Annotated in this window: 46 protein-coding genes and 1 pseudogene; 30 read left to right on the top strand and 17 right to left on the bottom strand. The window is 67.9% G+C overall.

From position 1 onward, the window contains the following. The 3 genes and pseudogenes from OO71_RS51100 to OO71_RS42125 form a co-directional block, all read right to left on the bottom strand. Positions 1 to 213 (bottom strand): annotated as a pseudogene (locus OO71_RS51100) (ferritin-like domain-containing protein); the annotation flags it as partial. An 804-nt stretch (positions 214 to 1,017) separates the two neighbouring features. After that, entirely contained in the window at positions 1,018 to 2,346 is a 1,329-nt protein-coding gene (gene ltrA / locus OO71_RS46820) for a group II intron reverse transcriptase/maturase (RefSeq protein WP_211260826.1), read from the bottom strand. Between the two features lie 1,372 nt (positions 2,347 to 3,718). Further along, positions 3,719 to 4,897, bottom strand: coding sequence for a CaiB/BaiF CoA transferase family protein (locus OO71_RS42125; protein WP_033295672.1), 1,179 nt, complete (start codon positions 4,895 to 4,897; stop codon positions 3,719 to 3,721). A gap of 399 nt (positions 4,898 to 5,296) precedes the next feature. Here OO71_RS42125 and OO71_RS42120 point away from each other — a divergent pair, with 399 nt between their 5' ends. From OO71_RS42120 to OO71_RS42095, 6 genes are all read left to right on the top strand, one after another. Continuing rightward, on the top strand, positions 5,297 to 6,100 hold the full coding sequence (locus tag OO71_RS42120) for an ABC transporter ATP-binding protein (RefSeq protein ID WP_033295691.1): 804 nt from the start codon (positions 5,297 to 5,299) through the stop codon (positions 6,098 to 6,100). A gap of 83 nt (positions 6,101 to 6,183) precedes the next feature. Further along, positions 6,184 to 6,942, top strand: coding sequence for an ABC transporter permease (locus OO71_RS42115; protein ID WP_051793042.1), 759 nt, complete (start codon positions 6,184 to 6,186; stop codon positions 6,940 to 6,942). 62 nt (positions 6,943 to 7,004) lie between these two features. Beyond that, complete coding sequence (locus tag OO71_RS42110) at positions 7,005 to 8,084, top strand: ABC transporter substrate-binding protein (RefSeq protein ID WP_033295671.1); 1,080 nt, start codon at positions 7,005 to 7,007, stop codon at positions 8,082 to 8,084. A 31-nt stretch (positions 8,085 to 8,115) separates the two neighbouring features. After that, the gene (locus OO71_RS42105) at positions 8,116 to 9,522 is read left to right on the top strand and encodes an MmgE/PrpD family protein (protein ID WP_033295670.1); all 1,407 of its coding nucleotides are present in this window, start codon (positions 8,116 to 8,118) and stop codon (positions 9,520 to 9,522) included. After that, positions 9,515 to 10,264, top strand: coding sequence for an SDR family NAD(P)-dependent oxidoreductase (locus OO71_RS42100; RefSeq protein WP_033295669.1), 750 nt, complete (start codon positions 9,515 to 9,517; stop codon positions 10,262 to 10,264). Before OO71_RS42105 ends, OO71_RS42100 begins: the two co-directional genes overlap by 8 nt. After that, on the top strand, positions 10,261 to 11,085 hold the full coding sequence (locus OO71_RS42095) for an SDR family NAD(P)-dependent oxidoreductase (protein ID WP_051793040.1): 825 nt from the start codon (positions 10,261 to 10,263) through the stop codon (positions 11,083 to 11,085). The genes OO71_RS42100 and OO71_RS42095 overlap by 4 nt, the downstream gene beginning before the upstream one ends. Here OO71_RS42095 and OO71_RS42090 read toward each other — a convergent pair. Then, positions 11,078 to 11,713, bottom strand: a complete 636-nt coding sequence (locus OO71_RS42090) for a TetR/AcrR family transcriptional regulator (RefSeq protein WP_156096826.1) — start codon at positions 11,711 to 11,713, stop codon at positions 11,078 to 11,080. The genes OO71_RS42095 and OO71_RS42090 overlap by 8 nt on opposite strands. 336 nt (positions 11,714 to 12,049) lie before the next feature. Between OO71_RS42090 and OO71_RS42085 the strand changes: the two genes are divergently transcribed. Genes OO71_RS42085 through OO71_RS42070 form a run of 4 tightly spaced genes read left to right on the top strand, consistent with a single transcriptional unit; the run spans position 12,050 to position 17,991 of the window. Next, the gene (locus tag OO71_RS42085; RefSeq protein ID WP_033295668.1) at positions 12,050 to 13,561 is read left to right on the top strand and encodes an aldehyde dehydrogenase; all 1,512 of its coding nucleotides are present in this window, start codon (positions 12,050 to 12,052) and stop codon (positions 13,559 to 13,561) included. Positions 13,562 to 13,604: 43 nt separating this feature from the next. Continuing rightward, entirely contained in the window at positions 13,605 to 14,825 is a 1,221-nt protein-coding gene (locus OO71_RS42080) for a CaiB/BaiF CoA transferase family protein (RefSeq protein WP_033295667.1), read from the top strand. Between the two features lie 2 nt (positions 14,826 to 14,827). Further along, positions 14,828 to 16,480, top strand: coding sequence for a GMC family oxidoreductase (locus OO71_RS42075; RefSeq protein ID WP_033295666.1), 1,653 nt, complete (start codon positions 14,828 to 14,830; stop codon positions 16,478 to 16,480). Beyond that, entirely contained in the window at positions 16,477 to 17,991 is a 1,515-nt protein-coding gene (locus OO71_RS42070) for an aldehyde dehydrogenase (RefSeq protein ID WP_245633953.1), read from the top strand. Before OO71_RS42075 ends, OO71_RS42070 begins: the two co-directional genes overlap by 4 nt. 55 nt (positions 17,992 to 18,046) lie before the next feature. Here OO71_RS42070 and OO71_RS42065 read toward each other — a convergent pair whose 3' ends face one another. Genes OO71_RS42065 through OO71_RS42055 form a run of 3 tightly spaced genes read right to left on the bottom strand, consistent with a single transcriptional unit; the run spans position 18,047 to position 21,152 of the window. Beyond that, on the bottom strand, positions 18,047 to 19,153 hold the full coding sequence (locus OO71_RS42065) for an acyl-CoA dehydrogenase family protein (RefSeq protein WP_033295665.1): 1,107 nt from the start codon (positions 19,151 to 19,153) through the stop codon (positions 18,047 to 18,049). Between the two features lie 36 nt (positions 19,154 to 19,189). Continuing rightward, complete coding sequence (locus OO71_RS42060) at positions 19,190 to 20,359, bottom strand: acyl-CoA dehydrogenase family protein (RefSeq protein WP_033295664.1); 1,170 nt, start codon at positions 20,357 to 20,359, stop codon at positions 19,190 to 19,192. Positions 20,360 to 20,384: 25 nt separating this feature from the next. Then, positions 20,385 to 21,152 (bottom strand): SDR family NAD(P)-dependent oxidoreductase, encoded by a 768-nt coding sequence (locus OO71_RS42055; RefSeq protein WP_033295663.1) that lies wholly within the window; start codon positions 21,150 to 21,152, stop codon positions 20,385 to 20,387. Positions 21,153 to 21,286: 134 nt separating this feature from the next. Here OO71_RS42055 and OO71_RS42050 point away from each other — a divergent pair, with 134 nt between their 5' ends. From OO71_RS42050 to OO71_RS42030, 5 genes are read left to right on the top strand one after another with little or no spacing between them, the layout of a single operon-like run. Continuing rightward, on the top strand, positions 21,287 to 21,820 hold the full coding sequence (locus OO71_RS42050; protein WP_084145663.1) for a MaoC/PaaZ C-terminal domain-containing protein: 534 nt from the start codon (positions 21,287 to 21,289) through the stop codon (positions 21,818 to 21,820). Next, complete coding sequence (locus OO71_RS42045) at positions 21,817 to 22,260, top strand: MaoC/PaaZ C-terminal domain-containing protein (protein ID WP_033295661.1); 444 nt, start codon at positions 21,817 to 21,819, stop codon at positions 22,258 to 22,260. The genes OO71_RS42050 and OO71_RS42045 overlap by 4 nt, the downstream gene beginning before the upstream one ends. A gap of 26 nt (positions 22,261 to 22,286) precedes the next feature. Beyond that, complete coding sequence (locus OO71_RS42040) at positions 22,287 to 23,165, top strand: NAD(P)-dependent oxidoreductase (RefSeq protein WP_033295660.1); 879 nt, start codon at positions 22,287 to 22,289, stop codon at positions 23,163 to 23,165. Beyond that, a complete protein-coding gene (locus OO71_RS42035; RefSeq protein WP_051793036.1) occupies positions 23,165 to 23,536 on the top strand; it encodes a cupin domain-containing protein in 372 nt (123 codons plus the stop codon). The genes OO71_RS42040 and OO71_RS42035 overlap by 1 nt, the downstream gene beginning before the upstream one ends. A gap of 32 nt (positions 23,537 to 23,568) precedes the next feature. After that, on the top strand, positions 23,569 to 25,056 hold the full coding sequence (locus OO71_RS42030; RefSeq protein ID WP_084145661.1) for an aldehyde dehydrogenase family protein: 1,488 nt from the start codon (positions 23,569 to 23,571) through the stop codon (positions 25,054 to 25,056). A gap of 53 nt (positions 25,057 to 25,109) precedes the next feature. On the opposite strand, the gene OO71_RS42025 is transcribed toward OO71_RS42030, so the two are convergent. Continuing rightward, entirely contained in the window at positions 25,110 to 25,739 is a 630-nt protein-coding gene (locus OO71_RS42025; RefSeq protein ID WP_033295659.1) for a TetR/AcrR family transcriptional regulator, read from the bottom strand. A gap of 194 nt (positions 25,740 to 25,933) precedes the next feature. On the opposite strand from OO71_RS42025, the gene OO71_RS42020 reads away from it, so the two are divergent. The 12 genes from OO71_RS42020 to OO71_RS41965 all read left to right on the top strand — a co-directional run bounded on the left by OO71_RS42020 (position 25,934) and on the right by OO71_RS41965 (position 40,323). Further along, a complete protein-coding gene (locus tag OO71_RS42020; RefSeq protein ID WP_033295658.1) occupies positions 25,934 to 26,755 on the top strand; it encodes a citrate/2-methylcitrate synthase in 822 nt (273 codons plus the stop codon). Beyond that, complete coding sequence (locus OO71_RS42015) at positions 26,752 to 27,768, top strand: LLM class flavin-dependent oxidoreductase (protein WP_033295657.1); 1,017 nt, start codon at positions 26,752 to 26,754, stop codon at positions 27,766 to 27,768. Before OO71_RS42020 ends, OO71_RS42015 begins: the two co-directional genes overlap by 4 nt. Before the next feature lie 53 nt (positions 27,769 to 27,821). Continuing rightward, on the top strand, positions 27,822 to 29,162 hold the full coding sequence (locus OO71_RS42010) for an MmgE/PrpD family protein (protein WP_051793031.1): 1,341 nt from the start codon (positions 27,822 to 27,824) through the stop codon (positions 29,160 to 29,162). Positions 29,163 to 29,175: 13 nt separating this feature from the next. Further along, entirely contained in the window at positions 29,176 to 30,561 is a 1,386-nt protein-coding gene (locus OO71_RS48045) for an MmgE/PrpD family protein (RefSeq protein ID WP_051793030.1), read from the top strand. Positions 30,562 to 30,595: 34 nt separating this feature from the next. Next, positions 30,596 to 31,984, top strand: coding sequence for an MmgE/PrpD family protein (locus tag OO71_RS48040; protein ID WP_084145656.1), 1,389 nt, complete (start codon positions 30,596 to 30,598; stop codon positions 31,982 to 31,984). 43 nt (positions 31,985 to 32,027) lie between these two features. After that, the gene (locus OO71_RS41995) at positions 32,028 to 32,942 is read left to right on the top strand and encodes an SDR family NAD(P)-dependent oxidoreductase (RefSeq protein WP_051793026.1); all 915 of its coding nucleotides are present in this window, start codon (positions 32,028 to 32,030) and stop codon (positions 32,940 to 32,942) included. A 27-nt stretch (positions 32,943 to 32,969) separates the two neighbouring features. Further along, complete coding sequence (locus OO71_RS41990) at positions 32,970 to 34,388, top strand: aldehyde dehydrogenase family protein (RefSeq protein WP_033295656.1); 1,419 nt, start codon at positions 32,970 to 32,972, stop codon at positions 34,386 to 34,388. Between the two features lie 174 nt (positions 34,389 to 34,562). Then, on the top strand, positions 34,563 to 35,975 hold the full coding sequence (locus tag OO71_RS41985; RefSeq protein WP_033295680.1) for an MFS transporter: 1,413 nt from the start codon (positions 34,563 to 34,565) through the stop codon (positions 35,973 to 35,975). 39 nt (positions 35,976 to 36,014) lie between these two features. Next, positions 36,015 to 36,833 (top strand): enoyl-CoA hydratase/isomerase family protein, encoded by an 819-nt coding sequence (locus OO71_RS41980; protein ID WP_051793022.1) that lies wholly within the window; start codon positions 36,015 to 36,017, stop codon positions 36,831 to 36,833. A gap of 34 nt (positions 36,834 to 36,867) precedes the next feature. Further along, positions 36,868 to 37,848 (top strand): LLM class flavin-dependent oxidoreductase, encoded by a 981-nt coding sequence (locus OO71_RS41975; RefSeq protein ID WP_033295655.1) that lies wholly within the window; start codon positions 36,868 to 36,870, stop codon positions 37,846 to 37,848. Positions 37,849 to 37,876: 28 nt separating this feature from the next. Beyond that, positions 37,877 to 39,130 (top strand): acyl-CoA dehydrogenase family protein, encoded by a 1,254-nt coding sequence (locus tag OO71_RS41970; protein ID WP_051793020.1) that lies wholly within the window; start codon positions 37,877 to 37,879, stop codon positions 39,128 to 39,130. After that, a complete protein-coding gene (locus tag OO71_RS41965; RefSeq protein ID WP_033295677.1) occupies positions 39,127 to 40,323 on the top strand; it encodes a CaiB/BaiF CoA transferase family protein in 1,197 nt (398 codons plus the stop codon). The genes OO71_RS41970 and OO71_RS41965 overlap by 4 nt, the downstream gene beginning before the upstream one ends. 29 nt (positions 40,324 to 40,352) lie before the next feature. On the opposite strand, the gene OO71_RS41960 is transcribed toward OO71_RS41965, so the two are convergent. The 7 genes from OO71_RS41960 to OO71_RS41930 all read right to left on the bottom strand — a co-directional run bounded on the left by OO71_RS41960 (position 40,353) and on the right by OO71_RS41930 (position 48,093). Beyond that, positions 40,353 to 41,507 carry an acyl-CoA dehydrogenase family protein gene (locus OO71_RS41960; protein ID WP_051793016.1) on the bottom strand — a complete coding sequence of 385 codons (1,155 nt, stop codon included), beginning with the start codon at positions 41,505 to 41,507 and terminating at the stop codon, positions 40,353 to 40,355. After that, positions 41,504 to 42,946, bottom strand: coding sequence for an MmgE/PrpD family protein (locus OO71_RS41955; protein WP_033295654.1), 1,443 nt, complete (start codon positions 42,944 to 42,946; stop codon positions 41,504 to 41,506). The genes OO71_RS41960 and OO71_RS41955 overlap by 4 nt, the downstream gene beginning before the upstream one ends. Beyond that, positions 42,924 to 43,715, bottom strand: a complete 792-nt coding sequence (locus tag OO71_RS48035; RefSeq protein ID WP_051793014.1) for a hypothetical protein — start codon at positions 43,713 to 43,715, stop codon at positions 42,924 to 42,926. The genes OO71_RS41955 and OO71_RS48035 overlap by 23 nt, the downstream gene beginning before the upstream one ends. After that, entirely contained in the window at positions 43,715 to 44,506 is a 792-nt protein-coding gene (locus tag OO71_RS41945) for a CoA transferase subunit A (protein ID WP_051793012.1), read from the bottom strand. The genes OO71_RS48035 and OO71_RS41945 overlap by 1 nt, the downstream gene beginning before the upstream one ends. Positions 44,507 to 44,538: 32 nt before the next feature. Next, on the bottom strand, positions 44,539 to 45,672 hold the full coding sequence (locus OO71_RS41940) for a zinc-binding dehydrogenase (RefSeq protein ID WP_033295653.1): 1,134 nt from the start codon (positions 45,670 to 45,672) through the stop codon (positions 44,539 to 44,541). Positions 45,673 to 45,701: 29 nt separating this feature from the next. Then, entirely contained in the window at positions 45,702 to 47,036 is a 1,335-nt protein-coding gene (locus OO71_RS41935) for an MFS transporter (RefSeq protein ID WP_063740185.1), read from the bottom strand. 121 nt (positions 47,037 to 47,157) lie between these two features. After that, positions 47,158 to 48,093: an SDR family oxidoreductase gene (locus tag OO71_RS41930; protein WP_162186175.1), complete on the bottom strand. Its 936-nt coding sequence runs from the start codon at positions 48,091 to 48,093 to the stop codon at positions 47,158 to 47,160. A gap of 19 nt (positions 48,094 to 48,112) precedes the next feature. Between OO71_RS41930 and OO71_RS41925 the strand changes: the two genes are divergently transcribed. Then, positions 48,113 to 50,131 (top strand): NADPH-dependent 2,4-dienoyl-CoA reductase, encoded by a 2,019-nt coding sequence (locus OO71_RS41925; protein ID WP_033295651.1) that lies wholly within the window; start codon positions 48,113 to 48,115, stop codon positions 50,129 to 50,131. Between the two features lie 155 nt (positions 50,132 to 50,286). Here OO71_RS41925 and OO71_RS41920 read toward each other — a convergent pair whose 3' ends face one another. Further along, on the bottom strand, positions 50,287 to 50,532 hold the full coding sequence (locus OO71_RS41920; protein WP_156096825.1) for a hypothetical protein: 246 nt from the start codon (positions 50,530 to 50,532) through the stop codon (positions 50,287 to 50,289). 2,308 nt (positions 50,533 to 52,840) lie between these two features. On the opposite strand from OO71_RS41920, the gene OO71_RS41910 reads away from it, so the two are divergent. Together OO71_RS41910 and OO71_RS53040 are read left to right on the top strand one after the other, a co-directional pair. Further along, positions 52,841 to 53,275, top strand: coding sequence for a cupin domain-containing protein (locus OO71_RS41910; protein ID WP_033295648.1), 435 nt, complete (start codon positions 52,841 to 52,843; stop codon positions 53,273 to 53,275). Positions 53,276 to 53,769: 494 nt separating this feature from the next. Then, positions 53,770 to 53,901 carry a hypothetical protein gene (locus tag OO71_RS53040; RefSeq protein WP_281178533.1) on the top strand — a complete coding sequence of 44 codons (132 nt, stop codon included), beginning with the start codon at positions 53,770 to 53,772 and terminating at the stop codon, positions 53,899 to 53,901. Positions 53,902 to 54,000: 99 nt separating this feature from the next. On the opposite strand, the gene OO71_RS50695 is transcribed toward OO71_RS53040, so the two are convergent. After that, positions 54,001 to 54,354, bottom strand: a complete 354-nt coding sequence (locus tag OO71_RS50695) for a Rossmann-fold NAD(P)-binding domain-containing protein (protein WP_156096824.1) — start codon at positions 54,352 to 54,354, stop codon at positions 54,001 to 54,003. Positions 54,355 to 54,599 lie beyond the last annotated feature (245 nt).

Here is a 54,599-nt window from a genome sequence, read left to right as displayed (position 1 = left end):
GCCGTCGCTGACCTCACCGGAGTCCTGCGCGACCGGAGCGGCCTGGCGCACGGCGGCTGCGGCCGGGCCGGCGAACCCGCCGATCCCGGCCAGCGCGCCTGCGCCGACGACGCCGAGACCGGTCAAACCAGCGGCCTGCAGGAACTTGCGCCGGTCCTTGGGGTTTACCGCACTCCGGGCGATCATCGAAGCGGCATAGCGTTTGCCAAACACGTGCGATCTCCTTCCCGTCCGGCGACGCCGGACGTGCCCGCGCGAACAGCGCCCGCCCGGGAGTGACCTTCGTGGACTCCCCTGGTTCGGTGCCGACAGCCGAGCGGATGGGTCGATTCCCGATCGGGTGAGCAGTGGCCAAGCGCGGTTGCCTCACCCGCTGTTCCGGCGCGATGAGGCGTTCATGGCGGGCGTGCGGCGCGGTGAGACCGGGGGACCTGTTCGGCGAACGTCCGCTTCGGACAGACCTCACAGTCGCAGAAGAATCGCCGTACCTGCAGGGCAGATCACCGTCTCCTGACCCCCGATCGCCGGGTCGGACATGTCTCGGTCGTACTGGCTGTGCACCCGTCCAGACCTGACCACGCAACCGGGACGCGCAGCATCGGGTGCCAGAACGCTCTCCTGCGGCCGAAGAGCGGGCCCCCGGTCGGAGAATCCGCTCGATCCGCAGCGGCGGCGGGTGGGGAAGCAGGACCTTCGGACCAAGATCATCGCACCACGGACATGATCAACCACCGCGCGGAGTTCACTGCCGCCGGGCACTATCGCTGAGTAGGCCCGGGGCGCGGTGCCGGGATTGCTCCTGGCCCGTTTCCCCGGACCTCTCGCCGAACCCGCCGTGCGCCTCTCAACGCAACGGGCTCTCCACGGTTCCTGTCGTCAGGCGTGGTTGGTGTGGACGTAGGCGTTGGGGATGTTGCCTGCGCGGTAGCGATACCGGGTGACCGGGATCGCCGCTATCCGGCGCAGTTCGATCTCGCCCGCGTTGATCGCCCGCCAGTGCCCATTGGGCGCGACAAGTCAACGGCGGACGTCCTTCCACCTCCAGTGGTGCCGTTGCCTCATCATGCGGACGATCCGCCACCAGGCGAGACTGTCCAGCATGGCGAAGGTATTCTTGGCAACCGCGTGTCGGAAGTAGTTGGCCCATCCGTGCATGGCCAGGTTGAGTCTGGTTAGCACGTAGCCCAGGTCCTGCTGCGACGTCCTGCGTGTCAGGGCACGGATCTTGGCCTTCAACGACCGGATCGGCCGGTCGGCTATGAAGGTGTATACGTGCCATTTGTTCGTGCCTCTCTTGCGGCGCCACTGGATGCGGAACCCCAAGAAGTCGAACCCGTCAACCATGTGCACCACCTGGGTTTTCGCCTCGGACAGACGAAGCCCCATCGGCGCGAGCACCCCGGCGACGTCTTCGCGCATCGCCTGCGTGTCGTCCTGCGTTCCGTGAACCAAGACGACGAAGTCGTCGGCGTAGCGGACGAGCCGCCACGTCGGCAACCCCTTGCGACGGCGGTATTGACGCTTGCCCTCGGTCGCCATTGTCCCGCCGGGCTTCCACGGCCCATGTACGTGCTCATCGAGCACCGCCAGGGCGATGTTGGCCAGCAGCGGGGACAGGATGCCGCCTTGCGGCGTGCCGGTGAAGGTCTCCTTGCTGTCGCCGAGTTCGGTGAGGATCCCGGCCTTCAGGAAGGCTTTCACCAGTGTCAGGACGCGTTTGTCCCTCACCCGGAGTCGCACCCGGTCCATCAGGGCCGTGTGATCGATCCGGTCGAAACACGCTTCGATGTCCGCGTCCAGCACCCATCGGTAACCTCGGGTGCCGAAGTAGTGGATCTCAGCGATCGCGTCCTGTGCCCGCCGTTTGGGCCGAAACCCGTACGAGACCGGCTCAAAGTCGGCCTCGAAGATCGGTTCCAGCACCAGCTTGAGCGCCGCTTGAACGACCCGGTCCGCCACCGTCGGAATGCCGAGGCTGCGAACCTTTCCCGATCCGCCCGGTTTGGGGATCTTGCGCTCCCGCACCGGCAACGGCCGGAACGAACCCTGCTTGAGCCGGGTCCGCAGGTCGTCCAGGAATCCCGGCACGCCCACCTGCTGCTCCACGTCGGCGACCGTGAGGCCGTCGACGCCCGCAGTGCGCGCCCCGATGTTCCCCGCGACCCGGTCGAACGCCACGGTCAGCGTTGCCGGGTCATGCACGAAGTTGAACAGGTCGTCGAACCTGCGGCCGGCATCGGCCGCCGCCCAACGGTGAAGCTTGGCCTGCATCTCCGATACTCGCCGGTGCGGCCCAACGGGCGTTTCCGGAGTGGCGCCCCTGTTCAGGGGCGCATCTTTCGGCATTACAGCTCCTCGTCTCCTCGAAACCGCTGCCGCCCTTCGCCATGTGACCGGCTCTCCCGGCCTCGGACTACTACGGCGGCTCCGCCCCACCCGACCCGTTCGGCTGTCGATGCGCCTATCCCGCCCGCGGCGGGTTGGATGCCCGCGGGGCTGGAACCAGGCCAGGTGGTTCCCGTGTTCACTGTGATTCGCTCGGCGAAGGAGGAGCCCGGCTGTGTCCCGGCGGCCTCGCCACGAGTACGCCGCAGACCTTCCTCGTGGCCTTCCGGAGCAGCAATCATTCACCCTCCGGAAGTTCCCGCCGCTTCCATATACAGCGGGACGCACCGCGCCCGGCCCAGATCCGTCAGGTTCGAGCCGGTGGCCCAGACAAGGACGTAACAACGCCGGTTCCTCGCGTACTCCTCTCCGCCACGCTCGCCGGACCCGCACCATCTGACGGTTCTGACACGTCCCGGCTTTGTCAGGGCTGCTCCCACCCTCCCCGGCATCACCCGGATCAGGCTGCCCTCAGCTCCACCGACCTGCTGCGACAGGCCGGAGGCGAAGGTCTCCCACCTCCACTCGAACCAACAGCGCCTCACGGCGCAAACGGACTCTGTGCCAGAGCCAGGAAAAACTGACCATTGGCAGGTGGAATCATGGACTTCCGGACGTCACGCGAGGATGGGTTTGGGTCGACAGGTGCTCGACGCGCGGAACCGTGTGGCCCAGCAGAATGTCGTTCGGGCAACTGATGGTGATCAGGGCGGCGTCGCCTGCCCGGAGCCTGTATCGAGAACGCAGAGGGGCCGGAATCTTTATGGGGAGCGTGCAAGTCGGGTGTGGCAGCCCCATTCGGGCCCTCATGGGAGAAGGCCGGATGCTCGGGCGGCGATGACACTTGAGAGATCGATCCCGGGCTGCCGAAGCCCGCATCTCGGACACGCGTATTGTTGACCAGCGGAGAGGCCGTCAGATCGACGGTCTCTTTTCGTGGTCGAACCGCAGGTCAGGGGCCAAACACCAGGAGGGCTGGGCCGGCTTGCCCGACTCCGCGTCGTTCAGGCCGCGCCGGTGCCACCACGCGAATCGATCAGGGCGTAGATGTCGACCTCGCTGTCACTGGTCGTGCGTTACTTGGGCTGAGATAGGTTGTCGACCGATGATTCGCCCGGCTGGTGTCAGCGCGCGACAGCAGGCATGTTTGGCCTCTCGTGGCCAATCCGCATGACGTTCCCTGCCGCGACATCCTCCGGGACAAACAGCATCTTCTGCTGAGCTCAGCGGCCGAAGAACGCGCAGCCGGTGTCGTGCGGGCTATCCAAGGACGCCTGCGCCGGGCTGCCTTGCCACTGATCGGCGAGGCGCCGTAGATTCTTCTCCGCTGGCGTTAGGCGATGATACCGTTCGAGCGGAGCTCGCCGATCTCGTCCGGCCTCTTGCCGATCATTCGAAGTATTTCCTCGGTGTGTTCGCCGAGATGTGGCGCGCGTTGCGTGTCGAGTTCCGCGAGGCGGTCGTCGATGATCACTGGGGACGTGGCCAGCCGGGAGCCGTCGGCGGTTTTCTGGAGGTAGCCGGCTTCGATGGCCTGCTCGTCGTGGGCCAGGTCGCCGACCGTTCTGATCACGCTGGCCGGCACGCCGGCTGATTTGAGGTCCTTCACCACGCTTTCGGCGTCGCGGCCGGTGAGTGCGTCATTCAGGGCGGTGACCAGTTCGCCGCGGTTGGCGACGCGTGTTTCGTTGGTGGCGAACCGCGGGTCGTCGATCAGGTCGGTCCGTCCGAGAGCGCTGCACAGGCTCCGCCACAGCTCGACGCTCGTGACGCCGACCATGACTTGTCCGTCTGCCGCGGTGAGCGCTTCGTAGGGGGCCGAATTGTGTTGTGCGGTGCCGATCCTTGCCGGGTGGACGTCCGCCATGGTGACCGAAGCGATGTGGTGCATCAAGAAGCCGGAGGCGGTGCCCAGGAGGCTGGCCTGTACTGAAGCGCCGGTGCCGCTGTCGCTCCGCTGGAACAGCGCGGCGACGGCACCCATGGCCGCCCACATGCCGGTTCCGAAATCGAGCATCGCGGTGCCCACGCGGGCCGGTGGGCCGTCCGGATGGCCCGTTACATCCATGATGCCCGAGAAGGCCTGGAGGATCGCGTCGTAACCGGGTTCCCCGCCCAGCGGGCCGCGCGGGCCGTATCCGGAGATCTCGCTGACGACCAGCCGCGGATGGGTGGACCGCAAGGTCGTGGCGTCGACGCTGAGGTCGGCCGCCTTGCCCGGGCGCAGGCTGCTGATGAAGACGTCGGCGTCGGCGAGAAGGGTGTGCAGGAGCTCCCGCCCCTGTCCGGACTTGAGGTCGAGGACGATCGACTTCTTGCCACGGTTGATCGCGGTGAACGGCGCGGAAACCTGCGTGCGGGAAAAGGGCGGCCAGCCGCGGACGACGTCCCCGCTGCCGGGCCGCTCGACCTTGAGCACCTCGGCGCCGAGGTCCTGCAGCACCAGGCCGGCGTAAGGGCCCGCGACATTGCTGGCGAACTCGACAACACGTACTCCTGCCAGGGGCAGCACAAGGGCCTCCTTTGCCGGGCGGCGGCGCGCCGGGACCTGAAATACCAACGAAAGAGTAGAATATCTTCCCCGAGGTTGGCAAGGCCGCGATCCGCCCGGGTGATCGGCCCGACGGTGGCCGAACGCGCGGTCTTAAATCTACTCATCGATCGAAAATTGTCCGCATGGTTGACATAAGCGATGGCGGCTGCCAGCATCGTTCCGTCCCGCGGTGCGATGCGGGTCACATCGGATCACGAAGCGGTCGGAGCCGCCGCGGAGGCGCTCCCGTCTCCTGCGAACCTGCTCGATTTCATCCGGTCAGTGTCCGGGCAACCACCCTGGAGGTTCCGAGTGAGCCAGATTCCCTCTGCCGGCCATACAGCCGTGTCCGTCCCGGCCGCGGTTCGGGGTGATCCCGTGGCGGGCAACGGCGGTGCGCGAGTTCCCAAGCTTCAGGCCGCGGGCTTGGGTATGACGTTCCAGCGCCGCGCCGACACGGTCACCGTGCTCCGCGGCCTGGACTTCGAAGTCCACGAAGGTGAATTCGTTTCGATCGTCGGGCCGAGCGGCTGCGGGAAATCGACCATCCTGAACCTTGCCGCAGGGCTGCTGACGCCCAGCGCGGGTCGCCTTGCCTACGACGGTAAGGGGGTGCCGCAACCGAACACGAGGGTCGGCTACGTGACGCAGAAGGACAACCTGCTGCCGTGGCGCAGCGTGCGCAAGAACATCAGTGTGGCGCTGGAGATCCGTAAGCGGCCTCGGGACGAGATCAAGGAACGCACTGCCGAACTGGTGGACCTGGTCGGCTTGCAGGGGTTCGAGAACGCATACCCGGCACAGCTTTCCGGCGGAATGCGCAAGCGGGTGACGCTGGCACGTACGCTGGCTTACCGGCCGGACATGATCCTCGCCGACGAACCGTTCGGTGCCCTCGATGCGCAGCTGCGGCTGGTGCTGCAAGAGGAACTGCTGCGCATCTGGCAGCACGAGAAGAACACGATCGTGTTCATCACGCACGACATCACCGAAGCGATCGCGTTGTCGGACCGGGTCCTCGTGTTCTCGAAACGGCCGGCCCGCGTCAAGGTGGATTGCCCGATCGACCTGCCCCGGCCGCGTGACCTGGCTCGGGTGCGCACCGACCCGGCTTTCGATCGGCTGTACGACCGGCTCTGGACCGAGCTGGCCGAAGACATCGAGGCGGGAGACGCCCTGTGACTGAGCCGGCCGATACTTTGACTTTGCCTGCTGGGCAGGCGGAAGACGCGCCGGTTCCGGCCGTCCGGCGAAGCAGCTCCCGCATGCGGCGGACGCTGGTTCTCGGCGCGGTCCGCCTGGCGATGATCGCCGGATTCCTGAGCCTGTGGGAACTCGCTTCGGGGCGGTGGATCCGGGAGTTCTGGATCTCGAGCCCCTCGGCGATCGGCGAGGCGCTCCTGAAGTGGCTGCAGGACGGAACGCTCGCGACCAATCTCGTCGCGACCTTCAACGCCATGATCCTCGGCTTCGTGGGAGGTGTCGCGGCCGGCGTCGTGGCCGGCTTCACGCTGGGCCGGATCCCGTGGCTGGCGCAGTTGCTGGATCCGCTCATCGTGTCCATCTATTCGCTGCCGAAGATCGCGCTGGCACCGCTGTTCATCCTGTGGTTCGGCATCGGTCTCTTCTCCAAGGTCTTCCTGACCGCGGTCGTGTGTTTCTTCCTTGTCTTCTACAACACCGTCTCCGGTGCGCGGGCCGTCGATCGCGACTTGATCGATGTGGTCCGGGTGATGGGCGGCTCCCGGTGGGACGTCCTTCGCCGGGTGGTGCTTCCCAGTGCGGCCGAATGGATGTTCGTCGGAATCCGCCAGGCCGTTCCCTACGCGCTCATCGGTGCCGTTGTCGGTGAGTTCATCGCGGCCGATCGCGGTATGGGATACCTGATCACGCGGGCCGGTACGGCATTCAACACCGCCGACCTGTTCGCCGCGCTGTTCGTCCTCATGGTTGTCGCGGTGATCCTCGACTTGCTGGTCCGGTGGTCGGAGCGGCTGACCTCGCACTGGAAGGTCGACCGATGAGCTTGCCCGCACGAGCGTTCGGTTCCTGCTCCACCCAACAGCCCTCAGAGAGGCGGGTCGCCATGGATGTCAAGCGGGTCGGGAAACAGTTCATCACCGCCGTTGCGGCAACTCCGGTCCTGGTACTCGCAGCGTGCAGCTCGGGTTCCTCGGCAAGCACCGGATCTTCCGCCTTGGGTCCGCTGGATGCTGCGGTGTGCCAAGGGCAGCAGGTGAACATGGCCACCGTCTCCGGTGACACCGCCTACTATCCGCTGTTCGTCGCGCAAGGTGCGAAGTACTTCGACCAGGTCGGGCTGAAGCTGCATGGGGTCGAGCTCGCCAAGTCGTCGTCGAAAATCGCCGCCGTCGTGCGCGGTGAGCTCGACGTCGCACCGAGCACCATGGGAGGTGTTCTCGACGCCCGTTCGAACGGAGCACCCGTCGTCGCGTTCGCCGGATTGCAATATGTCAACAGCAATCCCGTGGTGAAGAAGAGCGTCCTGGCGGCGGCAGGGATCTCCGATGCTTCGCCGATCGAAAAGAAACTGTCGGTGCTGAAAGGACGGACGATCGCGGCGACCTCTCCGGGCAACGGCACCGACGTCCTTGCCCGGGCGCTCTTGAAAGGCGCCGGTCTGACTCCCGAGCGCGATGCGAAGATCACCTACACCGGCAGTCCGAGCGCCAGCTTCGCCGCCTTCGTCTCCGGAAGCGTGGACGCGCTCGTCGTGTCGTCGCCGTTCACCGATATGGCGATCGACAAGGGTGACGGCGCCTACCTGCTCAAGTCGGCCGACGAGTACCAGCCGTTCGCGGGTACCCCGTACGTCGTTCTCTTCACCAGCGACCAATTCGCCGAGAAGGACCCGAAAGTACTGCAGTGCTTCACCCGGGCGATCAGCATGGCAGAGAAGCTGATCCACGACGATCCCGCGGGTGCCGCACGGAGCGCCAGGGCTCTGTTCAAGGACATCGACGATGCCACTTATGGCGTTGCTGCCCGGATCGGCGCGGAGTACAGCATGCCGGCGCCGTTGATCGATGCCCCCGCCGTGGAACGGGCACGCCAGCTCGAGAACTCCACGGGCAAGTCCGTCGATGCGTCGGCGATCACGCAATCCGTGAACACCAAGGTGGCCCAGCCCGCGGGGACCAAGTAACCCGTCAGCGACAAAGAAAGGCAGTGTGTGCATGGAGCACGAGCGTCGCGGTACTTCATCCCCCGGCAGCATCCCGGTCGCGCGTGAATTCGCCCGGCTGATGGTGGAAACGTCCTTCAAAGACTTGCCGGAGCAAGCCGTCGACTACGCGGCCATGCTGGTCGCGAGCACGATCGCGAGTTCGGCATTCGGCACCACCATCCGGTCGGCGCAGGTCGTTCGCGATCTGGTCTGGGAACGCCGCGGTGCCGAACAGGCGTCGGTGTGGTTCGAGGCGGGCACAAAGCTGTCTCTCGTCGATGCCGTCCGTCTCAACGCGGTCCGCAGTTCCGCGGCTGCGTCGGACGACAGCGACCTGCGCAACATCGTCCACGCCGGAACTCCCGCCACCACGGCCGCCCTCGCCGTCGGCGAGCGGGAGGGTGCCAGCGGGGAAGACGTCCTCGCGGCGATCGCACTTGGCTATGAGGCAGCGGCCCGGGTAGGTGCGTCGATCACGCCGGGCTACAAGCAGCGTGGTTTCCACGGCTGTATTGCCGCGATCTTTGCCTCGACGGTCGCGAGTGGACGGTTGCTTCGCCTGGACGAAGACCGGATGACCCACGCGATCGCCCTCGCGGCGACCACGATCTCCGGGTTCGTCCGGGCCGCCGACGTGAGTACGGCGCGGGAGCACCACGACAGCATGGCGGCCACGCTCGGGACCGAGGCGGCACTCGCCGCCGGGCACGGCTTCACGGTGGACGACCGGGTCTTCGAGCGGGCGCAAGGCTATTTCGAGGTGTTCGGCCAGACGACCGAGGCGGCCGGGCGCACCGCGATGTGTGCCGGGTTCGGCACGAGCTGGGCGATCGTCGACTTCATGGCGATCAAGCTCATTCCGGGTGGCCACCCGTTCCACGCGGGGGCCGAAGCGGCGGCCGCCGTCGTCCGCCAGGCCGGGATCACACCGGCCGACATCACGTCCATCGAGGTGGCTGCACCCGGCCTGAAGGAGCTGGTGGGGCCGCGTCATCCGGTCGATCTGGTCCAGATGGCACACAGCCAGGCGTACTTCGTCGCCGCCGGAGCCGCGGATGGCGAGTTCTCCTGGGGCCACGCGTCCGGCGAGAAAATCGCGGACCCGGAGATCCATCGCCTCATCGATCTCATCCGGGTCGATCCTGCCCCGTGTGAGCTTCCGGAGCGCTATCGGCAAGGCGCGACGGTCACCGTCCACACCCGGGACGGGCGTTCGGCCTCGGCGACCGTGTTCGAACCGGCGGGCAGTGGTGCTCAGGGGATTTCCTGGAACGACGTCGACGCGAAATACCGGGCGCTGGTGCCGTTGTCCGGCCTGGGCGGCGGCGCGGTGGATGCGTCGCTCGCCGAGATCCACCGGCTGGCCGAGCTCCCGGACGTCCTTCCGCTGACCCGATCGCTGGTGCGCAATGCCTGACGCAGGTTCGCCCGGCGTCGCGCTCGTTACCGGCGGTGCCAGCGGAATCGGCCGCGGGGCCGCGCTCGAGCTGGCCCGGCACTTCCGTTCCGTAGTGGTGGCCGATCTCGCGATCGCTGCGGCCGAAGGCGTCGCCGAGGAGATCCGGAGTGCCGGCGGCACGGCACTGGCCGTCGCGGTGGACGTAGGTGACGAGAGCGAGGTGACCGCCATGGTGGACCGGGCCGTGGCGGCTTTCGGGCAGATCGATGTCCTCGTGCACAGTGCGGGCGTACTCGGCAGGCGCAGGCCGATTCTGGAGATGACGGACCAGGAATGGCGTTCGCTGCTGGACGTCAACCTCAGCGGGACCTTCTACGTCAGCCGCGCGGTGGGACGGCACATGGCCGGGCGGGGGAGCGGCACGGTGATCCTCTTGGCCTCCGACCGGGGTGTCTACGGGGCACGGGAGAAGGCGCATTACGCCGCGTCCAAGGGCGCCGTCATCGCGTACATGAAGTCGTTCGCGCTCGAACTCGGCCAGTACGGCGTGACTTGCAATGCCATCAACCCCGGGACCACGCAGACGCCTGGCTTGGAGGCTGATACGTCGCCGGAGCACCGGGAAGCCCGTGCGGCGAGTGACCCCCTCGGGCGGATCAGCACCCCGGACGACATCGCCAAGGTCGTGCTCTTCCTCGCGGCCGGCGGAGGATCGTTCATCACCGGTCAGCTCTTCTCCACCCGGATGCGTGTCGCGTGACCACCGGACGAACCAACGACAAGTCCCCGGCAAATCCTGGCGCACATGCGGGCCAGCGTTACCTGGTCACCGGGGCGAGCTCAGGCATCGGAGCCGCGGTGTGCCGGCATCTTGCGGCGGAAGGTGCCCGGATCGTCGCCGTCGGCCGGGACGAAACCCGGCTCCGGCGAACCGTCGAAACCTGCGAAGGGCCCGGGCACCAATGGCTGAGGGCCGATCTGGCGGACGACGACCTGGACGCACTTGCGGATGAAGCCGGGTCGGGCGGCGCCCGGATGGACGGCGTTGTGCACGCCGCGGGGGTCTTCCGTCCTGGGCTGATCGCGGACCAGACCCCGCATGATCTCGAGCAGATGTGGCGCACCAACGTCCGTGCGCCGTACCTCCTCGTCCAGGCGCTGCTGCCGAAGCTGTCCGCTCCGGCTGGCGTCGTATTCGTGTCGTCGGTGTCCGGGCACACCGGGATCGCCGGGCAATCCGCCTATGCGGCCACGAAAGGTGCGGTCGAAGCGGTGATGCGGTGCCTCGCCATCGAACTCGCACCGCGGGGTATCCGGGTCAACTCGGTGGCGCCGGGATTCATCGCCACCGAAATGAACGTGCAGTTTCGCGATGACGGAGCACGGGTCGCCAAGCTCGAGGCCGCCAGCCTGGCGGAACGGCTGGGCGCGCCCGGCGACATCTCGCGCGCGGTGGGTTTCCTCTTGGATCCGCGCAACAGCTTCGTCGTCGGGCATTGCCTGCGGGTCGACGGCGGTTACCCGGTTTCCGAGGTCGCGAAGGGCGTGCTGCTGCCGGAGGACCGTGGCCAGGTCAGCTGAACAACTTCATCAGGGTGGCGCACATGGTGTCGGCGAGCCGCTTGGCTGCGGTCCGGCTCTGCGGGCGCGCCCACACCGGCGCGAAGTTCAGCGCGCCGTAGATGCAATGCAGCGCAAGGCTGGGGTCGGCAGAGCTCAGTTCGCCCGAATCCACGCCGGCCTGGACAGCTTCCCGGAACACGGCGTCGTGGGGTTCGCGCAAGGTGCGGATCAGTTTGCGGTGCTCGGCAGGCCACTCCAGCGGCTGCGCGAACAAACGCGCGGCTTCGGGGTAGTCGACCAGCAGGATCACGAGCTGCTCGTGGATGAGTGCCCGGAGGCGCTCCCTGGCGCCGAGGTCGCGGGTTTCCGCCGCGAGCTCCTTCAGCCGGTCGTTGACCTCCTCCGCCACGAGGTTGAGGCAGGCCACGACGAGCTCGTCCTTGCTGCTGAAGTAGTGGTACAGCGTGGCCTTGGTCAAGTCCATCTTCTCGGCGACGCTGTCCATGTTCATGGCGTGGTAGCCGTCGCTGTTGAGCACCCGGGCGGTGGCGAGGAGGATCTCCCGGATCTTCTGCGTCCGCTTGCGCTGGACCCGGCCCATCGGGGGCTGCCCGGTTTCCTGCGCTGCCACCTTCGCCGTGACCACCAGTACCACCCCTTTGCCTGCCTGCGGCTCGCCTGACGACGAGGATACACGCAGTCGTGTTTGATAACCAACACGGTCATTGAAAATCTACCAACGGGTCAATGGGGGGATCGGGTCGCCCGCCGCGGCGCGGGCGTGCCAAATATCGACTGCAGAGACGAATATAGACTCAATGGTTGAAAAAGTCTTGACGTTGCCCCCGGTGTCGAACCACACTGGTGCAGCGCTTGCGGGGACCAGGGGTGTCCCCGGCGGGGCCGGCGGGATTGCTCGCGCCCCCATGCGGAAAAGCCCGGGCGATCGTCGTCCGGTGCGCATGTCTGGAACAGGAGCACCATGACCGAGACGGCGACCAGGCCGGCCGTGGACGCCGAGCCACGGGAATTCGACATGCTGATCGGGGCGGACTGGGTCGGCGCGCGCTCCGGCGAGCGGTTCGCCTCCGTCAATCCGTTCACCGGCCGGGTCTGGGCGACGGCTCCGGCGGCCGGAGCGGCCGACGTCGATGCGGCCGTCACGCTCGCCGGCAAGGCGCTCGACGGTCCGTGGGGAGCGATGCCCGCGGCCGAACGCGGCCGGCGGATCCGCCGGCTCGGCGAGCTCATCGCGGAGCAGGCCGAGGAGCTCGCGGTACTGGAGAGCCTCGACAACGGCAAGCTGCTGCGCGAAATGCGGGGCCAGCTCAAGGCCTTGCCGGGGTGGTACGAGTACTTCGGCGGGATGGCGGACAAGCTGGAGGGGGTCACGCCGCCGGACCCGAAGCCGAACCTGCTCGTCTACACGCGCCACGAGCCGGTCGGGGTCGTCGGGCTCATCCTTCCGTGGAACAGCCCGTTGCTGATCCTGGCCAACAAGCTGGCCCCCGGTCTCGCCGCGGGGTGCATGTTCGTCATCAAACCGGCGGAGCAGACTCCGGCGTCGGTTCTCGCCTTCGCGAAACTCGTCGCACGCGCCGGAATTCCCGACGGTGTGGTGAACGTCGTGACCGGGGACGGCCGGACCGGGCAGCTGCTGACCGCGCATCCCGGGGTCGCGAAGGTCTCCTTCACGGGTTCGACGGCGAGCGGCATCAAGGTGATGAAGTCCGCTGCGGACCACGTGGCCCGGGTCACTCTTGAACTCGGCGGGAAGTCGCCGAACATCGTATTCGACGACGCCGACCTCGAAGCTGCCGCGAACGGCGTCGTCGCCGGCATCTTCGCTGCCGCCGGCCAGACCTGCGTGGCGGGGAGCCGGCTCCTGGTGCATCGGCGGGTGCACGACGAACTCGTGTCCCGGATCGCCGCGCGGGCCCGCACGATCCGGCTGGGAGACCCGTTCGGCGAAACCACCGAGATGGGACCGATCGCTTTCCAGGAGCAGCTCGACAAGGTGGCCTCGTACGTCGACATCGCGACAGCCGAAGGCGCCTCCGTGGTCACGGGCGGAAAACGTCCGGACAGTCCGGAACTGGCCAGGGGGTTCTTCTTCGAGCCGACGATTCTCGCGGACGTGGACAACTCCATGCGGATTGCGCAGGAGGAGGTGTTCGGCCCGGTGCTGGCCGTGATTCCGTTCGACGACGAGGAATCCGCGGTCACCATCGCGAACGACATCCCGTTCGGTCTCGGCGCCGGAATCTGGACGGACAACGTGCGGCGTGCGCATCGCGTGGCGCACCGGGTGAAGGCCGGGTCGGTGTGGGTCAACGAGTACCGGCTCACCAGCTACAGCGTGCCGTTCGGGGGCTTCAAGCAGAGCGGCATCGGCAGGGAAAACGGCATGGACGCGGTGCGCGAGTACACCGAGACGAAATCGGTCTGGGTGAACCTTTCCGACGACACCAGGGATCCGTTCGTACTGGGGTGATCGTGGTCCACAGTGGATTCCCGAGGCAGAAGGAGGCTCGACGATGACCGGCTCGGCGATGGGGGAGGGACTCCTGGGCGGAGTCCGGATCCTCGACCTCACCAAGGCCACCTCCGGGCCTTTCGCCACCCAGATCCTCGCTGATCTCGGAGCCGAGGTGATCAAGATCGAGGAGCCGCCGGGAACCCCGCACGAGCGCTCGATCATGCAGCCGGAACTGGAATTGTACGGCAGCATGGACCCGTATTTCGTGTCCGTGAACCGGGGGAAGCGCAGCGTGGTGCTTCCGCTCGCACACCCGCGCGGCAAGGCCACGTTCTACGAACTCGTCGAACAAGCTGACGTGGTCGTGCACAACTACCGGCCGAGGGTGCCCCGCAAACTGGGCGTGGACCACGAGTCCTTACAGCGTCGCAAATCCGACATCATCACGTGCGCGATTTCCGGCTATGGCGGTAGCGGACCGCTGAGCGACCGTGCCGCGTTCGACATCACGGTGCTTGCCGAGACCGGCATGCTCGACTACATCGGCAAATCCGGCGAGGACGGGCAGCTCGCGTACCCGTACGTCTCGGTGGGTGATCTGGCCGCCGGAATGTACTGCGCGATCGCGGTACCCGCCGCACTCGAGTACCGGCGGCGGACCGGCCGGGGACGGTGCATCGAAGTCGCGATGTTCGACGCGGTCCTCTCGTGGTTCATCGGGCACGGCGTCACCGCCATGAACTTCGGCGAATCACCCCACGTTTCCGACCGCAGCATGTGGGGCGTCTTCACGACGGCCACGAGGCCGCTGGTGATCACGGCGCATCGCGAGCCGCAGTGGCGGTCGTTCTGCACGGCGATCGATCGCCGGGAATGGCTGAGCGACCCGCGGTTCGCTCATCCGACCGCGCGAGCGCAGCACATCGCGGAATTGCGGGCCCTCGCGAACGAAGTGCTGGGTGGAAAACCTGCCGACGAGTGGAAGGCGCTCTTCTGGGAGAACAACGTCCCGTTCGCCGAGGTGCGTACCATGGCCGAGGCGCTGCACGGGGAACAAGCGAAGGCGCGCAACATGGTGCTCGATCTGCCGGCGGGCGAACGAGACATCAAGCTCATCGGAAATCCGATCAAAACCGATATCAGAGAGCGCGGGTACGCCCCACCGCCCAGGTACGGCGAAGACACCACGAGCGTGCTGCGTGACCTCCTCGGCTACGGAGACCACGAAATCGGCGAGATTCTCTCGCTCGGCGCGGCAACGGGGACGGCAGGCCGGTGAAGATGGTACTGACTGAAGACCGCGGCGGACGCGAAACCTATGACTACGTGATCGTCGGCGCCGGCACGGCGGGATGCGTGCTGGCGAACCGGCTGAGCGAGTCCCCGGACACCTCGGTGCTCTTGCTGGAGGCCGGCAGAACCGACGTCAGCCCGTTCGTCCGGCTGCCGGTCGGCTTCGTCCGCACCCCGCCGAAGACGAACTGGTCCTACGTGCCCGAACCGGACCCGTCCCGGGACGGCAGGGTCGAGGAATGGCCCGCCGGGCGGATTCTCGGCGGGTCGAGCTCGGTCAATGCCACCGGCTGGATGCGCGGCAGCCCGGCCGACTACGACGCTTGGCCGTCGTCGGAACGGACCCGGTGGGACTACGAGGCTGTGCTGCCTTACCTGCGCCGCTCCGAACGGGCCGAGAACGGCGGCGCCGGCCGGGGACGGACGGGCCGGATCCGGGTTCGCGATGCCGGTGTCGGCCACCGCCTCATCGACGCGTTCATCGAGGGAGCCGGGCAGCGCGGCCATCGGCGGCGGGAAGACATGAACCGCGGGGTGAATGACGGCGCCGGCGCCATGCAGGTCGCTCAGCGCCGCGGTTTTCGCAGCAGCTCGGCCACGGCATACCTCACCCCTGCCCGGCGACGGCGCAATCTCCGGCTGCGCACCGGGGTGACGGTCCGCCGGGTGGTGATCGACCGGGGCCGGGCAACCGGTATCGAGTACGTCGCCGGCGATCGGATCGTCACGGTCGACGTCCGGCGAGAGGTCGTGCTGGCAGCGGGAGCCATCGGCTCGCCACGCCTGCTCTTGCTTTCGGGAGCCGGCCCTGCCGACGAGTTGCGCGCCAAGGGTATCGCCGTCGTGGCCGACCTGCCTGAAGTAGGTGCCAACCTGCAGGAGCATGCTCGGGCGAGCGTCGTCTTCTCGGCGAGGATCCCGACGCTGAATCAAGACCTGAATCCGCGGGGTGTCGTCAAGCACGGCCTGGACTTCCTTCTGCGTGGCCGCGGCGCTGCCACCACCGCGCCGGCCTGCGCGGTCGTACTGGCGAAGCTGCACGAAACGAGTACCAGACCCGACTTCCAGTTCCTGTTCGCCCCGTTCGCTGTGGCACCGGCGAAACCGCAGAACGCAGCCTACGAGGGCTACCGCGACGTCACCGTTCCCACCGACCCGCGGATGACGGCTTCGGTGTGGCTCAACCACCCCCGGAGTACCGGGTCGGTCCGGTTGCGCAGCGCCGATCCGGCTGATCGGCCGGTGATCGACCACGTCATGTTCAAGGATCCCGACGACCTCGCCGATCTCGTCGCCGGGATCAGGATGGTGCGGGAAATCTTCCGTTCCGAGGCGCTCGGCCCTTACACCGGCGGTGAGATCGCCCCCGGCGACGCGATCCGCAGTGACGAGCAGCTGGGCGAGTACCTGCGGTCCAGGTCGGCGGTCGGGCACCATCCGGTGGGCACCTGCCGGATGGGTGCCGACGATCGCTCGGTCGTCGATCTCGAGTTGCGCGTCCGAGGGGTCGAGGGACTGCGGGTCGCCGACGCTTCGGTGATTCCGTCGCTGGTGAGCGGTGGTACGTATGCCCCAGTGGTCATGGTGGGTGAGCGCGCTGCCGACCTTATCCGTTCCCGAGCCGAAGGACGACAGTCGTGACGACCTCCCCTGCCCGCCACCACAGCGCAGCGCCCGCCGATCTGGAGGAGTTCGGCCTGTTCATCGACGGGCAGGTGGTGCCTGCGGCGAGCGGGGCCACCTTCCTCTCCGAGGACCCTTACCGGGAGGCGCCCTGGGCCCGGATCGCGGACGCGGGCACCGAAGACCTGGAGCGGGCCGTCGGCTCGGCGCGACGGGCGTTCGATGGGGAGTGGGGTGCCTGCACCGGTTTCGAGCGGGCGCAGGTCCTCCGGACGATCGGGGACACGATCCGGGACAACGGTGACCTGCTCGCGGATCTGGAGGTCCGGGACAACGGCAAGCTGTTGCGCGAAATGCGGGGACAGCTGGAGTCGCTGCCCCAGTATTACTACTACTTCGCCGGGCTGGCCGACAAACTCGACGGGCGGACCGTGCCCCCGCTCAACCCGGACTACTTCGCCTTCACCCGGCGCGAGCCGATCGGCGTCATCGGCGCGATCACCGCGTGGAATTCGCCCCTGTTGCTGCTCACGGTGAAACTCGCCCCCTTGCTGGCCGCGGGAAACACTTGTGTCGCAAAGCCTTCCGAGCATGCCCCGACGTCCACCCTCGTGCTCGCGCGGTTGCTGCACGAGGCCGGGCTGCCCGCGGGCGTCCTCAACGTGGTCGTGGGCTCCGATCCGATGCTCGGTGCGGCGCTGGTCGAACACCCGCAGATCGACAAGGTCGCGTTCACCGGATCGACCGCCACCGGCGCCCGGGTGTCCGGTTCGGCCGGTGCGCACCTCAAGCCGGCGACTCTCGAACTCGGCGGCAAGAGCGCTCAGATCGTCTTTTCCGATGCCGATCTGGACGCCGCCGCGAACGGAATCGTCGCCGGAGTGTTCGCCGCGGCGGGCCAGACCTGCATGGCAGGTTCGCGGCTGATCGCCCACCGCAGCATCTTCGACCGGCTGGTGTCCACCGTGGTCGAACGGGCCGAGGCCATCCGGCTGGGCGATCCAGCACAGGCGTCGACCGAGATGGGGCCGATCGCCAACCGGGCCCAGTACGACAAGGTGCTGGGGCTGCTGGAAGAAGCGGCCGCGGCAGGCGCCAAGATCGAGTGCGGCGGCGGTCCGGCGCGCGGGCAGGGCGGGTTGTTCGTGGCGCCCACGGTCCTCACGAACGTCGGCCCGGCGAGCCGGATCGTGCGGGAGGAGGTGTTCGGACCGGTGCTGAGCGCCTGTTCGTTCGATACCGAGCAGGAAGCCCTCGCGTTGGCCAACGACACCGAGTTCGGGTTGGCCAGTGCCGTGTGGACCAAGGACATCCATCGCGCCCATCGGCTCGCCGCCGGGCTGAAGGTCGGCGTGGTCTGGATCAACAGCTATCGCGTCGTGGGGCCCAACATGCCGGTCGGCGGGCGCGGGGCCAGCGGGCTCGGCGTCGAGAACGGGGTGGAAGTGATGCACGAGTACACCGCCGTCAAGTCCGTGTGGGTCGAGCTGACCGGTGGGACGCGAGACCCGTTCACCCTGGGCCATTGACCGGAGCCGGCCCCGCACCGTCCGCCGCCGCGGGGCCTGCTCCGGGCGTTCGTGCTCAGCCCGCCGGGATGAGCCCACCCTGCTCGCCGAGTCCGGTGACCAGCGCGTCGAGGTCGCCGGCTAGGCGGGCGATCACCGTGGTGCGCTTGAAATAGTGGCAGACCGGATATTCGTCGGTCATGCCGATCCCGCCGTGCAGCTGGACGGCCTCGTGCCCAATGTGCCGGGCCGACAGGTCGACCTGGATCTTGGCCGCCCGCACGGCCGCGCGCCGCCGGGCATCGGACGGGCCGTCGGCGGCGAGCCGGGCCAGCAGCGCCATCGACCGCGCCTGCTCGAGCGAGAGGTACATGTCGGCAGCTCGATGGCGCAGCACCTGGAAGGTGCCGATCGGGTGGCCGAACTGGGCCCGGCTTTTGAGGTAGCCGACCGTGAGTTCGAGCATCCGGTCCATCGCCCCGACTGCTTCGGCGCAGAGCGCAACCATCGTTGCGTCGAGCACGGTCTCGATCACTTCGGTCACGTCGGTTCCGGTTCCCAGCGCGGTGGCGACCGTGTCGTCCAGACGGATGTCGGCGCCCCGATGCCCGTCGTGCATCCGATAGGGCTGCTGGCGGGTCGCGGCGGCATCGACGAGGAACAGTCCAGGTTTCCCGTCAGGGCGATGAGCGGTGACCACGAGCACCTCGGCGCTGTCGCCACCGGTGACGGCGATCTTCTCCCCGCTCAGCCGCCAGCCGTCCGCCGCCGGGACGGCCCGAGCGACCGGCCGGGTGGCACGCTCGGTGTGCGCCCAGGCCATGAGCAGCTCGCCCCGTGTGATGCGCGGCAGCAGCAGTTCCTTCTGCGCGGCCGAACCGGCGGCCGCCACGAGTTGCCCGGCCCGCACGACCGTCGGCAGGAACGGCTCGAGCACCAGATGCCGGCCGAAGGTTTCCATCACCACGGCGATCTCGGTGAGGCCGGTCCCGGCGCCGCCGTACCTCTCGTCGACACCGAGCCCCAGCAGGCCGAGTTCCGCATAGCGCTGCCACATCTCGCGGCTCCACCCGCCCGGCGAGCCGAGCAACGCGTGCCGGGTCTCCGGGTCGTACCGCTTCCGCAGGAGGGTGTCCACAGTGGTGGCGAGCAGCTTCTGCTCGTCCGTCAGGCCGAGCTCCATGGTCGCGCCTTTCTGTCGGTCTCGGTCTCGGCCTCGTCAGAGCCCGAGGATCGCTTTGCTGATGATTTCGCGCTGGACTTCGTTGCTGCCGGCATAGATGGATGCCTTGCGCCAGTTGAAATACGTGGGTAGTGCGTCGGCGGCGCCCTCGGGCATCGGTGCGAAAGCCGCGGCACCGTTCGCGCGGCAGGCCAGCCCCATTGGCCCGACCACGTCGATCAGGAGTTCGGTCGCTCGCTGCTGCAGTTCCGTGCCGCGCAGCTTGAGCATCGACGACATCGGGTCCGGAATGCCGGGGGCCAGCGTGCTCTCCCGGTCCAGGACCCGCAGGACCGACATCTCCAGCGCGGTCGTCTCGACCTCCAGCGTGGTGAGCCGGGCACGGAAGAGCGGGTCGTCGAGGCGGGCGCCGGCAAGCCGCTTGATCCGGCCCACCCGGCTCTTGATGATGCCGATGCCGGCGTTGGCCGTGCGCTCGTTGCCCAGCAGGAACTTCGCGTACGTCCAGCCGCGGTTCTCCTCGCCGACGAGATGGTCTGCCGGGACCCGGACGTCGTCGAAGAAGACCTCGTTCACCTCGCAGCCGCCGTCGAGGAGGCGGATCGGCCGGATGGTCACTCCCGGCGACCGGAGGTCGATCAGCAGGAACGAGATGCCGCGTTGTTTGCGTACCGTGGGATCGGTTCTGGCCAGGCAGAAGATCCAATCGGCGTGCTGGGCGAGGGTGGTCCAGGTCTTCTGCCCGTTGACGACGTAGGCGGCGCCGTCCCGGACCGCGGTGGTCCGCAGCGACGCCAGGTCCGAGCCGGCGTCCGGTTCGGAGAAACCCTGCGCCCACCAGATCTCCGCGCTCGCCGTCGGCGGCAGGAACCGCCGGTGCAGCTCCGGGCTGCCGAAGTGCGCGATCACCGGCCCCACCATCGACGTGTTGAACACGATCGGTGGCGGGACGTGCGCGAGGGCCATCTCCTCGGCCCAGAGGTGCCGCTGGATCGGTGTCCAGTCCTGCCCGCCGCAGCGCACCGGCCAGTGGGGTACGGCCAGTCCGTGCTCGTTCATGATCTGCTGGCAGGTGACGATGTCGTCGCGCGTGGGTTGTTCGCCCCGTGCGGTCCGGTCCCTGATCCCGGCGGGGATCTCGGTCGTGAAGAAGGCGCGCATGTCCCGCGCGAACTCCCGTTCTTGGCTGCTCAGGACAAAATCCATGGAGGTCTCCGGTTACGGTCGCGGATCAGGTGATGAGGAAGCCGCCGTCGACGACGATGGCGGATCCGGTCATGTAGGACGAGGCGTCGCCGGCGGCGAACACGACGGCCGCGGCGCACTCCGCGCCCTCGCCGAGCCGCCGCATCGGGATGCGCCGGTCGGCCAGCCCGTCCAGGAAGCCGTCCTGGTGGGTAGCCGTCATGTCGGTCGGGAAATATCCGGGGACCACGGCGTTGACCCGGATTCCCTTGCGGCCGGTCCACTGGCCGGCCAGGTCTCTCGTCAGGCCGAGTACTGCCGCCTTGCTGGCCGAGTAGGCAGCGTGCGGCAGGCCGACGGTCGAAAGCCCGAGCACACTCCCGATGTTCACGATGCTGGCCCCGGGACCCATCCTCGCGGCGCAGGCTTTGGCCATCCAGTACGAACCCTCGAGGTTGACCTCGAGCACCGAGCGGAACTGTTCGGGAGTCTCCTTGCCAGCGGGCACCGCGGTCGCGAGTCCGGCGCAGTTGACGAGGATGTCGAGCCTGCCCAGTTCCGCCACGGTCGCGGCCGCGGCATGTTCGCAGGAATCCGGGTCCGCAACGTCGGTGACCGAGGTCGCCACTCGCCGCCCGGTTTTCCCCGCCAGCCGGGCGGTTTCGGCCAGCCGGTCGGCGCGCCGGGCGGCGAGCATGACGTCGGCGCCGGCCTCGGCGAGCGCGACGGCGATGTCCCTGCCGAGACCGGACGATGCCCCGGTGACGAGTGCGACCCGGCCGTCCAGCCGGAAACGATCGAGGATACCGGCCATTGCTGACCCCCTTCGGTGCGTCGGATGTGCCGCGGCCGGAAGACCGCACCGCGGAATCATGACATTTACCAACTCTGCAGTCGAGAGCCAACTTCACGGTTGACTAAGAATGCGGGTCCGCAGTATCGTCGCCAATGCCACATCGCGTCCGCCTCGGACACGTCACAGCGGTTCCGGCAGAGCGTTGCCGAGAGGGAGAAAAGATGCACTACGAAGAATTGGCGGCCGCAGGGGGAACGGAGTTCCGCTCACGGCGCCGCACGATCACCGAGACCGACGCCGTGACGTTCACCTGTATGACCGGGATCATGGATCCCGTCTTCACGGACGAGATCTTCGCGCAGGAGAATCTGTTCGGTGGCCGGGTGGTGCCCGGCCCGATGATCATGACGTACGCGATGGGCCTCACCGACGACCTGGGTTACAGCTCGGTGGTCGCCGCATTGGGCGTCGAGGCCCGTTTTGTCGCGCCAGTCCGCCCGAAGGACACGATCCATGTCGTGTCGCGGGTCGCGGAGGCGCGGGAGAGCAAGAGCCGGCCGGATGCGGGCATCGTGACGCTGGCGCACGACGTCCGCAACCAGGACGGCACACTCGTCCAGCAGTTCTCGAGGACTCTGCTGGTACTCAAGAAGTCCGCTGCCGAATCGCAGGAGGTGCCGTCGTGATCACCGGGTATTTCGAGGATCTCGTCGAGGGCAAGGTGCTGGAGAGCCGGGGCCGCACGGTCACCCAGGCGGACGTGGTCGGATTCGCCGGGTTGTCCGGCGATTTCCATCCTCTGCACCTGGATGTCGAGCACGCGAAGAAGGCACGCTTCGGCGAGCCGATCGCCCACGGCATGCTGACCCTGGCGATCGCCAGCGGGCTGATCGAACTGTCTCCCGAGGCAGTGCAAGCGTTCGGCGGGATGGACAAGGTACGTTTCCTGCAACCGGTGTTCTTCGGCGACACGATCCATGTGCGCAGCGAGGTCGCATCCCTCGAGCAGATGGACGACAGCTGCGGCAAGGCCGTCCTCGCCATCACCGTGCTGAACCAGCGGGACGAACCGGTGGTCGTCTTCAAGATGCGCTTGGTCGTGGGGACCCGCCCCCGTACCGCGTAGCCGAAGCCTCGACGAGAGGAAAACGCATGACACGAGTCGGTTTCATCGGCTTGGGAGCGATGGGCGGCGCACTCGCGGAGCGGCTGGTCGCCGGCGGGATTCCATTGCTGGTCCACGATCGCAGCGACGCCGCGGTCGCCCGGCTCACCGGGCTGGGCGCGGCTGCGGCAACGCTGGACGAGGTCGGTGCACAGTGCGATCCGGTCTTCGTCTGCCTGCCCCGTTCCGAGGATGTGAAAGAGGTGGTGTCGGCCGAGGGCGGGCTTGCATCGACGATGCGCTCTGGCGCGTGCGTCGTCGACATGACAACGGGTTTTCCGCCGGACGACACGGAATGTGCCGAGATCCTCGCCCGCCGGGGCATCGGCTTCGCCGACGCTCCGGTGAGTGGCGGCCCCGGCGGTGCGAGGGCGGGCACGCTGACCATCATGGTCGGCGCGTCCGCGGAGCGGTTTGCCGAGCTGTCGCCGATCCTGTCGGTGATCAGCGAAAAGGTGATCCGGGTCGGCGGGGTCGGCGCGGGGCACACGATGAAGCTGGTCAACAATCTCATCGCCGCGGCGAGCAGGCTGGCCGTGTTCGAAGGGGTGAGCCTCGCGGTGCGCAACGGGCTGGACGCCGAGACCTGCATCGAGGTGCTCAACGGGTCCACCGGGCGCAGTTACTCGACCGAGGTCACGTTCCCGCGGTTCCTGCTCCACGACGAGATCAAGGACCAGGGATTCCGGATCGACCTGATGCTCAAGGACGTCGCACTCGCGATGCGGCTCGCGCAGGAAAGCGAGACGGCGGCGGAACTGGGCGGGCTGACGGAGAAGACGCTCGAAACGGCCTTGCAGCGGTTCGGCACGGACGCCGACATGAGCAGGCTCGCCGGGCTGTACGGCAACTTCGGGAGGCAGTGATGGACAAGATCGGCTACGACGAGGTCCGCGGCGAGGAAGATCCGGCAGGCCGGTTCACCGGAACGGCCCGGCTGTCGCAGGTCGACAGCACCTGGCGCACCGACGAATCCGCGCGGCTGCTGATGGTCCAGTACGAGCCCGGTGCGCGGACCAAGTGGCACACCCACGAAGGCGACCAGATCCTCGTCGGGACCAGCGGTGAGGGCCTGGTGCAGGCCAAGGGGGAGAAGGCGGTGCCGATACGCGCGGGCGACATCGTCGTCTGCCGGGCCGGGGAGACGCACTGGCACGGCGCGGCACCCGGCTCGGCGTTCACGCACCTTGCCGTGACCCAGGGCGGGATCGACTGGCACGGACCCGTCGAGGACTGACCGCGCGGGAAAGACGAGTGGAGAGGGTTCCCATGAACGTGACCGGGGCACCGCCCCCGCGAGCGGGTGAGGCTCGCGAGCGGCACCCGATGATCGTCGGCGAGGACCGGGTCGGCGGCCCGGCGCATGCATGGCTCCAGGTGACCGATCCCGGAACCGGTGTGGTGTTCGCTGAGGTGCCGCAGGCCACTTCGGCCGATGTCGACCGTGCGGTCGAGGCCGCGCGCGAGAGTTTCGCCGACGGACGCTGGCGGCGGCAGACGCCCGACGCCCGGGCTCAGGTGCTGTGGCGGGTGGCCGAGCTCATCGACCGGCACGCGGGGGAGCTCGCCGAACTCGAAAGCCGCAACCAGGGAATGCCGCTCAGTCAAGCACGTTCGGTGTTCGTCCCGTCGGCGGCGCGGACCTTCCGCTATTACGCGGGTGCAGTGGAACGGCTGGAAGGCCGTGCGCGCGAGGTGGCTGCGCCAGGCGGCCGCAGCTTTCACGCCTACACCCGCCGTGAGCCGATCGGCGTCGCCGCGTTGATCGTTCCGTGGAACGCGCCGCTGGCGATCGCGTGCTGGAAGCTGGCGCCTGCGCTCGCGGCCGGGTGCTCGGCCGTGGTCAAACCGTCGGAGGAGACGCCGTTGACCGCGCTGCGGCTCGGCGAACTGTGCCTGGAAGCCGGGGTGCCGCCCGGGGTGGTGAACGTGCTGACCGGAACCGGTATCGAGACCGGGGCCGCGCTCGCGGAGCACCCGGAGGTCGACAAGGTGTCGTTCACCGGTTCGACCGCGGTCGGCCGGGCGATCGTCAACGCGGCCACCGGAAACCTGAAGAAAGTCACCCTGGAGCTGGGCGGCAAATCACCCGCGCTCGTGTTCGACGACGCGGACCCGGACCAGGTGATTCCCGGAATCGCAGCGGGCATCTTCAGCAATGCCGGACAGGTGTGCACCGCCGGGTCCCGGTTTCTGGTGCATCGTTCGATGCACGACCGGGTCGTCGAGGGCGTCGCGGCGATCGCGGGGAAGATGCGCGTCGGCTACTGCACCGACCCGGATGTCCAGATGGGCCCGCTCATCTCGGACCGGCATCGGCGGCGAGTGGACGGTTTCGTGCAAGGCGGGCTCGCCGCCGGTGCCGACATCGTCACCGGCGGCGGCCCGATGGGGGACGGAGGGTTCTTCTACCGGCCCACCGTCGTCGCGAATGCCCGCGCCGACATGGAGATGGTGCGCGAGGAGATCTTCGGCCCGGTGGCGACCGTGATGCCGTTCTCCGACGAACGCGAGGCCATCGAGTGGGCCAACGATTCCTCGTACGGACTCGCCGCAAGCGTCTGGAGCCGGGATATCGGGCGCGCCCACCGGGTTGCCGCGGAGCTGCGGGCCGGCCGGGTGGGCGTCAACGTCCACGCACCGCCGGAGATCACCCTTCCCACCGGAGGCTACAAGCAGTCCGGCTGGGGTCGTGAACTCGGGCCCGAGGGGCTCGAGCCGTACCTGGAGACCAAGGCTGTGGTCGCCTTGCTGTAGCCGGAGCAGCGGTGCTGGGTGGGCGCGATCAGCCGATCGCGCCCACCGTCGGCTCAAGCGAGCGTCTTGAGCAAGATGTCACACGTGGTCTCGATCAGCCGCGCGGTCGCCGCGCGGCTTGTCGTGCGTGCCCAGACCGGGGTGTAGTTGATCGCTCCGTAGATGCAATGCAGTGCGACGTTCGGGTCGTCGCTGGAGAACTCACCTGCCTCGATGCCGTCGGCGATCACGGCCCGGAACACGTCGTCGTGCTCCTTGCGCAGCCGGCGGATCAGCTTGAGGTGATCGGCGGGCCAGTCGAGGGGCTGGGTGAAGAACCGCCCCGCATCGCGGTAGTCCACGAGCAGGATCGTGAGCTGATCGACCATCAAGGCCTGCAGCCGTTCGGCCGCGCTCAGCTCCGACGTCTGCGCCGCCAGCTCGTTGAGCCGGGTGTTGACCTCCCGGCCGACGAATTCCAGCGTCGCGGCGACCAGCTCGTCCTTGCTGCCGTAGTAGTGGTAGAGCGTCGCCTTGGTCAGGTCCACCTTCTCGGCGACCGCGTCGAGGTTCATTGCGTGGTAGCCGTCCTCGTTGAGCACCGCCGCGGCGGCCATGAGGATCTCGCGCATCTTCTGGGTGCGTTTGCGGGCGACCCGGTCGGAGCGGGGTCCCGCAGCGTCCTTGGCGCGAGCCGTGGTCATGAGCTCACCTCTTTCCGGAGGTCTCGCCGAATGCATCGTCGGTGGTCGGCTCGAAGATAGCAGCAGTCGCGGCCTTCGCCGAATGGTGGTCGGGATTCAACTTGTGAGTCGATAGCCGATCGAAAGGTTGACTAAGCTGGCTGCCGGATCTATGTTGGCACCGTTGCACTCGAAGCGTCTGCCTGGAGGATCCCGTGCCTGAACAATCCTGGACGACAGCGGTCGGTGAGGTCGGCCATGGCGTGGTGAACGTGCGGGGATACCCGCTGACGGACATCATCCGCTCGCTGTCCTTCGCCGATGCGACGTTTCTGACCATTCGGGGGGAACTGCCGACGCCCGCGCAGAGCCGGACCTTCGAGGCTGCGCTCAACGGGATTCTCGAGCATGGCTTCTACGCGCCGACGACCCTTGCCGCGCGGATGGTCGCGTCGGCGGCGCCGGAGAGTGTGATCCCGGGGGTTGCGGCCGGCATGCTCACGATCGGCTCGATCACCGTCTCGCCGCAACACACCGCCGAGGTCATCGACGAGATCGAGGCTGCTGTGGTGGGCGGCAGCACGCCCGAGGCTGCGGTGGATGCCTACGTATCCCGGATGCAGGCGGCCAAGAAGCGCATGCCCGGCATCGGCCATCCCTTGCACCCGGAAGGTGACCCGCGGGCCATCGCGCTGCGGGAGGTCGCCGAGGCGAACGGGGTGTGGGGCACCCGGGCCGGGTACTACTTCGCGGCCAAGGACGAGTACCTGCGCCGCATCGGCCGGGACTTCCCGGTGAACATCGACGGCATGCTCGGCTGCGTGCTGAGTGAACTCGGCTTCCGGCCGCTGGAGATGCCTGGTATCGCGGCGATCTCCTTCATGCCCGGCATCGTCGCCCACTGCGTCGAGGAGCTGCTGGCACCGCCGACGCTCCGGGTTGCCGAGGGGGTCTACCACGGTCACGCCGAGCGCCGGCTCAACGGATCGAGCACCTTCGGCGCCGACGGAGCGCGTCGGGAGCATGCGCAGAAATGAAGGTCGGCCTGGTCATCGTCGACGAGGATCCGGCGGTGGCGGTCGAGGTCGCGAAGGCGGCCGACGCCGCCGGGATCCACTCGATCTGGAGCATCGACTACTACAACCGCAGTAGTCTGGCCCGTTCGGCGGCCTTCGCCGCCGCGACCGGCTCGGTGCTGGTCGGTACCAGCGTCACGCCGCTGTTCGCGCGGTCGCCGATTGCGCTGGCGGCGGCCGCCACGGACATCCAGTTGCTGTCGGGTGGCCGCTTCGTCCTCGGCGTGGGCAGCAGCACCCGCCGGATGAACCGCGACTGGTACGACGTCGACCTCGACCACCCGGCCCCGCGGGTCGAGGAGCGGGTGGACCTGGTCCGCAGGCTGATGGCGCATCACGGCGGTCCGTTCACCCACGAAGGCCGCTTCGACGCGGTGCATATGGCGCACTTCGAGCGGGCGGCCCCGGCGGCTCCGGCGGTGCCGATTCTCGTGGCCGGCGTGGGCGCACGGATGACCCGGGCCGCAGCGCGGAGTGCTGACGGATTCTTCGGCCACACGGTCGCGTCTGTCGCGAATCTGACGCAGCTCGCGCGGCCGATCGTGGACACCGAACTCGAGAAGCGGGGATGCGCGCGCAGCGAGTTCGCCTTCGCTTCGCAAATCGTGGCTGCCGCCGATCCGGATCCTCATGCCGCCAGGAAGCAGGCAGCAGCACAGGTCGGGTTCTACTCGACTCCCAAGGGCTACGACGCACTGTTCACCAGCGAGGTCGACGAGGCGCACCGGGTCGAGGCCAGAAATGCTTTCCTCGAGGGCGACGCCGAAGGGGTCGTCGAGGCAGGGCTCGGCCTGGTCGACGACCGCGCGGTATTCGGCCGGCCGGAGGAAGTACGCACGCAACTGGAGCGGTACGCGGACGTGCTCGACCTCGCGCTGCTTTATCCGCCGAACTTCGGCGTGGACCCGCAAGCGGTCACCAGGAACGAGTACGAGCTGATCGACGTGGCGGCGGAATGGAACCGGAGCGGGTGACCGGAGCGCGTCCGCTCGACCAGATCGTGCCAGCTCAATGAAGGGTGGTTCAGATGTCAGAGTCTCTTGCCTCGTTCATCGCCTCATTCGACGGATCGCGGCTGTCGGACGAGGTGCTCGGCAAGGCGACGACCGGCGTCATCGACGGTCTCTCGGTGATCGTCGCCGGAGCGGCGGAAGAGACCTCGGCCGCGGTGCACCGCGCCCTTGCGCGGACCGGTCAGCTCGAGGGCGAGTCGACGATCCTCGGCACCCGGCACAAGGCGGGCATGCTGGATGCTGCGTTGTGCAATGGCGTCGCCGCGCATGCCCATGACTTCGACGACGTCCTGCAGGGCCACACGACGCATCCGACCACCCATCTCCTGCCTGTGCTCCTGGCGATCGCCGAGCAGCAGAAGGTGACGGGCCGGGACTTCCTCGAGGCTTACGTGGTGGGGCTGGAGGCCGAGCTCGGTCTGGCGATCGCCATGGGACGCGCGCACTACCGGGCCGGCTGGCACTCCACCGGCACGCTCGGCACCGTCGGCGCAGTGGCCTCGGCGTGCCGGTTGTTGCGCCTGGACGAGCGGCACACCCGGCATGCGCTCGGCATCGGCTGTTCGTCGGCGGCCGGCCTGCGAATCGCGTCGGGCAGCATGGTCAAGCCGCTGCATGCCGGCCATGCGGCACGGATCGGCGTGGAGGCAGCCGTGCTCGCCGCGGAAGGTTTCACCGGCCCATCGGAGCCGTTCACCGGCCGGTTCGGCTACTACCAGGCGTTCAGCGCGGAACTGAACGACACCGTGCCGCGCTGGGAGACCGACGAGGGACGGCGGGGAACCGCGGTGAACCGGCTGTCGTTCAAGCCTTACCCGTGCTGTGGCGAAGCCACTGCCGCCGTGCAGGCCGCGATCATCATCCGCGAGGAGATCAACGCAGCCGACATCGAGCGGATCACCGTCAAGGTCTGCCCGCTGGGCCGCGAAGTGCTTCCGTTCGATCTGCCCCGCACCCCGGACGAGGCCCGCTTCAGCGCGCCGTACTGCGTGGGTGCCGCGTTCCATCAGGGGCAGCTGGGGCTCGAGGATTTCACCCACGAGGCGGTCGGGCGGGAGCAGATCGCCGACCTGGCCAAGCGCACGTCCGTCGAGGTCGATCCGGACCTGCCGGATCCTGGTGCCGAGGTGCAGGTCTGGGCAACCGATGGCCGGCACGCGACGCGCCGCATCGTCGTCCCCGAGGGCAACTACCAGATCGGTCTTCGCCGTGAGGTCGCCGTCGCGAAGTTTGCTGCCTGTACCGCGCACCTGATGGGAGCCGGCGAGGCGAAGCGGCACTTCGCCGAGCTCGAACATCTTCGCGACGGGACGAACGTGTCCGCGGTCATCCGCGCGCTCGTTCCGCAGGATTGAAGGGACGGACAGAATGCGGACCGGAACAGCTGCCGAACAGCTCGCGGAATGGGCGCTCGGCCTCGAGCTGGGCGATGTCGCCGCCGACGTCATGGAACGGATCAAGCTGCATCTTCTCGATCAGATCGGGGCGCAGATCGCTTGTCACGACCTGCCGACGGCGCAGGTGACCCGTGACTATGCCACCCGCTTCGGGCGCGAGGGCGTTTCCTCGGTCATCGGTACCGGTTTGCGGCTCGACGCCGAAGCAGCCGGTTTCGTCAACGCCACTGCCGGCCACAGTTTTGAGATCGACGACTACGGATACGGTGCGTTCGCGCACCCTGGCTGTGTCGTCGTTCCCGGCGCGCTCGCGATCGGGCAGGAGCAAGGGGCTTCGGGCAGGCAGGTCTTGCGGGCGGTCGCGGCGGGATTCGAAACCGTGATGCGGCTGTCGCTGGCCAGCATGCCGTCGATGCTGCTGGACCGGGGATTTCACGAGACCGGCGCCCACGGCGTTTTCGCGGTCGCCCTGACGACGTCGATGCTGGAAGGGCACGACCTCGACACCGCAGTGCATGCGCTGGCGGTGGCCGGTAGCCACGCCTCGGGCACGACCGAGTACGCGCAGACCGGCGGTGAGGTCAAGCGGGTCCACGCCGGGATCGGGGTGGCCGGTGGCATCCGTGCCGCCCGGCTGGCCCGGCTCGGCCTGACCGGGCCGGCGAAGATCTTCGAAGGGCGCCGGGGATTCCTGCAGGCGTTCTGCAATGACTACGACGAGAAAGCGCTCACCGAGGGGCTCGGCGAAAGGTGGTTCTTCCCGAAGCGCGCCGCACTCAAGCCGTTCGCCTCCGTCGGCCTGATCCACGCGCATTTCGCTGCGTACGACCGATTGCTGGCGGAGCACGGGTTCAAGCCGGGCGACATCGAGTCCGTCGTCCTCGGCTGCGATCCGCTGACCCTCGTACACGCCGGCGCGATCGGGCCGAAGCCCGCCGACATGGTGGCCGCGCAGTTCAGTGCCGAGTTCGGCATGGCGATGCGGATCCTCAAGGGAAGCAACAGTTTCCGGGCCTACCGGGAGCTGGAGAAGGGCGGGCTCGACGACCCGGCGACGCTCGAGCTTGCCGAGCGGGTGCGGCTCGAGCGAGATGAGGAGTGCGTCGAGAATTTCCCGGACAACCTCCTCGGCCGGGTCACGATCCGGATGAAGAACGGGGACGTGGTCAGCGCCCCGGGGTACGCATTGGGCACCCCGCGCAACCCGCTCGGCCGCGAGGGCGTCGAGGCGAAGTATCTCGACCTCGTCGAGGGACAGCTCACGCCGGAGGCCGCCCGCCGGTCGGTCGAGCTGATCATGAACCTGGAGGAACTGGCCGATGTCGGCGAACTCGTCGCGCTGCTGACCGACGCCTGACCCCATCGCCACTCATCGCGGAGGACGAACAGAAATGGCTCAGCCACCCGGAAACTCCTCGGCGGCGGAAATGCTCGGCGAATTCGCGCTGGGCCTGCGGCTCGCGGACATCGATGCGGTGACCGTCCGGCGCGTCAAGCTCCATCTGCTGGATCAGCTGGCGGCTCAGGTCAGCTGCCGGAACCTGGAGACGCCGCGTATCGCCCGTGAGTACGCGGTTCAGTACGGACGTGCGGGAACGTCGGCGGTACTCGGCACTCCGTTGCGGCTGGATGCCGAGTCCGCGGGCTTCGCCAATGGGACCGCGGGCAGCAGCTTCGAGATCGACGATTACGGCTACGGTGCTTACGCGCACCCTGGATGCGTCGTCGTTCCCGCTGCGCTGGCGGTGGCCGAGGAAACCGGGGCGAGTGGAGCGGCCACGCTGCTCGCGTTGACCGCCGGCTTCGAGACGGTGATCCGGCTGGCGGTGGCCACCACGCCTTCACTGCTCGTGGGCCGGGGTTTCCATCAAACGGGCGCGCACGGCGTGTTCGCCGCGGCATTGACCACCTGCATGCTGGAGAATGCTGACCTCGCGACGGCGGTGAACGCGCTGGCGATCGCGGGCAGCCATGCCGGCGGCACCACGGAGTACACGCAGACCGGCGGCGAGGTCAAACGCGCGCACTCCGGGATCGGTGTGGCCGGCGGGATCCGGTCCGCGCGGCTCGCCCGGCTCGGCCTCACCGGGCCACCCACCATTTTCGAGGGGAAGCGGGGTTTCCTGCAGGCGTTCTGCGACGACTTCGAGGTCGCGCCGCTGCATGAGCGGCTGGGTTCGCGCTGGTATTTCACGGAGCACGGAGCCATCAAGCCGTACGCCTCGTGCGGGCTGGTCCATCACCACTTCGCGGCGTACGACAAGCTCGTCGCGGGGGAGAGGTTCTCACCCGGCGACATCGAGTCCGTTGTGCTCGGTTGCGAGCCGCTCACCCTCGTGCACAACGGCGCCGCCGGGCCCCATCCCACCGACATCGTCGGGGCGCAGTTCAGCGCCGAATACAGCATGGCGATGCGCGTCGTGACGGGCCGCAATGACGTCGGGGCCTATCTCGACGCGGAGCGGGCGAACTTCGCGGACCCCTCGGTCGGGGCGATGGCCGATCGGGTACGCCTCGAGGCCGACCCCGAGTGCGACAAGGAAACGCCGTGCGGCCGCGTGACACTGACCCTGCGCGACGGACGCGTGCTGAGTGCACTCGGATATGCGCTCGGCAGTCCCCGCAACCCCCTGTCCGACGAGGGGGTGCTGGAGAAATACCGGGACCTGGTCGGCCGCGACTACGGCGACGAGGTCGCGCGGCGTTCCGTCGAAATGGTCATGGATCTGGAGAATCTGCCGGACCTCAGCGGGCTCACCGAGCTGTTCGCCCGTGACTGAACACGGCAGGCAAACCGAAAACGAAGCGGAAGGAACAAAGCCCATGGGCGTGCTTGACGGACAGGTTGCCGTCGTGACCGGCGGCGGCAGGGGAATCGGGCGCGGGATCGCGCACGAGCTGGCGGCGGAAGGTGCCGCGGTCGTGATCGACGATGTCTTCCGGGGCGATTCCGGCTTTGCCGCCGAGGCCGTTGCCGCCGAAATCGAGGCCACGGGCGGGCAGGCGCTGGGACTGCACGAGGACATCACGGTCGCCGACGGGGGCCGGGCACTGGTCGAGCAGAGCCTCGCGCGGTTCGGCAAGATCGACATTCTGGTGCTGTGCGCGGGAAACTACCTGACCGGCCCGTTGCACGAGATGACCGACCAGCAGTGGGACGCCACGATGAACCTGCACCTGCGCGGGCATTTCGTGCCCACCCGGGCGGTCCTGCCGCACATGCTCGAACGCAACACCGGGCGGATCGTCATGGTCGCGTCCCGCGGCGCGTTCTTCCAGGTCCCTCCGCACAAGCAGGTCGCGCGGGACGCGGCTGCTGCGGCCGCAGGCCCCAACGCCGCCTACAGCGCGGCAAAAGCCGGCATCCTCGGGCTGGCCACCACTTTGGCCTTCGAAACCTGGGATACCGGGATCACCGTGAACACGTTGCTGCCCAGCGCGACGACGCAGCTCTTCCCCGGCACTTCGCCGCGGATGGTGGGCGGTGCTCCGCCCACTTCCTCGCTGGACCCGGGTGATGTCGCGCCTGCGGTGGCGTTCTTGTGCAGCCCGGTGGCAGCCAACATCAGCGGAAAGATCATGTATGCGGCCGGCGGTGACGTCGTCTTCTTCGGCGAGCAGCTCTCGATGACCGGAAGCCGGATGGTGCGCAAGGCCGGGCGCTGGACCCAGCCTGAGCTCGCCGAGGTGCTACCACCGCTGCTCGGCGTTCCGGTCGCCGAGCCGAGCCTGGTCTGAAGAGCAACGAGGAGTGGAGCAAACCCGATGATCGAGAAGACGCAGATCTTCGTGGGTGGCACGTGGATCGATTCCACCGCCACGGAAACACTCACGGTCGTCAACCCCGCGACCGAGGAGCCGATCGCCACCATCCCCAGGGGCACGGCTGAAGACGTCGACAAGGCCGCTCGGGCGGCCGCAGCTGCTGCCGCGGGGTGGGCCGAGTCGTCGCTCGACGAGCGGGTACGGATCATCTCGGCGGCGGCACGGCTGCTCGAGGCCCGGATTCCCGAGATCACCGACACGATCGTGAGCGAGGTGGGCCATCCCCGGAAATGGGCGGAGCTCGCTCACGCGAAGGGCGCGGTGGCCGACCTGGAGGTGGTCTCCGAGTCCATCCCGGCGATCACCTGGTCGGAGAAGATCGACGGCGTCATCGATCTGGTGCGTGAGCCTGCCGGGGTCGTCGGGGCGATCACCCCGTGGAACGGTCCGCTTGCGTCCATCGCGACCAAAGCAGGAGCGGCCATTGCCGCCGGTTGCCCCGTCGTCCTGAAGGGCAGTGAATTCACGCCGCTGACGGCGTATGTGTTCGCGGAGGCGTTCGCCGAGGCCGGGTTGCCACCCGGCGTGCTCAACATGGTCACCGGCACCGGGCCCGAGGTCGGCGAGGCGATCGTCACCCATCCCGAGGTGGACATGATCTCGCTGACCGGTTCGCTCCGGGCCGGCAGGCGGATCATGGAGCTGGCCGCGCCGCGCGTGAAACGGCTCATCCTCGAACTCGGCGGCAAGTCCGCCAATGTCGTGCTCGACGACGCCGATCTCGAACTCGCGGTGAATGACGGCATCGCCGACGCGTTCCGCAACTCCGGGCAGGCCTGCGGATGTCTCACCAGGATGCTGGTACCGGAGAAAGCGGTGCGGCGGGCGGAGGAGATCGCCGCCGCCAAGGCGGCGACCTACGCCGTGGGGGATCCTTGCGACGACCGCACGACGATCGGGCCGATGGCGAACGCGGGCCAGTTCGCCCGCGTCCGGAACTACATCGGCTGGGGAGTCGAGGACGGCATGCGGGTCGTGAGCGGAGGGCTGGCCAAGCCGGACGGCGTCGACCGGGGCTACTTCGTGTGTCCCACGATCTTCACCGGTGACAACAGCATGCGGACCGCACGGGAAGAGGTCTTCGGGCCCGTGGTCACGATCATCCCCTATCGCGACGAGGACGACGCCGTCGCGATTGCCAACGACTCGGATTACGGTCTCGCCGGCGGGGTGTGGAGCGGCGATGCCGACCGTGCGCGCCGGGTCGCGCGCCGGATCCGGACGGGGCGGGTGCGGATCAACGGCGAGCCGATGAACCGGCGGGCCCCGCATGGCGGGTTCAAGCTGTCCGGCATCGGCCGGGAGTGGGGACGGTTGGGCGTCGAGCAGTTCACCGAATACAAGTCCGTGATCGGCTGAGTGTGGCAGCCCACTGTGTGGGCGATGATCTACTAGAAAGTCTATTTTCAACTCTACATTTGACTAATGTGCACCGCCGACCTACGGTGATGGCGCACATGGAACCCCGGCGGCGGAAGACCATTGTCGCCTGACATCACCGAGCACATCGGACTGGACAAAGAGGTTGCAGCGATGGCGGACAGCGAAAAGGTGGCGGAGCGGCAGTCTCCGTCCACCGGTACCCATCCCGTGCGAGGCGCAGTGAAACCGGAAGGTACACCGAATCTGCGGCGAACCGTTCTCGGCGCCGTCTCGGGAAACTTCCTCGAGCAGTACGATTTCGGGCTCTACGGCTCGATGTCCGCATTGGTTCTCGGCGCGTTGTTCTTCTCGGACGCCGGTGGCACGGCGGCGCTGTTCGCCGGGCTGAGCACGTTCGCGATCGGGTTCTTTGCGCGCCCGCTCGGCGGGGTCATCGCGGGCCACTTCGGCGACATCTACGGCCGCAAGGGCGTCCTGATCACGACGCTGGTCGCGGCCGGGATCGTCACCGCGCTGATCGGCGTGCTGCCGGTCTATGCGGCGATCGGGATCTGGGCGCCGATCCTGCTGATCAGCCTGCGCTTCCTGCAGGGTCTCGCGGTGGGTGGCGAGATGGTCGGTGCCTGGCTGATGGTGAGCGAAACGGCGCCGACGAAGCGGCGTGGTTTCTACACCAGCATGGTGCCTGCGTCGGCCGCGTTCGGGTTCATTCTCGCCAACGTCGTGATTCTCATCTGCCTCGCCGTTCCGAATGCCGAGTTCCGGTCGTGGGGCTGGCGCATCCCGTTCCTGTTCTCCATCGTGCTGGTCGCGATCGGGCTGTGGATCAGGCGCCGGGTGGAGGAGACACCTGCGTTCCGAAAACTGGTCGAGCAGGCGGAAAGCACTTCGGGCACAGAGCCGGCGAAGGTGAACTCCGCCGCGTTGCGGCACGCCTCGATGGGCGAGCGGCTGCGCCACAGCCCGTTTCTCGTTGCGGTGCGGGCGAATCCGCGGCCACTGCTCGCGATGACGGGGCTCTGCCTCGGCTTCAACGCCGCGCAGTATATCCCCATCACGTTCCTGGTCGGTTACCTCGGCTTGCATCACCAGGCGATGTACGTCGGGGTCACCGGGGTGGCGATTGCCGAACTGGTGTTCGCCGCGAGCATCATCGTGGGGGGTGCGCTGTCTGACCGGTGGGGCAGGCTGCCGTTGATCGCCGCCGGGTCGTTCGGTGTCATGGCAACGGCTTTCCCGCTGTTCGCGCTCGTCGACACCCGCCACGTCGGCCTGGTGTGGCTGGCGATGGGACTCTGCTGTGCGGTGTCCGGGCTTCTGTACTCGGCCATGTGTTCGATGACGGTCGAGGTTTTCGCGACCGGACAGCGTTACAGCGGTGGTTCCATCGCCTACCAGATCGGCGGGGCAGTCGGGGGCGGCGCGACGCCGCTGCTGGCCACCGCGCTGTTCGCCGCCACCGGCAGCACCTGGCCGATCTCGCTCGTCATGATCGCGGCGGCGCTGCTCTGCCTGGTGTCCTCGCGGTTCCTGAAGGAGACCGCGCAGCAAGAACTGGTCTAACCCTCCGGCGCACGGCAAGAAAGCGAGAGCACCCCCTCGATGAGCTACCGATTCCTCCGCTACGAACAGGTAGCGCCCGGCGTGGTGTCGGTCGTGCTCGACCGGCCCCGGTCGCTCAACGCGCTCAACCGGGGGCTGCAGCTGGAACTGGTCGCTGCCATCGAAACCGCCGAGGCCGACCCGGACGTCCGGGCGCTAGTTCTCTCCGGGGCGCCGGGGCCGGACGGCCGGTCCCACTTCTCCTCCGGGGCCGACCACAAAGAGCTGGCCGGTACCTCCGACACCCCACCCACCCGGGACGAGCTCGCTCGCGGGTTCGCGGGCATCCCGCGATCGGCGTTGCCGACCGAACCGCCGCTGCTCGAAGCGTGCACGCTGCTGGAGAACGCCGATCTGGTTTCGATCGCGGTGATCGACGGGGTGTGCACCGCAGGCGGCTTGGAACTGGCTTTGGCCTGTGACCTCAGGATCGCCGCGGACACCTGCCGGATCAGTGACCTGCATCTGGCGAACCTGGGCAACATCGGCGGGGCCGGGGTGTCGGTGCGGCTTGCCCGCACGGTGGGGCCGGCCTGGACTCTGCAGCTGATGCTGTCGGGTGAGCCGATCGACGCGGACACCGCGATGCGCATCGGTCTCGTGAACGAGGTACACCCGGCGAGTGAGCTCGTGGCCGCGGGCGTCCGGCTGGCCGAGCTGGCCGCCCGCCATCCCGCGGCGGTGGTGGCGGTCCTGAAGGGAGCGGTCGCTGCCGCCGCGGAGCTGCCGTCAGCGGTGGCCGTCCGCTACTCGTTGCTCGGCCGGGCATTGCTGCGCAGGCAGGGCGCATATGGCGACGTGGGCCGGGGAAAGCCATGAGCCAGGCCCCTGATTCCCCGTCACGAGGAGCGTCATGCAGTTCGGCTTGAACGTGATCCAGACCCAGCCGGTGTTCGACACCACGATTCGCCAAGCGCTGCTTGCCGAGAGCCTCTGCTACGACGTGGTCTGGATGCACGAGCACCATTCGAAGGCCGCGCCCAGCCACTCGTCGCCCATGCTCGGGCTTGCGTTGCTCGCGGGGCGCACCCGGCGCATCCGGCTGGGCACGAACATGCTGTTGCTGCCGCTGCACTGTCCCCTCACCGTCGCCGAGGAATCGGCCGAACTCGACGCCATCAGTGGCGGCCGCTTCATCCTGGGCATCGCAGCCGGATACACGCCGCACGAATTCGAGGCGTTCGGGGTATCGCTGACCGACCGTGGCAGGCGGATGGACGAGGGCCTCCGGCTCATCCGGGGCACGTGGGACGGCACCGCCGTCCACCACGCGCCGGTGGGCAGCGATGCGTTCGCCTTGTTCCCGCCGCCGCGGCAGACGCCGGGGCCGCCGATCTACGTGGGCGGGTTGGCGCGGGCGGCGATCCGCCGAGCCGCGTTGCTGGGCGACGGGTACGTGCTCAGCTCGGGCACTGCGGCCGATGAGCTGCCCGCGCGCATCGCGGCGTATCACGATGCGCTCACCGCGGTGGCGCCCGGGACCGCGCCGCGGCTGCCGCTGGCGCTCAACCGGGTGGTCCACGTCGTGGGAAGCAGGGCCGAAAAGGAGGAAGCGGAACGCTTCTTTTCCGAGGCTCTGCTGAGTACTTACGTCAGCCTGCGGCACGACGACGTCCTCGCCAGGGAGCAGGAGTTCCGCCGCACGCCCGCGGAGGTCGCCGGGCTGCACTTCGTGATCGGTGAGCCCGGCGAGTGCATCGAGCGGTTCGCCGAGTTCGCGGAACTGGGGATCGGCCACGTCAACTGCCTGATGAACTTCGGTGGCCCCGACCCGGAACGCGTCGAGAAGTCGATCGTCAGGCTGGGGGAGGACGTTCTACAGGCATTCGCCTGACCCGGAGCACGAAAAGGAAGGGGCGGAAATGCCGAGCACGGTTGCCTACACCGCACCGGAAAGCATGGGAATGCTCCCGCCGGAACTGGCGGACATCAAGAAGCTGGCCAGGGAGGTCGTCGAGAAGGAATGCATTCCGCTGGAGGCGGAATTCCTCGGCACCGACCCGCGCACCGTGGACCAGGGGAGTGTGCTGACTCTCGGCGACCACCGGGGCCGCAACGGCGCGTTGCCCGCAGCCACCTGGGAGCGCCTCCGCCAGGTCGCGCTCGACACCGGACTGTTCACTGTGGACTTGCCCGTGGAACTCGGCGGGCTGGGGCTGGGTGCGCTCGGTTCGTTCGTCGTCGCCGAGGAGCTGAACCGCAGCCTGGTGCAGTTGCCGGTGGCGAAGGTACCCGGTGCGCTTTACCGCTGTGAAGGCACGCAACGGGAGCGCTACCTGTATCCGGTGGTGGCGGGGGAGAAGCGGTTCGCGTTCGCCCTCACCGAGCCGGAGTCCGGTTCGGACGCGACCCGCATCAGGACCCGGGCGACCCGGTCTGGCCCCGGCACCTGGCGGATTCGCGGGGAGAAGACCTTCATCTCCGGTGCCGACGAGGCGGACTTCGTCATGCTCGTCGCCTCCGTGCGGGAAAACGGGGACGAACGCGGAAAACCCACGTTGTTCCTGATCGACCGGGAGGTGCCGGGCATCGACATCACGCCGCTGCGGATGTGGCACACCGCGGCGCCGCATCAGTTCACGATGCACGTCGACGTGGAGGTCGGCGACGAGCAGATGCTCGGCGGCGTCGGGGAGGGTTTCCGGCTCGCACAGCACTTCCTGGTCATCCACGACCGGTTGTCTCGCGGAGCCCTGGCCTGCGGCATCCTGTCGCGGTGCCTCGAGCTGGCCACGGACTGGGTCACGCAGCGGTCGTCGTTCGGCGCGCCGCTGGCCGACCGGCAGGCCATCCAGTGGGCGCTCACCGACGTGCTGATGATCCTGAAATCGATCCGCGCCGTTTCCTACGAATGCGCGGCGAAAGCCGATCAGGGCGAGGACGTGCGCACGCTGGCCGCCATGGCCAAGTTCATGGGTGGCAACTGGGGTCATCGGGCGATCGACGCGATCATGCAGATCTTCGGTGGACTGGGCGAAAGCGAGGAGTTCCCGGTCGTGCACTGGTACCGCAACCTCCGGCATGCCCGGATCGGCGGAGGTACCGACGAGGTGCAGCGGATTCTGATGGCTCGCGCGCTTCTCTCCGGTTCGGGCGGTGCGCTGTGGGAGGCGTGAGCGGGACGGGTACCGGCCTGCTCGACGGCGTCCGGGTGCTGGAGGTCGGGCAGCTGGTCGCCGGTCCGTATGCGGCGTGCCTGCTGGCCGAGATGGGTGCGGACGTGGTGAAGATCGAGCCTCCGCGGCGCGGGGACACCAGCCGCCTGCTGCTGTCCGGCGGCCGCCCGTACCTGTGGTGGATCGAGAACCGGAACAAGCGGTGCGTGACGCTCGACCTCACCACCGACGCGGGGCGCGAGCTGTTCCTCGGGCTGGTCGAACGGGCCGACGTGCTCGTCGAGAACAACCGGCCGGGGACTCTGGAGCGCTGGGGGCTGGGCGAAGACGTACTGCGGGCCGCGAACGAAGGCCTTGTCCTGGTGCGGATTTCCGGCTTCGGGCAGAACGGCCCTTATCGCGACCGGCCGGCGACCGACCGGCAGGCGCTGGCGATGGCCGGGATTTCCTACCTGACCGGACATCCCGATGCGCCACCCGTGCGGCCCGGGGTCCCGGTCGCCGACTACGTCGCCGGCGTGCACGGCGCTTTGTCGGCCCTCGCCGGGGTGTTCGCCCGCCGGGTCAACGCGGCGCCCGGCGAGACGGTGGACATCTCGCTGCTCGACGGAATGCTGCGGATGACCCAGGGCCTGGTCCAGGAATACCTCGACACCGGCACGCCCCGCGAACGCACCGGGAACCGCAACCCGTCCGTACCCGGCGAGGCCTTTCGCAGCGCGGACGGGGTCTGGCTGATGATCTCCGTGGGCACCGACCGGAATTGGCAGCACCTCGCGGCCGCGGTGAATCGCCGCGACTGGGCCGACGATCCCGGTCTCGCACACAATGAGGGCCGGCGGCAGCGCGAAGAAGAGCTTGTCGACGGGGTGGCGGCCTGGGTGCGGGAACGCGACGCCGCCGAGATCGAGAAGGTGCTTGCGGAGCACGGCGTGCCGTGCGGCCGGTTCTTCACCGCCGCCGACCTGCTCGGTGACCCGCACCTGGAGCACCGCGGCGCACATGTCACGATCGAAACCGGTGATGGCGCCACGGTCGCCATGCCCGCACCCGTCGGGCGGTTTTCCCAGGCACACCATCCGGTTCGCCACGCGGGGCCGCAGCTGGGCGCGCACAACCGCGAGATCTACGGCGGATTGCTGGGCGTGCCGGAAGCCCGCCTCGACGAACTTCGCGAGGCGGGCGTCATCTGAGGCGGGCGCCGCCGGCAGCGTGGTCGGTGTCAGCCTCGGACGGCACTGAGCCCGAGCAGCTCCCGCCCGGCAATGAGCTGCTGGATCTGCGTGGTCCCGTCCGGGATCGTCAGCATCCGGGCATCGCGGAACAGCTTTTCGACGCCGAGTTCCACGCTCAGGCCCATCGCACCGTGCACCTGCATGGCCATGCTGGTGACCTTGACGGCCGCCTCGGTCGCGTAAGCCTTCGCGACCGCCGACTCGTACCGGGCGGGCTTCCCGGCGTCCAGCAGATGAAGTGCCCGGTAGCAGAGGTAACGGCTGGTGTCGACCAGCGTCGACATCTCCACCAGCAGGTGCTGGACCAGCTGAAAGGAGCCGATCGGCCGGCCGAACTGGGTGCGCTGCCGGGCGTGCGCGAGGCTGCGGGCAAGAGCTTCGCGGGCGAGGTGCACTGCGATCAAGCCGATGCACGGGCGATGGGACAGCCAGGACAAGGCATACACCTCGGTGCCCTCGCCGGGTTCGCCGACGAGATGGGTGCCGGGAACCACGCAGTCGTCGAAGGTCACCTCGGCCATGTGATGGCGGCGCAGGCCGATCATCTCGGTGGGCCGGATCGTGAACGGCGACTGCGTGCGATCGACCAGCAGCCTGCCGATCCTGGCCCGGCCGCGTTCGTCCGTGCCGAAACTGGCGGCGACGAGCAGGACGTCGGCAACGGCGGCCTGGCTGCTCCAGATCTTGGTCCCGGTGACGACGTAGTGGTCGTCCTCGCGGCGGGCCTTGGTGCTGATACTGCTCAGGTCGGAACCGGCTCCCGGTTCGCTGATCGCGGAGCCGGCCAGCAGCCGCCCGGAGGCGAGCCCTTCCACGTAACGATCCCGCACCTCGGCGGTGCACCCGTGGTGCAGACGGAAGAGCGCGAGGTCGTTGCCGCTCGCGTCCATCGCCACCTCGGCCGGCAGTTCCTCGTACAGGATCCCGAGCTGGACGTAGCTCATGCCGGCGCCGCCCGCCTCGCTCGGCAGCCGCGCGCTGAGAATCCCCAGCGGTGCGACCATCCGCATGATCCGCTGGACCGTCTCCCGCGGCATCGGGGCGTCGGGCAACGCATCGAGGTAAGGCTGGAGTTCCTTCTCGGTGAACTCGCGTGCGGTGGTGCGCAGCAGTTCTTCTTCGTCGTCGAATTCCAGCCTCATTGCGTTGCCCCCGAACAGAATCGACGGAGCAGCTCGTGGCAGGACCCGAGCCGGTCGATCTCGCGGAGGCGGGTCGCGAGTTCCTTGCCCTCGCCGGGACCGATGGCCAGGTCCGCGGCGTCGAGGCAGTCGGTGAACTTCGTGACGACGGAGTCCCATGACATCGGGTTGTCCACCGACCCGAAGGCGTGGTCGGCCCGAGCCTCGATGGTGCGGCCACCGGCCAGGTGCACTACGACGATCCCCGGACCGAAACCGGGCCGCTCGGTGACGATCGTGTCGTCGACGCGCCAGCCGACCAGTTCGGCAAGGTCGTGCGCCCGTTCATCGGCGAGGCCGGCCGCGGTGAAATCGCGAAGCGTGACGGTGCCGTGGGCCAGGTATTTGCCGAGCTGGAAAGGCAAACTGAACTTCGCATCGATGCCGCGGGCCGGCCGGATGCGTTCGGCGCGCGGTTCACACTGTGCGCGGAGCAGTCCGCCTTCGCCGACGACCTCGATCCGCGCCATCTCGGCGATGTCCACGTCGTTGGCCCGCAACAGTTTCTCGAGGGCGGTGAGGTAGAACTGCGAATAGCCGCAGCACGGCCATGCCTTGAGCCCGAGGGTTTCCCCGAGCCAGCGTTCGCCGAGGCCGTCGAGCAGTGCGCTGCGGTCGTAGTCGCCGTCGAAGTACTGGGCGAAGTAGCCGAACTCGCCTTCGAGAATCTGCGCATCGCCGGGGCAGCCGGCTTGCGCGAGCAGCGCCGCGGTGAGCCCGGCGCGAGCGTTGAAGCCGTCGCGGATCGCCCGGTACGTGGAGCCCATGCCGGCGGCGGCTTGCATGGTCCCGGCGGTCTGGTGGACCGCGAGTGCGATCGCGTCGCGAATGCCGGTGGGGGAGAGGCCGAGCAGCTTGGCTGCGCCAACTGCGGCGGCGACCGCGCCTGGCACCGACGGCAACCAGCCGTATTCGGTGATCGACCGGCGCAGGGCGGTGCCGAGCCGTACCGCGACGTCCTGGCCCGCGGCCAGCGCGGTGAGCAGGGTTTGGCCCGACACGTCGATGCCGGCGGCGTGCCGTTCCAAGGTGAATGGAACGATCGCCGCGAGAATCGGGGCCGATGGGTGGACGACGGCGATGTCGTGGATGTCGTCGTAGTCGAGAGCGTGCCCGAGCGAACCCATCCAGAACGATGCGTCCATGAGGCTGAGCGGCCAGCCGTGGACGAATGCGGGCAGTTCGCCTCCGGTCTGGCGCTCGACCATCCGGCGCACCGGCGCCAGTTCGTCGCGAGCTGCTCCCGTCGCAGCGGCGCACACCCCGAGGGTGTCGACCAGGCCGCGGCGTGCGTTGTCGACGGCAGCGGGGGACAGATCCGCGAACGTCAGAGCCGACACCGCCTCGCCGATGGCAGCCGCGAGGTCGGTCACCGGTTCAGGTGCTGCGAAGCCGGCCATCGGGATCCACCTCCGTCCGCAGGATGTGCAATTCTTCGGCGGTCGGGAGCGCGGTGACGCCGGCCCCGTCCGTCAGCAGCGGAAAGCCGGTCTTCCGGACCACTTCGCCGACGTCGTGCCCGGGATGTACCGAGACCAGGCGCATCGCCTCGCATACCGGGTCGTAACGCAGCACGGCGAGCGGCGTGACGATCGGTCCGGCCGGTGCCCCAGCCGTTCCTCCGGCAGCGACGATCCTTCGCTGACCGGGTACCCCGGCAAAGGTCACTTCGGGTACCAGGACGCGCGGAGAGTGTTCGTGCAGCCAGATGAACAGGTGCTGGTTGCACACTGTCTGGCTGGCGCCGCCGGCGGTGCCGGGGCCGCGAAAGCCACCGGACGACGGGTCACCGGCCTGCACGAGGTTCAGGTTGCCGTACCCGTCGAGCTGGAGCCCGCCGTAGAAGGCCCAGTCGACTTCCCGGCGGTGCAGGAGGTCGAAGAGATCGCTCAGTCCGTGCGGGCGCCGGGCCGCGGCCGGGCTGAGTCCGCCCCCGACCGCGCGCAACCGGATCGACCGGGGGTCGAGCTCACCGTAGAAGGTGTGGATGTGCAGGCCGGGCGCATGCATGCGGGCAGCGAGCGCCACGGCGGCGGAGGGAACCTCGTTCCGGACTCCCGGAAGGATGCCGACCGTGCGGTCGGCGATCAGCCGGGAGAATTGGCATACCTGGAGCTCTTGCAGCGAAGACGGCGCGCGGACGTCGCTCGCGGAGACAACGGTGCTCATCAGGCGCTCACCACGGTTTCCTCGAGGACGTTCTGCTCGACGTACCGCCGGATCCCGTCGGGATCCTCGGGGTAGTGACCGTCGCTCGCCAGCGGCCAGCACCCGCCGGGCGCTTCGACCACTGCGAGCGTCTTGTGCGCCCAGGTGAACGCGGTGCCGAGTTCGGCGAGCTGTTCGGTGTCGACGATCCGCTCGGCGGAGACGATGACCGCCTTGGCTGCGGCGCACAGCAGGTCGTCGTTGAAAGCGGAGTAGGCGAAAACCGCGCGGCCCCACCGGTCGGCGGCGGTCGCATGCACCAACGCGATGTCCGGCCGCATGGCGCGTACCGCTACCAGCGCCTCGCCGGTGAACGGGTCGGTGCTCGGATGCAACCAGTCCGGGGCTGCGGCGGCGTGGTCGCTCCCGATGCCGACGATCGTCGGCAGGGAGGGGAGGCCGTAGGCCGCGGCGCGTAACCCTGCGTTGATCATTCCCTGGTCGAGGTCGACGATGCGCACGGAGCCGTCCTTGGCCGCCTTGCGCAGGTTGGGGCCGACCGGGGCTACCGCGCCGGCGCTGACTGCCTGGATGAGCACGGTCGCCGCACAGCCCTGCCCGATCAGGAAGTCGACGTCGATCGACGTCGGCGCTGCGGCCAGCACCGTGAGGCCGGCCCGCCTGGACGCGGCGAGCGCGCGCAGCAAAGCCATCGGCTTGTTGGTGAGCCCGAGGCCGCCGACGCCGACGACACTGCCGTCCTGGACTGCCGACACGGCATCCGCCGGGCTCGAAAGAAGCCCCTGTTGCACCTGTGCCTCCTTCGGTAACTGATGGTTCGCTGTCATCCGACTTCTTGGGTGGCGATGATGGGTTTGATCTCGCGGCCGGAGCGCATCGCGTCGAAGGCTTCGCCCAGCTGGTCCAGCCGATACCGGTTGCCGAACAGGCGGTCCCAGTCGTAGCGGTCGGCGTAGCGCTCCATGAAGCTCAGTGCCGAGGCGTAGTGACCGATCCGGGCGCTGTACGAACCGCGCACGGTCAGCTGTTTGTTGACGACGTTGGCCGCGGAGACCGGCTGCAAGGCCCCGCCGACCGAGCCGACGGCCACCACGGTCGCCCCGCGCGCGGCGAGGTCCAGCGCCTCCGAAAACGCCCCGGTTGCGCCGGCGAACTCGAAGACGACGTCCGCGCCGCGTCCGGCCGTGAGGTTCTCGACGGCGGCTTTCCGGGCTTCCCGTTCCGGAGTCCGGGCGATCGAGATCGTGTCCGTGGCGCCCCATTCCCGGGCCAGATCGAGGCTGCCTGCCGGGTCACCCACCGTGATCAACCGGCGCGGGTGGTAGGTGGACAGGATGGCGGCAGCGAACAGGCCGAGCGGACCGGCGCCCTGTACCAGAACGGTATCGGTCGGACGGATCAGGGGGACCTTGTCCAGGCTTGCGATGACCGTCCGCAAGGCACAGCTCGCGGCGGACGCCCATTCGCTCTTCACCCCGTCGGGGACGCGGAGCCGGCCGGAACGAGGCCAGACGTAGCTGTGCGTGCCGAACGTCGCGGCCGTGTAAGGAAAGTCCTCGGCCGCCCACTGCATCCCGACCCTGCGGTTCTGGCACAGCACATCCTCGTGCAGCACCGTGCACTCGTGACACTGTCCGCAGCCTTCGCTCTCCCACACGACACGGTCACCGGGACGCAGCTCATGACCGACCGAATCGACCGTGCCCCGGGCCTGTTCGGTCACCACCCCGACGCCCTCGTGTCCGCTGCACAGCGGCAACCGCAGATCGAAGACCTTCGCGTAGTCACCGATCCACTGGTGGATGTCGCTCCCGCATACGGTGGCCAGTTCCATCTCGACGACGAGAGCGCCGTTTTCCGGCTCGGGAAGGGGAACATCGAGCATGACCGGGGTCTGGCCGTAGTCCTCGACCGCCGCGATCGTCGCGCGCCCTGGCGCCTGCGTCGGGTTTGCCATCGCTGCCTCCGTTCTGGTCGTTCTGCTGGTCAGTGAAGGTTTTCCGGGGTGGTGGACCGAGCCGGCGCCGCGACGTTTTCCAGGCGGCGTCCCCGGGTTTCTCCCATCCCGATGGCGCACACCAGGCTCAGCACGCTGAAAATGGCCAGGAGGAGGCCGAACGCAAACGTGCCGTAGGAGGCCACGAGAACGGCACCCAGCAACGGTGCGACACCTCCGCCGAGAATTCCGGCGCCGTTGTAGCAGACGGCCGTTGCCGTGTAGCGATAACGCGTCCGGAATTGTTCGGTGTACAGCCCGCCCAGCGGACCGTTGCCCAGCGCCGAAATGATCATCGTGACCGTGACGCCGATCCCGAAGGCCGCGATGGACGCTTGCTTGAGCAAGGGGAAGAGCAGCAGCGACCACACCACGCCGAAGGCGAGGGCGAACACCAGCGTCGGCCGCCGCCCGAACCGGTCCGACAGCGCCCCGCCGAGCAGCACGCCGATGGTGTACGCGGTCCCGCCGATGACGATGACCACGAAGACCGACGTGCGATGCAGGCCGAGATGGGTGGTGCCGTAGTTGGGCAGATACGTCGCGGCGATGTAGTAGAAGGCGAAGAGGATGACCGGGATCCCGGAACCGAAAAGGATTTGCCGCGGCTGGCTTTTCAGCGCTTCGACGAAGGGCGCCTTCGCCACGCCTCGCTCGACGGCTTCGTTCTTGAATACCGGCGTTTCCGCGAGCTTCAGCCGGATGTACAGGCCCAGTACGATGAGCGGAGCGGCGACGAGGAACGGGATGCGCCAGCCGATGCTGTTGAAGGCGTCGTCACTCATCGTCGAGCTGCAGATACTGAAGACGAGGGTGCCGAGTACCACCGAGACGCCGGCACCCGCCGTCGCAATCGAGGACCAGAACCCGCGGCTGTGCGCAGGCGCGTTCTCTGACGAAAACAGCGTGGCCCCAGCCCATTCACCGCCGGCTGCGAGTCCCTGCAGCATGCGCAGCAGCAGGAGCGCAATGGGGGCCGCGACGCCGATTTGGCTGCTGGTGGGAAGTACGCCGACCAGTGTCGTGGCGCCGCCCATCATCAGCAGCGTTATGACGAGGGTTTTCTTCCGGCCGAGCCGATCGCCGAAGTGACCGAAGAGGATCGCCCCTGCCGGGCGGAGAAGGAATGCCACTGCCTGGGTGGCCAGCGCCGCGATCGTCCCGCCGGCAGCGCCCAGCGCGGGAAAGTACGCGTGGCCGAATACCAGCCCGGCAGCCGTGCCGTAAATGACGAAGTCGTACAGCTCGATGCAGTTTCCCACGAAGCTCGAGATCGCGACCCGCTTGGACATGCGCTGCCTGCCGTTCGGGACCTGACGTGCCATGACCACGCCCTCTCTGGGAGATGGGAGCAACAGTGCGCCCCGCGGTGTGTGACGGCTGCCACCGACGGGCACAACCTATTCCCGGCGCTTGTCAATGTCAACCATGCGATCGGCTTTCAACTCATAAGTTGAAGTATGGTCCACGCGGGGCGGCTGTGTCCCAGAACCGTGCCACGTCCGTGGCCTGGGCATTGAGTCGGCCGATCACGAACTCGGCCGCGTCTCGTCCGGTCACTGCGTAGTGCGCGCCGCGCTCCACGGCGTCGAGTGCGGTCTCGGCAACGGAGGCCGGCGACAGCTCGGACAGGCCGATGTCGACCCGGTCCGGCCAGGACGCCCGGATCGACGGGCGTGCGGGTGCGTGAGCGTCCTCGAGCAACTTCGTGGAGACCGGTCCGGGGCACAGGCACGTCACCCCGATGTCGATGCCCAGCGCCGCGAACTCGTTCGCAAGGCTCTCGGAGAGGGCTGCGACGGCATGTTTGCTCGCCGCGTAAACCCCGTTGCCGCCGCCGGGCTTGATCGAAAGTCCCAGGTATGAGCAGGTGGTGAGCACGTGCCCGCTGCCTTGCTGGACCATTGATGGGACGAATGCCCTGACGCTGTTGAGCATGCCGGAAACATTGACGCGCCACACGCGATCCGCGTCGGCAGCGTCCACCTGCCACAAGGGGATGCGCGGTAGTCCGACACCGGCGTTGCAGCACAACAGATCGACCGCCCCGAACTCGTCGCCGATCCGCCGCGCCGCCGCCGACATCGCCGCGCCGTCCCGCACATCCACGCTTACCTCGTGCACCTGATCGCCGGATTCCGCCCGGGTCTCCCGGTCGAGGGAAACCACGCGCAGTCCTCGCGTGGTCAGCGCCTCGGCCAGTGCCCGTCCGATGCCGTTCGATCCTCCGGTGACCACGGCCAGCCGGCCCCGGGACAGCTGAATAACCATGCCAAGACTCCAGTTCGTTCCAGTGTCGGATAAAAGATCAACCACCAGGATGATACTTGAACGTTCGGTTGAGAAATGATAGCTTGCGGCAGCAATGCTTGCCTGGGACATGTCGCGACGCGGAGGTCTGATGGAGCAGTTCGCCCGGCTTCTGGAACCCATCACCATCGGCTCCCTCCGGTTGCCGAACCGGATGGTCATGGGCGGGATGCACACGCGGCTGGACACGCTCGACCGTCCGGTGGAGCGCCAGATGGCCTTCTTCGCCCGCCGGGCCCGTGGCGGTGCGGCACTGCTGATCACCAATGGCATCGCGCCCAATGCGGCCGGCCGGATGGACCATGACTCGGCGGTGCTGAACGAGGACGCACCGCTCGACGACTACCGGCGGATCGCGGCAGCGGTACACGATGCCGGTGGACGAATCGCGGTGCAGTTGCTGCACGCCGGCCGCTACGGCAAGCACGAGGACTGCGTGGGCCCGTCCAGTGCGCAGGCGCGGATCAACAGGTTCAGTCCGCGACGGCTTTCGGCCGGCGAGGTCTGGCAGACGGTGGCGGACTTCGGCGTCGCTGCCCGCTTGGCTCGGGAGGCCGGTTTCGACGGCGTGGAGGTGATGGCCGGCGAGGGGTATCTCATCAACGAGTTCCTCGCCGGACTCACCAACGACCGCGACGACGAGTTCGGCGGCAGCTTCGAGAACCGGACGCGGCTCGCGCGGGAGATCATCGCCGCGATGCGAGCCGCTGTCGGTGCGGGGTTCCCCATCATCTGGCGGATGTCGGCGATCGACCTGGTGGAAGGCGGATTCACTGCCGCGGAGACCGTCGAGATGGCCCGCATCGCGGAGGCAGCGGGAGCGGACGCGCTCGATGTCGGGGTCGGCTGGCACGAATCGCGGATCCCGACCATCGCGGCCAGTGTTCCGCGTGCGGCGTGGGCGTTCGCTGGCAGCCGGATCAAGCGGGCCGTGACCATTCCGGTCATCGGTGCGATCAGGGTCAACAAGCCGGAGGTCGGCGAACAGCTGCTCGCCGACGGGCACGCCGACCTGGTGCTGATGGCCCGGCCGTTTCTCGCGGATCCCGATTTTCCCCTCAAGGTCAAGGAGGGGCGGGCCGAGGATATCAACACGTGCATCGCGTGCAATCAGTCGTGTCTCGATCGGATGTTCAGCGAGCAGCCGGTCACCTGCTTGGTGAACCCTTTCGCGGGCCGGGAGCTGGAACTGGTCTCCCGGCCGGCAGTCCGGCCCAAGACGGTGGCCGTCGTCGGCGCTGGCCCGGCCGGGCTGACGTATGCGATCAACGCGGCCGAACGGGGTCATCAGGTCGTCCTGTTCGAACAGGACGATCGGATCGGCGGCCAGCTGAACCTCGCGCGGGTGGTGCCGGGCAAGTCTGAGTTCGACGAGATGCTGCGGTATTTCCGTGTTCGCCTGGCCAAGCTCGGCGTGGACGTGCGGCTTGCCACGCGCGCTACGGTCGAGCGTCTCGCCGCGGATCGCTTCGATTCGGTCGTCGTGGCAGCGGGTGTGCGGCCGCGGATACCGGCCATCGAGGGCGTCGGGCACCCGATGGTGCACACCTACGACGCAGTGCTCAGCGGAGAGGCGTCAGCCGGTCGGCGGGTGGCGATCGTCGGCGCCGGCGGCGTGGGTTTCGACGTTGCCGAGTTCCTCGCGGGTGATCCTCGGGAGTCGGTGGATCCGCAGGCCTTCTACGAAGCGTGGGGTATCGACCCGGAGCAGCAGTCGCCGGGTGGCGTCACAGCGCCACGCCGCCGGTCGCGGCCGCGTGAGATCACGATGTTTCAGCGCAAGAACGAGCGGATGGGAGCCGGGCTCGGCAAGACGACCGGGTGGATCCTGAAGTCGAAGCTGCGTGATGCCGGCGTGCGGATGGTCGTGGGTGCCTCCTACGACCGGATCGACGATGCCGGCCTGCATTACACGGTGGACGGTGAATCGCGGTGCGCTGGGGTCGACTCTGTCGTGCTGTGTGCGGGGCAGGAAAGCCAGTCCGGCCTCTATGACGAGTTGCTTGCCCTTGGCATTAAGGCGACGCTGATCGGTGGCGCGAATGTGGCTGCGGAGCTGGACGCCGCCCGAGCGATCGAGGAGGCGACTTACCGCGCCCTGGAACTGTGAGTGTTGCGCTGATGACGGGGCGCTCGCCTGGGTCTGGTTGTCGCGCCGTCGCCGGAAGGTGATTGCGATCTGGTGACGTAATGCGCGTCGTTGTTGCGTTCGCCGCGCCGGTTTCGACTTGCCGGGCAGTCTTGTCGCCGAGTTGGCCGAGGTTGTCAGATGGTGAGGTTGCGGTTCTGCGGATTCATGCTCGCCGCCGCCCTGACTGTGGCGGGGTGCGGGGGACAGCGGGTCGTGCCCGGTTCACCGGTGCCGCCTGATTCGCCCGTTCCGACGAGTTCGGTACCGGTCAGCGAGCCATCCGCGCCGCCGACGACGGTGTCGCCGGTTCCCAGCAGTACGAGTGCGGCAGTGCCGACATCGAAAAAGCCTGCCACTGTCAGGAAGACTCCGACGCGCAAGCCGCCTCGTTACGGGTACCAGTGCAGGGACGGCGATGAGGTGAAGTATGACGTGTGCGCTGGGCATAAGGCGTGGGTCGACGGGCAACGGGAGTTCACCGACTGCCTGGACAGTGGCGGTACGTGGGACATCGACAAGCAACGTTGCGCGCATTCTTGAATTTCGGGGCCGTGCGTGAGACAGGAAAGGCCGCGCGGGGCCATGCGGACGGCACGGTGGAGTTGAATGGTTTCTCCTTTGAGAACGGGGATTTCGACAATGCGGCCGTCGCTACGGGCTCTCCCAATCACCAATCCGGCAACGGGCCGGCTCGAACACGTCTGCGACGCCAGTTTGCAGTGTGGCACTGTCGCAATGCGCAATCAATGAGCCGAGAGGTGTCTGCCACCGGGCGGAGCGCGTCCTTTGTCGTGCTGGACGGCAGGTGATGTGTCACCGGAAAAATCGGCTTAGCGCATGCTTTGCGGTGAGAATCGGAGAGCCGTCCCCGAATCGGGGATGTCCAACCGGGAAATCCGCACAGCGGTTGCGTTCTGTGCCCGGGAGACACCGCCGAAATGGGGCTCGTAGGCTTCCGCTGCCTCAGCGCGTTCTCTTTGAGCAGATCTTCTTTATGCGCGGCACGTCGAGTGCGTGATGTTGCGCAGCGTGTCCGGGTTCACCGTCCCCGGCCGGCGCTACGATGGCCGCAGGCCGTCGCTGAGGGGCTCGGCTGGTGGCTCAATCGGGTGATCCTGCGAAACCCAAGGGATCTTGCCTCGAATGCTCGTCGCTGACCTGCATTTTCGCAGGTCAGCACACCGCTCAGCCCAGGAGGACTCATAATCCTTTGGCCGTCGGTTCGAGCCCGACCCGGCCCACCATCTGGTCTTTCCTATGGTATCTGACCAGGGAAATTGCGGCCATTGGACAATCTTGAGGCGGGTCTCGCCGGTGGTGCTCGAGCGGAGCACGGCGCTGGAATGCAAGGGATCTTCCGGGTACGACTGATGCCGTGACCGCGCTGGAGCCCGCACGGACCTCAGGGGGTTCGTTTCGGCCCGGAGGACGCAGCTGAAGGCCACGAGACGCCGCGATCGACACCTACGTCTCGAGCGTGGCCGTCATCGAGGAGGAGAATGTCTCGATGATGGCCACCGACGTCGGGCGCACGAACTCGAAGTAGTATTTCGAATATCTCCGGCAACAGCCGAATCTTCGCTCCGGTGCGTCGCTCTCGCACAATTACCTTGCCAAGCACTATCGGCACTTGCCGCGGCTCTGTCGAATGGCTCGATAGTGTGGAAGGCATCGTCGAGTCGTCTCCGTTCTCCGCGATGGAGGTTTTCCAAATCCCGGACAACCCGCCGACGGTGCTTCGGGAGGCCGAGCTGAAAGCGCTGTTGGCGACCACGGGAGATGTCGTACTTCGGGACCGGGCGGATCACGCAGGTGTCGACCGATTGCGGCGTCCGCATCGGAGAGTTGGCACCGTTGTGTCGCAAACCATGAGCGCGGCAGTTTCGACGTTGATGTCATTCGGGTTGTGGGAAAGGGCCGTCGTGCGCGAGGTGGCATGCAACCCGGCGACCGGCGAGGCGCTCAGCCTGGCACGGCCGCGGTAGTGCGGATCGCAGGCTGGCACAGTCGGTGGATGCTTGACCGCTATGGGGCTTTTGCGGCGGACGAACGCGCGCAGGCGGCCCCGGAAAGCTGAGGCACTGCTCTGCTCGGCGGTGTCGGTATGGTTTTGCCACCCACTTCTCCAGCGCTGGCGGGGAGGGCCGTTCGTCGAACTTGACGGATTGACGTTCGACAGGTTCAGAACTTGGCTGAGCGTGCGCGGGAATGGGTTGAAGCAGTGCGGTCCGCGCATGCCGACCAGGCTGGACAGTCCGCGCGCGTCGGGTGCGCGAAAGCGCGTTACGACGCGGTCCAGGCCGTAAAGGCGCAAGGCAAGACATCAAGGCGATCATGCGATAGGTCGATCCACGACCATCTCGCGCCGTGTCGCGAGCTGGGTGGCCGTGGCAGGACCATGCCAAAGTCCTCAATGGACTTACCCGGCGAATCCTGCTTGCCTGCCAATGACAGGAGCCGAGCCGATCAAGACTTAGGGGCGGGCTACGATGCCACGGCCACACCCGCGCCGCGAGCGACAGCCATGCATCCGAAGCACCACCGCGAGCGCTGCCACGTCGGGACGTGAGCGCATCCTCTTGCGTCACCGGACATGGCGACGGGAACCAACGGGCAATGTTGGCGCGGTCCCGATCAAGGCAGGGCTACGGTACGTGCACCGACTTGGAATGAAAGGGTTCTTCAGGCATGAGATCTTTTTCCCGGCTCGCGGTCGCGGCGGCCACCACCGTCGCCGCCGCAGTGGCTGTTCCTGCTGTCGCCGACGCGACGCCTCCCAAGGGCGTCACGGGAACGATCGTCTGGCAGAGCACGTTGGGGGGTAAGGACTACATCCTCCGGGAGATCAAGCTGGCTCCCGGGGGCACCACCGGCTGGCACTGGCACGACGGCACGCTGTACGCGGCGGTCCGTCAGGGCACGCTGACCCACAACCTGAGTGACTGCTCAGTGGATGGGATCTTCTCCGCGGGACAAACGCTCACCGAGCCGAGCGGGTCCGGGCACGTCCACATCGGACGGAATCAGGGGACCGTTCCGCTGATTCTCGATGTGCTGTATGTCAATCCGGCCGGAGCGCCGCTTTCGGAAGACGCGCCGAATCCCGGCTGCGAGTTCCCGTAAGGCGGGAACCTCGGCGACGACGACGCGCGAAACAGCGCCGGACTGCGTCGGGCGACCTGGGCGCACGGGGATGTGCTCCGCTCAGGATCTCGGGCGCGAGGACACGTAGGTGACGCGCCGGGCCTGCCGAGGGCCGGATCGACGCGATGCGGCAGGCAGGTCCGGGCTTCGCAGGTGCGCCACCGATGTCGTTGCCCAGCCGATCGCGCTGGCTTTCCCGCCGCTCGACCCACTGGCTGCGCGAGCCGGTTCCACGGGTTGTGGAGGGCTGCTGCGGTGCCGGCCCGCAGTGCCATGTCGGCAGGTTCGTGCGCCCGATGAGGATCGCGCCGGCTGCGAGGGTCGATCGGTGACCGGCGCGTTCTCCGGTGCCAGAACTCGCGAATTCGGCGGGAGGTTGGCGATGTCGAGGTTTCCTTCACGCCGGGCGGCGTGGAGCCCACCGCGCGACCGAGGTCATCGAGCCCGGCGGCCTCTCGCTGGACCACCCGCGCTTGCCGAACACCCTGACGATCTACGCCGCAGCGTTCGACGGACTCGTCGGCGCATCGAGCATTTACGCCGGAGCGGGCATGGTCGACGACCTCGCGAGGGTCGCAGATGTTGCCGGAGAGTTCGGCTGGTGACTGCGCGGCGACCCCTCGGGTTTCCCTTGCTGCGCAAGGCGCCGAACCCTACCGGGCGGCGGTCGAACAAACTCTGCTGGTCGCCTGCGCGGGTGCCGATTACTCGGCCTGGAGTTCGCGATCGCGGACAGAATCACGGGGATCATCCAGGTTCGCTACCCAGTCCGTGGTTGCGGCCTTTTCCCGCTTTGCCTCGTGTTCGGCGAGTCGCTCAGTCAGTGCGTCGTGCATAAAGGCGTAGGCGTCGCTGCCGAGGACAAACCTCCGGGGTGCTGGGTCGTGTCGTGCGCTCTCGACCATGGCCGTTGCGATTAGGACGGGGTCGCCGGGGCCTGGTGGCGCCTCGCGCAGGGTTGCTGCCGGGGTTCCGTCGTAGGCGGTGAGTGGATGGGCCAGTTCGGCGCTTCGGTCGCGGAAGCCGGTGCGCACCACGCCGGGTTCGACGAGTGTCACTCCGATTCCGAAGGACGCGATCTCCTGGTGCCGGGCCCGGCGGGCAACGGATCGTTCGCTGGGACGCCGCCGCGGGGCCGGGACCACGGTCGGGTACGCAGCGGTACAAATCGCGCTTTCGCCGGCACGCTGCCGAGCTGAGCCTTTCGGGGATGCCTGGTGGCAAGGTTGTCCTGCGGATTGCTTATGCGGTCGGGGCGGGTTCGAGTACGACTACCGGGATTGTTCGCTCGGTGTAGGTTGCA

The sequence above is a fragment of the Amycolatopsis jejuensis genome (genome assembly GCF_000717335.1).
In the GTDB taxonomy this organism is placed as follows: domain Bacteria; phylum Actinomycetota; class Actinomycetes; order Mycobacteriales; family Pseudonocardiaceae; genus Amycolatopsis; species Amycolatopsis jejuensis.
This window is presented reverse-complemented; position numbering and strand designations above follow the sequence as displayed.

Coding starts and splice junctions, on each gene's coding strand:
- ltrA (WP_211260826.1), bottom strand. CDS start 2,346: ATGCCGAAAGATGCGCCCCTGAACAGGGGCGCCACTCCGGAAACGCCC.
- OO71_RS42115 (WP_051793042.1), top strand. CDS start 6,184: ATGCGGCGGACGCTGGTTCTCGGCGCGGTCCGCCTGGCGATGATCGCC.
- OO71_RS42110 (WP_033295671.1), top strand. CDS start 7,005: ATGGATGTCAAGCGGGTCGGGAAACAGTTCATCACCGCCGTTGCGGCA.
- OO71_RS42105 (WP_033295670.1), top strand. CDS start 8,116: ATGGAGCACGAGCGTCGCGGTACTTCATCCCCCGGCAGCATCCCGGTC.
- OO71_RS42100 (WP_033295669.1), top strand. CDS start 9,515: ATGCCTGACGCAGGTTCGCCCGGCGTCGCGCTCGTTACCGGCGGTGCC.
- OO71_RS42085 (WP_033295668.1), top strand. CDS start 12,050: ATGACCGAGACGGCGACCAGGCCGGCCGTGGACGCCGAGCCACGGGAA.
- OO71_RS42080 (WP_033295667.1), top strand. CDS start 13,605: ATGACCGGCTCGGCGATGGGGGAGGGACTCCTGGGCGGAGTCCGGATC.
- OO71_RS42075 (WP_033295666.1), top strand. CDS start 14,828: ATGGTACTGACTGAAGACCGCGGCGGACGCGAAACCTATGACTACGTG.
- OO71_RS42065 (WP_033295665.1), bottom strand. CDS start 19,153: ATGGAGCTCGGCCTGACGGACGAGCAGAAGCTGCTCGCCACCACTGTG.
- OO71_RS42060 (WP_033295664.1), bottom strand. CDS start 20,359: ATGGATTTTGTCCTGAGCAGCCAAGAACGGGAGTTCGCGCGGGACATG.
- OO71_RS42055 (WP_033295663.1), bottom strand. CDS start 21,152: ATGGCCGGTATCCTCGATCGTTTCCGGCTGGACGGCCGGGTCGCACTC.
- OO71_RS42050 (WP_084145663.1), top strand. CDS start 21,287: ATGCCACATCGCGTCCGCCTCGGACACGTCACAGCGGTTCCGGCAGAG.
- OO71_RS42040 (WP_033295660.1), top strand. CDS start 22,287: ATGACACGAGTCGGTTTCATCGGCTTGGGAGCGATGGGCGGCGCACTC.
- OO71_RS42035 (WP_051793036.1), top strand. CDS start 23,165: ATGGACAAGATCGGCTACGACGAGGTCCGCGGCGAGGAAGATCCGGCA.
- OO71_RS42030 (WP_084145661.1), top strand. CDS start 23,569: ATGAACGTGACCGGGGCACCGCCCCCGCGAGCGGGTGAGGCTCGCGAG.
- OO71_RS42025 (WP_033295659.1), bottom strand. CDS start 25,739: ATGACCACGGCTCGCGCCAAGGACGCTGCGGGACCCCGCTCCGACCGG.
- OO71_RS42015 (WP_033295657.1), top strand. CDS start 26,752: ATGAAGGTCGGCCTGGTCATCGTCGACGAGGATCCGGCGGTGGCGGTC.
- OO71_RS42010 (WP_051793031.1), top strand. CDS start 27,822: ATGTCAGAGTCTCTTGCCTCGTTCATCGCCTCATTCGACGGATCGCGG.
- OO71_RS48045 (WP_051793030.1), top strand. CDS start 29,176: ATGCGGACCGGAACAGCTGCCGAACAGCTCGCGGAATGGGCGCTCGGC.
- OO71_RS48040 (WP_084145656.1), top strand. CDS start 30,596: ATGGCTCAGCCACCCGGAAACTCCTCGGCGGCGGAAATGCTCGGCGAA.
- OO71_RS41995 (WP_051793026.1), top strand. CDS start 32,028: ATGGGCGTGCTTGACGGACAGGTTGCCGTCGTGACCGGCGGCGGCAGG.
- OO71_RS41990 (WP_033295656.1), top strand. CDS start 32,970: ATGATCGAGAAGACGCAGATCTTCGTGGGTGGCACGTGGATCGATTCC.
- OO71_RS41985 (WP_033295680.1), top strand. CDS start 34,563: ATGGCGGACAGCGAAAAGGTGGCGGAGCGGCAGTCTCCGTCCACCGGT.
- OO71_RS41980 (WP_051793022.1), top strand. CDS start 36,015: ATGAGCTACCGATTCCTCCGCTACGAACAGGTAGCGCCCGGCGTGGTG.
- OO71_RS41975 (WP_033295655.1), top strand. CDS start 36,868: ATGCAGTTCGGCTTGAACGTGATCCAGACCCAGCCGGTGTTCGACACC.
- OO71_RS41970 (WP_051793020.1), top strand. CDS start 37,877: ATGCCGAGCACGGTTGCCTACACCGCACCGGAAAGCATGGGAATGCTC.
- OO71_RS41960 (WP_051793016.1), bottom strand. CDS start 41,507: ATGAGGCTGGAATTCGACGACGAAGAAGAACTGCTGCGCACCACCGCA.
- OO71_RS41955 (WP_033295654.1), bottom strand. CDS start 42,946: ATGGCCGGCTTCGCAGCACCTGAACCGGTGACCGACCTCGCGGCTGCC.
- OO71_RS48035 (WP_051793014.1), bottom strand. CDS start 43,715: ATGAGCACCGTTGTCTCCGCGAGCGACGTCCGCGCGCCGTCTTCGCTG.
- OO71_RS41940 (WP_033295653.1), bottom strand. CDS start 45,672: ATGGCAAACCCGACGCAGGCGCCAGGGCGCGCGACGATCGCGGCGGTC.
- OO71_RS41935 (WP_063740185.1), bottom strand. CDS start 47,036: ATGGCACGTCAGGTCCCGAACGGCAGGCAGCGCATGTCCAAGCGGGTC.
- OO71_RS41930 (WP_162186175.1), bottom strand. CDS start 48,093: ATGTCCCAGGCAAGCATTGCTGCCGCAAGCTATCATTTCTCAACCGAA.
- OO71_RS41925 (WP_033295651.1), top strand. CDS start 48,113: ATGGAGCAGTTCGCCCGGCTTCTGGAACCCATCACCATCGGCTCCCTC.
- OO71_RS41910 (WP_033295648.1), top strand. CDS start 52,841: ATGAGATCTTTTTCCCGGCTCGCGGTCGCGGCGGCCACCACCGTCGCC.